The following is a 43,186-nucleotide window of genomic DNA, read 5'->3' on the forward strand; positions in this document are numbered from 1 at the left end:
CCTACTATAACTCCATTCGGCTGCATTCGACACTCGGTTATAAAACTCCGTTCGCCTATGAAAAAGAACAATGCCGCAAAGCGGCTTAACAAAAAGTGTCCGGTTTTACTTGACCACAACATTTTAACAGCTCTTCGGCTCCGGCTTCACCTATCCGTTTCCTCCAACGGGTCATACTCGAAGGATTGATCGGAAGCTCATGTTCAAACCATTTCATGCCGCTGAAGTATTGCCAGTATGGGTTTTCTATCCAGGTGGCCACCACATCCTCATCACTGAGATTATGCGTGTACTTCAGATAATGCAGGGCTACCATCAAGCGGGTGCTAACGCCAGGCCGTCCATTATCCGGACAATAGGTTGATCCGAACAATTCATCTAAGCGATCCCATTCCACCACTTTGGCTAATTTGACTAGCCCGTGGCTTGGATTAATGATGTTGGATAATGCCGACCGAAACAAATCCCTTTGCCGATTTTTCTGGGGTGTTTTCTTTGGTTTCATGCTTTATAATTTGCAAGGTTTTGGGGTTAAATGTCTGAAAGCTTGCAAATTCTATAGCATATTTTGATAACTATTTCCAGTTATTTCAAATAGAAATATACTTTTTCAGTGCCGACTAATTATCATTTCGCTTAGGGCTGATGGTACCACCCTTCTGTCTGATAAAAGTTACCAGATGGCCCGTCATCAGCAATGCTTTGCCGGACAGATAGATCATTCTTTCCTGAGAAAATGAGGCGCAGACCTACAATGTACGCGATAGTGCCCTGTATAATATACCGAGTCAGATTCCTCATGGATTTTTCTTGCTGGGAGGTTTGCCTGCCTGTTACCTGCCTTCCAAAAGCTGATAAGTAATCTTAAAGGGTTTCCTGGAATAAAAGTCAATATTCATCAACCGGTCTGACTCGCCGTGTTTGATAATGGGAGCGCTGTAGCCAAACAATACCACCTCAATACCACCTCTTTTGGTTTTGATATCCTCCCGCCAAATAAGAGCGTTTTTTTCTCGTTTAGCCAAGTTCCCCTTGCCCAGCTTATCCGTCAATTCCTTCTTCGATTTTAACTCATCTCGAATACGGCTTAAAATGCCGGACGCATTTGAACCCTTCGGCTCGACACCGACACCTTTAATTTTCCATTTCTTTTTGTCCGGATAAATTCCTTCGAATCCCAGGGCGATCCATTTTTTATCCCCGCCGTTATAATACATTCCGGCGGTAAAACGAAGGGATTGCGGGAGTTCTGATTCAGGAATGGAAAATTCAATGCCGAGCGTTTTAAAGGTGATCATCATACCCCCATTTTTCTGTTTCTCAAAGCCCACATCTTTCATAAGCGGTAAATTCTCGGCCAAACCTTTTTGGTAATAGTCCTGCAGCGCATCTACACTCCAGTAGTTTGGAGCAACAAGAATGGAAGATAGGACATATTTGCTGTAGTTTTCTCTTAGCACGCTAAGCAAAACATCTGAAACAGTATAGTAAGGAACACTCAAACATAGGGTACCCTGCGGAAGCATGATGCAGTAGTTATCAACGGTCGTGTTTCCAAACAGCTTAAAGGAAAAAACGTTCCAGGATCTTCCCAAAATGTCTTTAAAACTGCTTTCAACAATTTCTTCTTCGAAATTCTTAATTTTAAATTCCCTTTTGGCATTTGGGCGCAGATAGTAAGAATCGTAGGAACTGCACAGTAATCCTTTTCTGGCCAAAACCTTCATGACGGTCCTGGCTGAAGCCTGCCTGGCAGCCTTCCAGTTTGCATCATCTGCCTTATGCGTTCCCAGGTATTGGGAAACCGGTCTTCGGGAAAAACGCTCCAGGCGTTCTTTGGAATTTGAAGAGCCGGAACGATAAAGAACGGAACAGGTAGGGTCACCCAGTTCTAAATCCGTATTTAAGGTCAACACCTGGGCATTGGCTTTATAACTATACCTGTTTTTCGTTTTAAGTTTCTTTTTAAATTTATTATAGCCATATGACTTCATGGGGGTAAGAATTGCCATTTTTTCTATAATAAGCTGATGGCCTTCTTCAGGTCTATAATACAGTGCATCTATATTGGTTTGATAGGGGATAATTACCGGGGTGGCTTCAGTGACCTGCGATGCCCAATCCTCTGTCACAAGTCCATCTTCTTTGATTTTTGCCTGTACTTCCTGAAATTTATCTAAAGTGGCAGTGTTGAATTTAGAGATTAATGCCTCATAGTGGTCGGGAAGACCGGCAGGAACATCTACCTGGGCAACAATATTTTTCAGGGGCAGAATTAAGTCAGGGTTTTCAAACCATGTGTTCGATATGGGCAAATACAGCAAATAGGCCAGATTATTGGGATGATAATTCAGCAGATTGCGGGTTTCAATTTTAACTTTTTTTGTATCCAGATTGTCAACGAACCGGTCTCTTCCTTGAAGAAGATTTTCCGAACCCGTACCTAAATTGTAATTTTCAGCCATGGTACTGGCAAAGACCAATGCAGTGACCTTTCCGTACTCATCAACAAGCGGTCCTCCGCTGTTACCGGGACTGGCGGCCGCAGAGTAGCGAATAAATTCGACCTCCGGATCGTCGGGATCTTTGGTTTTGCTGGCCATGATTCCATCTCGGATGGCAATTCCCTCTCCAGCCACGTTACCAATGGTATAAACCTTTTCTCCAACCTTGGCTTCTTTCGGGCTTATTTCCAGATAACCATACTCCTTTAGGCTGGGTGCCTGCAGATAAAGGAAATCTCTTTTAATATCAAACCCCAGCACCCTTTCCACCTGATGAAGCTTTCCGTCATGGGTTTTCAATTTGAATTTAATATCACTGTCCACCAAAGCCAATCCGTGGAGACAATGGTTGGCGGTCAATACAATTCCCGGCCCCACAATAAATCCGGTACAGTAGCCGATTTCATCTTTAAAATCTTTATCATCTACTCCGGCATATTTCTTAAGATCCCTTATGGCTTTAGGATCTTTTACTTTGATAAATTCTACAATTTTCGGTCTGACAAACTTAAAAAGGGTATTTGCATCCATGGGACGTTCAGAGATGGTGTAGTAGTAAATCGCACCCCCTGCAATCAGCAAAAGTATAATGGTGGTAACCATTGCAATCAAAGGGCGATGCGATTTTTTCCTCTCCTTACGACCGGCTGAAATATCTGCAGTTTCATAGAGCACCGTTTCGCTATAATCCACGTAATCTTCCGTGACCAGCTCGACTTGATTTTCAATTTCAATTTTACTTTCGTTGGTGATTGAAATGGGGTCTATTTTGTAATGGATATGACCGACCCGCAAATCCTGATACCACCATTGACCATCTGCAAAAAAAATTTTTGCATGCGTTCGGCTGATAAAATCATGGGAGATCTGGATATCATTACCCTTGGCTCGCCCAATGGTATATTCACCCGGCTTAAGGTCTTTTTGAATGATTGACATTCCAAGGTAACGAATGATGATTTTCATATTTTCCCCCTTTTGAGTATTTTTGCAAAAATCAAATCATTGTCAAACACAGCATTGTCTTTTACAATATATTCAATAGAAACAAACAGTCATTTTTCAATCTTAGCCCGGTTCGACCAGGGAATCGCCTATTGCCCGTTACCAGACTTAACAAATGAGATCGGTATGTGACATGCCCCCTATCTTCTCAGTTAAACCCATTCAGACAGAGACGATCATCGTCGCCGTGGGATTCTGTCCCTTGGGGCTGGCTCAAATCTAATTGAAGTCCGCCTCAGGCGGACCGTACGTCCATTTCTATAAAAAATTGCTATGTATGGTAACGGGCCAATAGGCGATTCCCCGGTCGAACCTTAGGTTTCATGCTTCGATGTGCCCAACCGGAAATGAATATTTATGGGAAACAGTATAGATGTAAAGAAATGATATAAAAATGTCAAACAGAGACTTGTGTTAACATGGGAAATTCAGGAGACAGGCAGGGTTCAGGAAATGGTGCCACACTGCGGTGTAAGCAAAATCAGTGTATCATTTTGAGTTTGACATAACAGTCGTGTTTTATATAGGCTAACGGCGCGCGATAATACGGGAAAAACCTATGCTGTTCGCTAAAGGAGTTTGGTCAATGGCAAAATTTGATCTTTTTTATGACATTATGAACCATCCGGGTCAGTATGCCCTGAGCTGGAAAAAAAAAACCGGTAATAAAGTAATCGGCTATTTCTGTTCATATGCACCTGAAGAAATTATAACGGCAGCCGGCGCTCTGCCATTTAGAATCCTGCCCGGATCAACAAGCATTTCAAAAGCGGATGCGCATCTGCAGTCTTACAGTTGCAGTCTTGTTCGCGGAGCACTGGAAGATGCCTTGAACGGAAGGCTTGATTTTCTTGATGGGACTGTCTTCCCCCATACCTGCGATTCGATCCAACGGCTTTCCGACATATGGCGCATGAATGCCGGTTTCAAGTTCCATGCAGATGTGTTGGTACCGGCAAAGCTGAACACCCCAAGTGCGGTGGAATATATGATAAGTATTCTCGCCCGGTTTAAAAAACAACTGGAAAAACTGACGGGTACCGAGATTACTGTAGAAAAAATGAAAGAAGCCATAAACATATACAATGGCATAAAGACACATCTTTCTCAGCTTTATGCCATAAGAGGGGATGCACCCGGCGTGATCAAAAGCAGCGATATCCATGCCGTATTCAAGGCCGCAATGGTTATGGATCGAAAACAGCTGCTGGAAGAACTTGAAAGGCTGACCACCGACCTTGAGGGAAAAAACCATGCCCCTGAACCGGCCCAAAAAAGAATCGTCCTGAGCGGCGGGCTGTGCAGTATGCCTGATATATATAAGACCATAGAGGAATCAGGCGGTGTGGTGGTGTGGGATGACTTATGTACAGGATCAAGATATTTTGCAGGAGAGATTAACTCCCAGGAAGAACCTTTAAAAGCCATTTCCACCCGATACATGGAAAGAGTCGTGTGCCCGGCAAAACACAAAGGCATATTCAGCCGCGGCGAGTATCTGATTGATGCGGTCAAAAGTAACAGGGCCGACGGGGTCATATTTTTCTTGTTAAAGTTTTGTGATCCCCATGCCTTTGACTACCCCTACATGAAGGAGATGCTGGAAAAAGAGAACATTCCGTGTGTGCTTTTGGAAGTAGAAGACCCGCTTCCTTCGGAAGGGCAGATCAATACAAGGTGTGAAGCGTTTATGGAAATGCTGTAAAAAGGAGACCCCTATGCCGGATCCGAATAAAGCGATAGATCCTGAAGTGGAAAAAAGAAAAATAAAGTCAGTCAAGCGTATGAAAGAGATCATGACTGAATATTATATTGAAGCCAAGACACCCAAAGAACAGACCGGCAAAAAAATCGCCTGGATTACCAGCGGCGGACCTGTTGAACCCTTGATTGCCATGGAAGTGATACCCGTATATCCGGAAAATTATGGAGCAATGATCGGTGCAAGTAAAATGGGAACCGATCTTTGCCAAAAAGCCGAATCAATGGGATATGCCGGTGATCTGTGTTCCTATGCAAGGGCTGATATCGCCAGCGCGACGGTCAACGGTGGCCCCATCGGAGGACTTCCAGAACCCGATATGCTGATTTGCTGTAACAATATCTGCGGAACCGTCCTTAAATGGTACGAAGTGCAGGCCCGATACTATCATGTGCCGCTTTTCATTCTGGATACCCCTGTCTGCCATACGGAATTTTCTGCTGAAATCAGGCAGTACGTGGAAAAACAGGTAAGGGAATACATACGCTTTCTAGAAGACGTGTGCGAAAAAAAGTTTGATTATGACAAAATGGCTCAAGTCGGTGAACTTTCCGTCAGAGGGCAGGAACTCTGGCAGAAGGTTCTCGACACGACCATGAACCGGCCATCACCCATGACCTGCTTTGATGCGTTTTTTCATCTTGCCCTGATTGTTACCTTGAGGGGCACGCAAACGGTGGTCGATTATTATGAAATGCTTCTGGCCGAGATGAAGCAGCGGATAAAGGACGGTATCAGCATGGTCCCGGATGAAAAGTACAGGCTGCTGTGGGACAATCTGCCCATCTGGTACAGGACCCGCTGGATGTCTGACAAATTTGCCGCCCATGGCGCCTGTCTGGTGGCGGACACCTATACTTCAGGATGGTGCAGTTCCCTGAAATATATGGACAGAGCCGATTTCCTGGGATCTCTGGCCGAAGGGTACACCCGAATTTTTCTTAACACCGGCACCGATCAAATGGCAGACAATATCCTGGAAATGGCAAAAAAATATAGTGCGGACGGGCTGGTGATGCATTCAAACAGAAGCTGCAAGCCTTATTCTTTCGGGCAGTATGATATTCAAAAAATAGTGCAGGAAAAGATGCACATACCCACCTTGGTGATTGAAGCAGATATGGTTGATGAGAGAATTTTTACTGAAAGTCAGATTGAAACCAGAATAGATGCATTCATCGAAATGCTGAAATAATTTATAGGGGTGGAAATGATAACTGTTGGTGTAGATATAGGGTCCATCACTGCCAAAGCGGCGATAATAAAAGATGAAAGTATAGCAGCCACAAAAGTTATTTTAACCGGCTATAACGCACAAACTGCAGGGACCCAGGTGTTGGAAGCTGTTTTGGCTGATGCAGGCATCGATTCTTCACAGGTGGATTGTATGATTGCAACAGGCTATGGAAGACACCGCGTGACTTTCGCCGATAAGGCGGTCACCGAGATTACCTGCCATGCAGCAGGGGCTCATTTTCTTGATCACGATGTTCGTTCCATCATCGATATCGGCGGGCAGGACAGCAAGGTGATCGTCATCAATGAAAACGGCAAAGTGATCGATTTCGCCATGAACGATAAATGTGCCGCCGGAACAGGTCGTTTCCTGGAAGTCATGGCAAGGGCCCTTGAAGTCGACCTGGATGAATTCGGCCACATGTCTCTTAAGGCGGACAATACGGCGGCCATCAGCAGCCTGTGCACCGTGTTTGCTGAATCTGAGGTTATTTCATTGATTTCAAAAGGTGAAAACCGGCCAAACATTATTGCCAGCATACATGAATCGATTGCATCGCGGGTGGTGGCCATGGGAAACCGAATCGGTCTGCGTGAACCGGTGATGATGACAGGTGGTGTGGCAAAAAATATCGGCGTGGTCAGGGCCCTGGAAAAAAAGATCAACACCACCATAAAAGTATCCAAAAATGCCCAGGTCACCGGCGCTATCGGAGCCGGGCTGATTGCAGCCACGCAGAAGGGAAAAGGCGGTGAGGAATAAAAACTGCGAAATCATCAACACAGGGCGATTGTCCGAATCAAAGCGGGTTTCCTCCCTGTCACATGGATATACTTCTCATCCGGATAACCCACCGCAATCACTGCATACACGCGTTCATCTTCCGGCAGCTTGATAAGGTCACAAATTTTCCTGTCCCTGTTCATGGCACTCACTGCAAATCCGATCAGGCATGTTCCCAACCCCAAGGCATGAGCACCGAGCAGGATGTTTTGCGTTGCCAACAGGGAGTCTTCCGACGGACAACTCGCCTCTTTTTTTGCTGCAACCAAGATAGCCGCCGGAGCCCCGTGAAACAGGAGATCTTTTCCCTTCTCATCCCAATCGGCCAATCCCTCTTTTATCCTCTGGTAATAATTTTCATAGTACCAGCTCAACTCGGGTTTTCCGGCACATTTAAGTAGAAATCTCAGCCAGAAATTTTCAGACAACCGGTTCAGTTTCTCATAAAATCGCTTTATTTTAACACCCAATGCTTCAACCGACGAACGGTTCGGGAGAATACTGAACGACCACATCTGACAGTTCGATCCGGAAGGCGCGGTAATTCCGATCTTTACCAGATCGTTCAGCAGTGTTCCCTCTACCGGTTTTTCCAGATAATTCCTGCAGGACCGCCTGGATTGCATCAGGTTAACCAATCCCACAATGTCATATTTACCGTGGGGCAGCCATTTCCTTTCCGCCTGAAAACCTTCAAAAACAGACAATGACTCATCAATCCCGTCTACGGTAACCGCTCCGGATACACAAGCCGCCCTGCAATGATCGCACACCAGGGAATTATCCCCGGTAATGCAGGCTTTGTTGTTCTGCAAGGAGATGGTATCCTGCGGGCAAACTTTGACACACTCCCCACAACCGATACAGATTTCCCTGTCGATAGCGGTGGTCACTGTTCTATCCAATGTCATATGTAGTCACTCCGTTTTTTATCCTATAGTAATTGTCATAAATTTTTATACCCGACTGGGCACAACGATGCAAACCCTAAGGCTCTTCCGGGCAAACAGCCGATTTCCCGGATGAATCGAACTGATATTAAAAAACAAATATTTATTTCTAATAAACATATTCCGTTCTAAATGAGGAAACTGCCTATATAAACTTAAACCAAAATTCTTCGACCTGTCTGAAATTTTCCTTTACCTCCCCGGCTCCTGAAACGATTTCTTCATGTCCGGGCAATAACCAATCCACGTCGAGGCATGAAAGCCGTTTAATGCTTTCTTTAAGCAGTTTGCCGTCACCGCCTGGAAGGTCGGTGCGTCCGACGGCATCATTAAAAATCAGGTCACCGGTAAATAGTACTTTTGATTGCGGCAAATAAAGGGAAACGGAACCGGGAGAGTGGCCGGGAGTATGAATAACCTGAAGTTCAATTCCACTTACCGGCCGGTCGCCTTCCTTGAGAAATAAATCAGGTGAAATGGAGTCAAGATCAATACCCATGGTACCCGCCTGCTTTTCCATCGATTTGACAAAATCCCATTCCTTTTCATGCAGGGCAAAAAGTGCCGACGTATTTTTAAATAGTTCAACCGCTTCGATGTGATCCGGGTGGGCATGGGTGCATAGGATAAGGCCTATATCTTCAATTCCCAGACCCAGCTCGGCAAGTCCATTTTCCACATGACCGAACATGCTCTTATGTCCCGGGTCAATGAGCACACGGGTCGGGCCATCAATTAAATAGGTGTTGCAATTATTCGCCGTCATTGATTGCCAGAGAAAGGCATGGATATTGTCTAATACCTGCATAGTCATATTCCTTTAGGCTCATTGGAGATATAGGTCATATCACTGATCGGGGAGTTTCTTATCAATGGCCTTTTTGGTAAACCGATTGATCTTTAATGATTGCTATTTGTTCGTCCGGAGAAGCGCCCATTTGCCCGTATCCGCCTTAACAAATAAGTCCAGCGCTCTGTACACGCCCCCTGTCTTCTCAGTTAAATCCATACAGGCAGAGACGATCAACGCTGCCGTGGGGTTCTGTCCCTTGTGGCTGGTTTAAATCGATCCTCAGCGAGATTGCTGCCGTCGTTAGTTTCTCGAAATTGTTGTTCAGGCGGATACGGACAAATGGGCGCTTCTCCGGACGAACTGAGTAGAAGATTGAAAAATTCCCCGACCCATATAACTCATGATATAATTTGAGCCTGTCGAAGTGAAACATAGATCCCGGTCATCGGGGAGACAGAAATCGGGGGAAAGTGCCGTTTGGAAAAGGCCTCACTATGTTGCCCGGTTAATCTTGTTATATAAAGGTGAAATATCCCTTAAGGTGGTGACCGCATTTTTCAGGGCAGCTAAAAAACGGTCCACATCTTCTCTGGTATTATCCACTCCTAAAGAAACAACCAGCGTGCCCTGGGCATCCGCGTGATTGAGACCCAGGGACATCAGGACATGAGACGCTCGAAGGGAACCGGTGGCACAGGCGGATCGGGTGGATACGGCAATATTTTCATCATCCAGCATCAGCATCACACTTTCACCTTCAATGTACTTTAAGGAAATTGAAATCAGATGGGGAAGGCTGAACTCAGAATGGGTATTGATAATGTACTCATCAATATAATCCGGAAGCTGGGTTAAAATCTTTTGTTTTATCCCTTTGAGATGGGCCATTCTTTTCTCCATATCCTGCCTGGCAAGCTGCGCCGCCTTGCCCATACCGATAATCCCGATCAGGTTTTCCGCCCCTGCCCGCTTGTTGTGCTCCTGGACACCGCCGTCTAAGAGCGGAAATACACGGGTACCTCGGCGGATGTATAATCCCCCGGCCCCTGACGGCCCGTAAAACGTATTGGAGGCAAAACTGAGCAAATCGACCCCCAGTTTTTGCACGTCAACCGGCACGATACCCACGGAATCGACCGCATCGGTATGAAAAATAATCTTCTTCTCCCGGGTAATTTTTCCTATTTCTTCAATGGGCTGGATGGTTCCGGTTTCATTATTGCTGTGCATGATTGAAACCAGAATGGTTTCATCACTAATGGCTTCAGCCACATCCTGAGGGTTAACCCGGCCTTGATGGTCCACGGAAATGGAAGTCACCTTGTAGCCATTAGATTTCAGCCTGCGAATACTGCGGATAACCGCATTATGCTCAATGTTTGACGTAATAATATGTTTACCCTTATCTGCATTGGCAAGGGCGACACCCTTTATGGCATGATTGATGGATTCCGTACCTCCTGAGGTAAAAACGATTTCTTTGGACAAAGCACAGTTGATCAATTCTGCCACAGACTTGCGGGCCTTTGCCAGAGCATCCGCAGCCTGTTCGCCGCCTTTATGCTGGCTGGAAGGGTTGGCATAATCCTGTTGAATGGCCTCTATCATCACCTCTTTAATTTCCGGCAAAATCGGGTTTGCCGAAATATGATCCAGATTAATGATTTTCATATTTATGACTCCTGAACAGGAAAAGGCCGGGAGGATAGAAGGCTTTTGGGTTGATCGCCTCCCGTTTTCCGGCCTTCCAGCTTCCAGGCCTCTTGATTCTAATGATGGTGTTCCTCAAGATTTGACTGGCAGGCCTCACAAAATGTGACACCCTCCTGAATCTCGATATCACAGTAGGGACAGTAACATTTATCACCATGGGTGTGTTCGTGTTTTTCCACACGGATAGGTGCAGGTTTTGTTATTCCGGCCCTTTTATCTTCATAGTCTTTGATGGCCAGTTGCAGTGCATCGGCTCCCAGGTTGGAACAGTGAAGTTTGTTGGTCGGCAGGCCCTCCAATGCTTCGGCCACATCCATGTTGGTAATGTTTTTAGCCTCTTTTAGGCTTTTCCCCTTGGCAATTTCCGTAAGCATGCTGGACACGGCAATGGCTGAGCCGCACCCGAAGGTCTGGAATTTGATATCCTCAATGCAATCGTCTTTTATTTTAAGATATACGGTCATCATATCCCCGCAAATGGGATTTCCGACTTCCCCCACGCCGTCCGCATCTTCTAACACACCCACATTTCTCGGGTTTCTGAAGTGATCCATCACCGTTTCATTATACATTAAGAGTGCCTCCTTCAAATCACGTTTTTATCTGCAATATTATAATCATTTTTCCCTCATAGTAAAGAAAAGGAATTCATTTGTCCTTGGCGGGAGACTGATAGGAAAGGGCTTCGAGAGGGAAAGCTGATCGGCAAGCAGATAAAAACGACTTTATAATTGGCTGAGGGACCAGGATTCGAACCTGGGTTAACGGGGCCAGAACCCGTCGTCCTGCCGCTAGACGATCCCTCAGCAGATAAGAATAAACACATACACAAATGCATAATACCAGTCAAGACAATTTCTATGTTTTGAACATAATTTACCGCTGACGGCCAAGGGTTCATTTGTCTAAGATGAAAAATCTATATTGTTGACCGAAACCCTCTTATTTGATAGAAAAACAGGGAACGATTACAGGCCGGAAATTGCACAAACTTCTCTTTCTAATCGGGGTGAATAGATACGAAAAACCGGATATGATAGACGATTCCATAAAACATAAACGTCAACGAAAAGAAATGGTAAAAAGACAGATTGTCGCACGTGGAATAACGGATGAAAAAGTGATCACCGCCATGAGCAATGTACCCAGACATCTTTTTGTCAGCGAAGCGCTCACAGATCAGGCGTATGGTGATTTCCCTCTTCCCATCGGAGAACAGCAAACCATATCCCAACCTTATATTGTTGCCGAGATGACCCAGGCGCTGCAACTTGGTAAAGAAGATCGCGTCCTGGAGATTGGAACCGGCTCAGGATATCAGGCGGCCATTATTGCCCAAATCGCCTATCGTGTTTATACCATTGAAAGGATACACTCACTTCTACTAAAGGCACGCAGTCTTTTTGACAAACTTTTATACCATAATATCATCACCCGGTATTCCGACGGAACCAGCGGATGGGCAGACGAAAGCCCTTTTGACGCCATCATCATTACTGCAGGAGCTCCGTCCATTCCGCAAACACTGGTTAATCAGCTCGCCGTGGGAGGACGTATGGTGATACCTGTGGGGGATCGGTACTCTCAGGAATTGATTAAACTTCATCGGGAAAAGAACGGAATCCATAAAACCAACCTGGGCGGATGCCGGTTTGTCAAACTCATTGGTGAACACGGCTGGAGAGAAAAATAAATGCTTCGCCGTCTTTATGAGTGGGTACTGCACTGGGCTGAAACACCTTATGGATCATGGGCGCTATTTTTTTTGGCCTTTTGCGAATCCTCTTTTTTCCCTATCCCTCCGGATATACTTCTTATCGCTCTTGCTGTTTCCATTCCAAAAAAATCATTTAAATATGCCTTGATATGTTCCGTGGGATCACTTTTAGGGGGGTGTCTGGGTTATTTGATCGGGTGGCAGTTTATGGCCGGCATCGGGGATAGAATTATTTCTTTTTACGGCCTGGGTCAAAAATTTGAATACATTAAAGAGTTGTATATTGCCTATGATGCATGGGCAATTGGTATTGCAGGATTTACTCCCATCCCTTATAAGGTGTTCACTATTTCCGCCGGTGCTTTTAATATCAATTTTGCGGTATTTGTTGTGGCATCCCTGGTTTCCAGATCTGCCCGCTTTTTTCTTGTCGGAGGGCTTATTTACTTATTCGGGCCAGGGATTCAATCCTTTATTGATAAATACTTCAACATTCTGGTGGTGGTATTTACCATCCTTCTGGTAGCTGGTTTTATCATAATCAAGTACTTTTTTTAAATGAGGGGGCGGGGAGTTTCTCTTCAAAGGTTTTTTGGCGAACCGTTTGCGCTTTAATGATTGTCAGCGGTTTGTCATGCAATCGCCTATTTGCCCGTACAAGTCTTAACAATAATTTCAAGAAACCGGCGTTCGGTCCGCCTCACTGAGGCGGACTGAGATTAGATTTGAACCAGCCCCAGAAAAAAGATTCCCACGATAGCGATGATCGTCTCTGCCTGTATGGACTTAACTTAGAAGATAGGGGGCAGTTGAAGGGGGCTATAATTATTTGTTAAGGCTTGTACGGGCAAATAGGCGATTGCCTGACAAACAGAGCAAAGATTGAGAAACTCCACGGTTTCTCAGTTAACTGCACCTGGAAAACCCGCACGAATGGCAAACCAGGCAGCCTTCTTCATGAGACAATACGCTGCTGCATTCAGGGCAAACGCCCATCATCGGTTTGTTTTTTTCTACAAAATTAGAATCGGTGATATGATTCAGGATCTGGGCAATGGCATCCGGGCAGGACAGCACCTGCTTTCCATTTTGCCATGCGGAATGCGGGCATCGGATGCCGATCAGCTGTTTGACTATGGCATCAACTTTTACTCCTGACCGCAAAGCAAGAGATATCAGCCTTCCTGCAGCTTCAATTTGAGAAGAAGCACATCCCCCGGTCTTTCCCATCTGGGCAAAAACTTCGCACATTCCTTCCTGGTCGGAATTAACAGTCACATACAGCTTTCCGCATCCGGTAGAAATGCGTTCAGTGACCCCGCTGGTACGTTCCGGTCTGGGCCGAGGCAGGATTTTTTCAGCTTCGTCCTTCTCCCTGCCGATATTCAAGACCTGCCTAAGCCGGCTTCCGTACCTGTAAATGGTAACACCTTTACACCCGTGGCTGTGGGCAAGAAGATATACTTGTTGGACATCTTCCCTGGTCGCGTCCGCAGGAAAATTAACGGTCTTTGAAACCGCATTATCGGTATATTTTTGAAATGCGGCCTGGATTTTTACATGCCACTCGGGCGAAATATCATGGGATACCCTGAAAAGTTTTTTTATATGCTCCGGAACCTGGTCAATATTCTGCAGGGAACCGGCGCTTGCCACCTCACCGGCAAGAGAATTGCTGTAAAATTTTTCTTTTTTGGCCATTTTAACAAACAAAGGGTGCATTTCATATAAAGAAGTTCCGTCAAGCACATGCTTTTCATGGGAAACGGCAAAGACAGGTTCTATGCCACCTGACGCGCCAGCGATTATACTGAGAGTGCCGGTTGGGGCAATGGTGGTGGTGGTCGCATTTCTCATATAGGGTGTGGAAGGGTGATCAAATATACTTTTTTTGTACGCGGGAAAATTCCCCCTCTTTTTCCCCAGCGCAGCAGATGCATTCTTCGATTCCTGTGAAATGGTCGACATCACTTTTTCTGCCATGGAAACTGCCTCAGCGGAATCGTAGGAGATTCCCAGTTTCAAAAGCATATCTGCAAATCCCATTACACCCAGACCGATTTTTCGGGTTTTTTTGGTTAATTCCTCAATACTGGGCAGAGGGTACTTATTAACTTCGATCACATTATCGAGAAAATGGACGGCATCGAAAACTGTTTTTTTAAGCCGCTTAAGATTAAGCTGATTGCTGGTGATCATTTTTGCAAGGTTAATGGAACCAAGGGTGCAGGATTCATAAGGCAACAGAGGTTGTTCCCCGCAGGGATTGGTTGCTTCAATATTTCCCATCTCCGGTGTCGGGTTATTTTGGTTGATGCTATCAAGGCAAATAATACCGGGCTCACCGGTTCGCCATGCAGAATCTACAATTAATTCAAATATCTTACTTGCGGAGACACGTCTGGCAACTTTTCCTGTTCTTGGGTTGATAAGCTCGTAGTCGGCACCATTCTTAAGTGCCTCCATGAAAACATCGGTCAGGGCAACCGATATATTAAAATTATTCAATTGGTCATGGTCATTTTTTGACATAATGAATGCTTCTATGTCAGGATGATCCACGCGCAGTACCCCCATATTGGCACCTCTGCGGGTCCCCCCCTGTTTGACGGTTTCAGTCGCCACGTCAAAAACAGCCATAAATGAGAGCGGGCCGCTTGAAACACCTGCTGTTGATAAAACCACATCCTTGGCAGGACGAATTCGGGAAAAGGAAAATCCGGTTCCTCCCCCGCTTTTATGTATCATTGCGGTGTGTTTCAATGTCTGGAAAATACTTTCCATAGAGTCTTCAATGGGAAGCACGAAACATGCGGCAAGTTGTCCCAATCGTCGCCCGGCATTCATCAGGGTGGGTGAATTTGGCAAGAACCACATGTCACCTAACATTTTAAGAAACTTTTTTTCTGTTTTTTCCACATTCGCACCGCTTTCAAATATTGCATCTGCTCCGGCGATACTTTTTGCCACCCTGGTAAACAGTCCCTCGATCGTTTCTTTAATATTACCGCTGCTGTCCTTTTTTAGATAGCGCTTTTTAATTACAACTTCGGCATTTTTTGAAAGTGATATTTTCATGGTTGCTGTATGTGGGAAACCCTGAGTTTTAAAACCAGGTGTTTCAGCTGTGGATTCTTTATTTGTCTTTTATACCGTACTTTTCTTTTAATTTCCGGTTGACCAGAGGAGGGACCATGCCGCTCACGTCACCGCCAAACCGTGCGGCTTCCTTTATTATTGACGAACTGGTGAAAATCCAGCGAAGGCCGGTCATCAGGAAAACGGTTTGAACTTCTCTATTCAGGCGGCGATTCATCAGTGCCATTTGAAACTCATATTCGAAATCAGATACAGCTCTCATGCCGCGGAGTAATGCACAGGATTTCTTTTGAGCCGCATAATTTACCAAAAGCCCGTCAGAGGTGTCCAACTCAACATTGGAAAAATTTTGCAGGCTTTTTTCCAGCATATCAATTCTCTCTTTAATGCTAAAAAGATAATCTTTACCGGGGTTGTATAAAATGGCAACAATGATCTTATCAAAAATCTTTAGTCCCCGTTTAAGAATATCAAGATGTCCGTTTGTCACCGGATCAAATGAACCAGGATATATGGCAACTTTTTTCATGTAGTGACGGTCCTTTAAATATTCATGTGATTTGACTGCAGCCATCGGTAGTACTGTTTATGAATAAGCACCGAATGGCAACACAAAAACTATATCACATAATTTAAAAATGATACAAGCGTTTTTCCGTATTTCCTCTGATCGATGATTTGAAAAACCGGCGGTTCTGTTGGAATCGGCTCACGTACAGAATGCTCGATAATGATTAAGCAACCCTTTTCCATGCAGCCGCTAAGGTGAAGGTTGAGAAAAGATGTTTTTAAGAAATTTTTATCATAGGGCGGATCCATAAACACAAGATTAAAAGGGGGATTTGAGCGTTCAAGGCAGGTTAAATTATTGATAATGTCCCATTTAATCACTTTTGCTCTGTCGCCAAGGTGGCATGATTTAATGTTTTCTCTTATGGTAAATACAGCGCTGTTAGAGATATCAATCAATACGGCAAACTTTGCTCCCCGGCTTAACGCTTCAATGGCAAAAGCGCCGGTTCCGGCAAAAAGATCCAATACGCAATTATACTGTGCTTTAAAGGCAATGATATTAAATATTGCTTCGCGAATCCGATCAGATGTCGGCCTTGTTTTTACCCCTCTAACCGAAAGTAGTTTTCTGCCTTTTAAATCGCCACTGACAACTCTCAAATCCTTATCCTTAAGAAATGTTGTAACTCAGGTGTTTAGGTTAAAGACTGAAGGCTGAAAGGGTCAGAAAAGAACGATTGCCGTACTTCGGCAGAATGTGACTCATGTATCTAACATGGCTTTAAAATGCGCTTTTTCCTAAAAGTCTTCAGCCTTCAGCCTATCCACCTGTGCTACCTTTATTATTTGAATTTTTTAATTTTTTTATGAAGATAACTCCTCCCCACTCCGATTGCTTTTGCTGTTTTGGTGATATTGCTATTATTAAGCTGGAGTTTTTTAAGTATAAATTCTTTTTCAAAAGCTTGTTTGGCTTCCTTAAAATCATCCATCATTAAAAGCTGCGGTTCAAGCAAATCCGACTGTTTGATCCCGCCGGGGTGATAGGAATCAGGCAAATCGCTTTCTTCTATTATCTCCTTTTTTACCATAATGGTCATCCGTTCTAAAAGATTTTTCAGCTCCCTGACATTTCCCGGCCACGGATAAGCGCACAACAGGTCCAAGGCTTTGGGCGCTAATTTTTTTTGGGAGGTTTGATTCTGCTTGGCAGATTCGGCAAGAAAAATATCCACCAAAAGGGGAATGTCGTCACATCGCTGCCGCAAAGCGGGAACATTGATCGGTATCACATTCAGGCGGTGGTAAAGATCCTCTCGGAAACTTCCCTTTTCAATTTCTTCTTCAAGCCCTTTGTTGCTTGCAGCAATGACCCTGACGTTTACACTTAGTGTTCTGCTCCCACCCACTCGGTGAAATTTCTGCTCCTGAAGCACACGCAAAATCTTAGACTGTGTTTTTAAAGTCATGTCACCGATTTCATCCAGAAAGATAGTTCCGTTATTGGCCATTTCAAATCGACCGATTTTTTTTGAGGTTGCTCCTGAAAAAGCGCCTTTTTCATGACCGAACAACTCGCTTTCTATTGATTCATCGGGTATTGCCGCACAGTTGACGGCAATAAGCGGCTGATTTGCCCTTGGGCTTAACTGGTGTATGGTTCGCGCGACCAGTTCTTTACCTGTTCCGTTTTCGCCTGTGATCAGGATGTATGTCTCGGTGGGAGCGGCTGTTTCTATTTGTTTCCTAAGCAATTCGGTCGGTGTGCTTTTTCCGCTTATGGAGTTTTTTTCGATCGTTTTTTTTCTAAGGTATCTGTTTTCTTCTTCCAGTCGCCTGAAATCCAGGGCATTGTTAATTGAGACAATGACCTTGTCGATGGAAAGCGGTTTTTCAATCAAATCGAATGCCCCGAGTTTGGTCGCTTTTACAGCGGTTTCAATATTTCCATGACCGGTGATAATGATGACCTGGATATAAGGATTGCCTTTTTTTATTTCTTTTAACGTTTCTATGCCATCAATGCCGGGCATCCATATGTCTAACAAAACCAGGTCCGGGGATTGACTATCGATGATCTTCAATGCTTCATATCCATTTGAAGCGGTTATCACTTCAAACCCTTCATCAGAAAGTAGCCCCCCTAGAGATTGCAGAATGGACGGTTCGTCATCAACAATTAAAACAGATGGAAACATATTTTTTTCTCCTTGTCTCTGGCCGTTACACGGGCAGTTCTATCACAAATTTAGCGCCGTGGGGAATGTTATCCCTGGCGCTTATCATTCCGCCATGGTCAGCAATAATTGAATTTACAATGGTAAGCCCCAGACCCATACCGGTTTTTTTGGTTGAAAAATTTGGCTCAAACAGACGCGTTTTATCTTCATCGGAAATGCCAACACCATTATCTGCGATTTCCAAACGCACTTTTTTTAAGATGGGATCATGGGCCAAAGAAATAACGATGTTCCCTTTATCTTTTATCGCGGAAACGGCATTGTCAACAAGATTAATCATCGCCTGCTTGATCTGCTGGCGATCAAGGTTCAGAGCGGGAATTTTTTTGGGGAAGTTCGTTTTAAACGTAATATTTTGATATCCTTCTTTATAAAGTGCGATTGTTTCTTTGATAATCGGAAGTAATTTGCAGGGTTTCGGATCTGCTGTGGGAAATCTGGCAAATGAGGAAAATTCGTTTACCAGATTTCGAATCAATTCGGAATTGTCAATGATCATTCGGATGCACTCATTAAAAACCGGTGCGGAAAGCTGCTCGGAATATTTCCGTTTAAGACGTTGAGCCGAAAGCGTAATGGGCGTTAAGGGATTTTTTACTTCATGTGCAATCCTGCGAGCCACTTCACGCCATGCCGCCATCCGCTGCCCTTTTTCCAACTCTGTAAGGTCATCAAATAACATCACAATGCCCACATGACTCCCGGTATCGTCCTTAAGTGCATTGGCATTAATCAAGAAGCTCCGTGACCTCCCTTCGATAGATACCCGTAAAGGCAATTCGACGGCATCTTTCTTGGAGCTGGTAATATCTTCCATGACTTCTTCCACCAGTTGAAGAGGTTGTCCGCGCAGCAGATTTTTATAACTCTTTTTCAAGATATCTTCGGATTTAAGATTTAACATCTTTTCCGCCGATTTGTTTGCCGTGGTAACGTATCCTTTCGAGTCAAGCGTGACCACGCCGGCAGAAATGTTTTCCAACACGATCTCCATGTATTGTCGCCGTTCTTCATTTTCAACATTCTGCTGCTGAAGCATCAGAGCGGAAAGTTCCAGTTGCTCGCGGCCAATACGTAAATCTTTGGTCATCTTGTTAAAGGCTTCGACCAGGCTACCTATTTCATCGTCAGCCACAGGATCGATACTAAAACCAAGCTCTCCTTCGGCCACCTTTCTGGCGCCTTCAGCAAGCTCTTTTATGGGAATGCTGATTGATTTGGCCATGTAAAACCCGAACCATATGGCGCAAAACAGCACCAGAAATGCGACTATGGACAGCGATATATAGTAGGTAATCTGAATCGGTTTTTTTAGCAGTTTAATCTGCTGGTACTCTTCGAAACCTCGCGAAATCGATTTCAGGTTCTGAGAAATATAAGGAGGGATCATAGATGTCACCACCACAAAAGCCGGTTTATCATCAGGCTTTGCGCCAAAAGGAATGGTCCCGATGGTTTTGACAAGTTCTCCTGTTGTAATTTTTTCGGTGATGGACCAGGCGTCTTGGGGGATAATTTTTTTAATAAGATCATCGGCAGGCACCTCCTTGAAAGGGTTTTCCCCCAACTCCGGTGAAAAAGCGAGCATGAGACGCTTTGAGTTTGCGGAATAAATCTCCACGGCATCAAAATTGAATGCTCGCTGGACCACCTGAACGTAATTGGAAAGGGCTTTTTTTTTATCCGGGTTTAAAAGTTTTTTGGCCTTTATCTGGTATGCGATTCTTTCCAGGAAAAACCGGTTGTTGTCTTCTATCCTAGTATACATACTTCTGCCCACGGATAGTGATTTTTCCAGGGATTGCTCCACCGGAACTTTAAACCAAAACTCCATGCTGGCTGTAATAAAATTGATGGAAAATAAAAAAAGTACAATGGTTGGCAAAAGGGTGAGGGAGATAAAGGCCACCACCAGCCTGGTGCGGAGCTTTGCTCCAATTACCTTTCGCTTTCTGTCATACAGCAGTTTTACCAGATTTCTGAAAACAAGATATATTAACAAAATTGCCAACAGCAGATTGATATTAATCAAAATAAACATCAAAACGGTGTTGGAAACAGGAAAGTCGGCACCAAAATGTATGATTCTGCTTTCGGCAAAAGCCAGCAGGGAGACGATGACAATAATAATACCAATCAGCATGACTTCACGCTTTCGCCGTTTGCGATCCTGGTCGATACTGAATGGCTTTATATTTTCGTTCATAATGTTGCGGTGAGAGAGTAACGGCAGTTTGGTATACTATCGGATGCCTTTTAGTATATAAAATCTATGGTATACCAATCGGTTTCAAAATCCCATAGAGAAACAAAAAACAGGACATAATGCAGATAAAACGGAAGGGTTAGTTTGCTAACCTCAGCCTTGGCTCTGGTTTGATACCGGCTTCCTTTTTCGAGCTTGCTTAATAAGACAACCTCCAGGCTGTCAATCTCAGTCATCAGCTTTTGGGCTTGCTGAAAAGATTTGGTTACCACAGGTTTGCTGTTTTTCCACGGTCTGTCAACGGTAAATTCCTTTTTCAAAGTATCGTATTTTACCGTATGGGTGACTTTTATGTCGGCGATACTCTTATCCGGCCAGAAATTTCGAACTCTGTATAAATTCACATAAAATGAAAAAGTCGCCGGTGCTCCACTTAAAATAGCCTTCTTCAGTTTTTCTCTGAAGGCGCCTTCCACATTGAAATATATGAGGAGATCGTCACGTGTATTTGAGATATTTATATTTACCAGTTTTGCATCCTGGGCAAAAGCAGGCGTCTGAAAAAGAAAGAGCGAGCTAAGAAGTATGATAAATATTTTTCGATTCATTAGATGTGTTATATCAACATATAAAAGATAGAGAAGGACTACAAAAATATTCCATCCGAATTTATATCGAAAACTCTCTTAAATTGCAAGAGATTTTGGTCGCAATTGTTCAAGTTCCGCAGAATCGTTGATTGTGCAGGTTTCCCATGATTTTTTCTGGGAAAAGAATTTTTCAAGAAAGGCATGGTTAAAGGCGTGTCCTGACTTAACCACAATCAAATGGCCTAAGACCGGCATTCCAAGCAGGGAAAAATCTCCGAGGCAGTCAAGAATTTTGTGTCGTACGAATTCATTTTCGAATCGCAAACCATCTTCATTCACTATGCTGTCCTTATCGATCACCACTGCATTTTCCAGGGAGCCTCCAAGGGCAAGGCCATAACGTTTCATATATTCTACTTCATGCAAAAAACCAAAGGTTCTGGCCCTGGAAATGGTGCTTTCAAAGATTTTATCCGACAAATCTATGGAATAGGTTTGTTTCTTTATCAGGGGATGATTAAACTCAATGGTGTAGGTAATTTTAAAAGTATTGGAAGGATATACGCAAACCGACTTATCCCCTTCTTCGAGCGCAATCGGTTTTTTTATCAAAAAAAAATGCCTGGGTGCAGACTGCTTTTTTATTCCCGCCTTTTTTATCAGATCGATAAAAGGCGCGGCACTGCCATCCATGACAGGAACTTCGTAGGCGTCAAGTTCAACCAAGGCATTATCTATTGAAAGACCTGCAAAACTGGCCATCAGATGCTCTATGGTTGACACAATACACCCGTCACTCCCTATAACGGTTGCAAGGCTGGTATCCACCACCTGGTTAAAATGTGCGGTGATTCCGGGATTGTTAAGAAGATCTGTCCTAATAAATTTTATGCCATGGTTCACTGGCGCCGGTTTAATCACTAAATTCACCTTCTTGCCTGAATGAAGGCCAATGCCTGTGCAATTTACCGGCTGTTTAATGGTTCTTTGGCTAAAATACATTGTTACGGTATATAATATGAATAAATTCTTAAAAAGCCGAATCCATCAGCTTTCAGCTTTTGGATTCGCTCTATTGTTTAAAGGATAAATAAAGATTGTCCTATATAATATGATCTGTTATAAATTTCAACCAATAAAATAGTGGCCCGTTTGCGGTTACCGATGGTACAATTTGTGGCTGAAACAGGCAAAAAGCAGATGAGCCTAATGGACGCTTGGGAAAATTTTGCTGCAACAAAATTAACTCAAAAATTGAGATGAGTTCATGGTGAAAGCAGTAAATACGAAACAGTTGCTAAAGGAGGCGGCTTGCTGGCAAAATTATTAAGCAGCGCGGTGATTGGAATTGATGCATATTTTGTGGAAGTGGAAGTGGATATCACCTCAGGGCTTCCAACCTTTGCCACTGTCGGGCTTCCGGAAGCTTCGGTAAAGGAAAGCAAGGAACGGGTTAAGTCTGCCATTAAAAATTCAGGTTACAGTTTCCCTGATGACAGAATTACGGTAAATTTAGCCCCGGCCAACATAAAAAAAGAGGGAACCGGTTTTGATCTGCCCATTGCAGTGGGAATTTTAGCTGCAACCGGAATCGTTCCTCAAAACAGCATTAATCCATATCTTGTATTGGGTGAACTTTCTTTAGACGGTCGAATCAAACCGGTAAACGGCTCCCTTCCCATGGCTCTGGCAGCAAAAAAGGCGGGGTATGCAGGTATCGTTGTTCCGTATGACAACAGACGGGAAGCGTCCGTGGTAAAAGACATTTCTGTTTTCCCGGTAAAAACGCTGCACCAGGTGGTGGACTTTTTTCGCGGTTTTAAACTGATCAAGCCTGAAAAGGTTGATATTTCCGGTATATTTAAACATAACACCCAACCAGAGATTGATTTTTGCGAGGTCATGGGCCAGGAGCATGTGAAGCGGGCCATGGAAATTGCCGCCGCCGGTGGCCACAACCTGATCATGGTGGGTCCGCCAGGCTCAGGAAAAACCATGCTGGCCCGACGCCTCCCCACCATACTTCCTCCGATTACATTTGATGAGGCCATAGAAACCACTAAAATTTTCAGCGTGGTTGGAATGCTCAAGAAAAGCCAGGCCCTGGTTACCGAAAGACCTTTCAGATCACCCCATCATACCATATCAGATGCCGGCTTAATCGGTGGCGGGCATATTCCGAGACCCGGTGAGGTCAGCCTGGCCCATAATGGGGTTTTATTTTTAGATGAACTTCCCGAATACAAAAAGCACGTGCTGGAGGTGTTACGTCAGCCTTTGGAGGATCTTCAAGTCACCATTTCCAGGGCAGCCTCAACCATTACCTATCCATCCAGTTTTATGCTTGTCGCCGCCATGAACCCTTGCCCCTGTGGATATTTATCTGATCCGAAACATGAATGCAGGTGCACTTATAGCCAGATTCACAAATACCGGTCAAAGATTTCCGGTCCGCTGCTCGACAGAATAGACATTCATGTGGAAGTGCCTGCAGTCCCCTACAAGGACCTGATGGGAGACTCGGATGCTGAGCCGTCGGAAGAAATAAGAAAACGGGTGGAATCGGCTCGAACCATTCAATCCGCAAGATTTTCGCGCACAAAAATTTACTGCAACGCCCAGATGAGCAGCCGCCATATAAAAAAATACTGCGGAATCGATGAGGCCTCTGCCGACCTCCTTGAATCCGCAATTGACAAACTCGGTCTTTCCGCCCGTGCATACAACCGTATCCTTAAGATTGCACGAACCATTGCAGACCTCGAACGTCAGGCAGATATCCAGGTTGACCATATCTCAGAGGCAATACAGTACCGCAGCCTGGACAGGAAGAAACGAATTTCGTAAGGCTCTTCTCCAAATTATTGGAGAAGAGCCTTCCAGGAGTCAGGTTTTTCCCGTATGTCTTTGTTTTTTGATTGTTTTCACTCGAACCCCTGACCCCTATGAATCCTTGAACCCTGATCAATCGACCAACTCTTTGGGAGATGATCCTATCGTAATAACATCAATAGGAGGGTAACACAGTGAAAAGCCATAAAGTCGATTACAAGGTGATGGGCGACGATATCCAAATCGTTGAAGTTGAGCTTGACCCGGGCGAAACCGTAATAGCTGAGGCCGGAGTAATGAATTACATGGATGATGGAATCACCTTCGAAGCCAAAATGGGTGACGGGTCCAAACCGGATGGCGGTCTTTTTGGCAAGCTGATGGATGCAGGCAAACGCGCGATTACAGGCGAGTCCATCTTTTTAACCCATTTTACCAATTCGGGCACTGGGAAAAAGAGTGTGGCCTTTGCCGCACCCTATCCTGGTAAAATTATACCCATTGACATGACCAAGGTCAATGGAGAACTGCTGTGCCAGAAAGATGCCTTTCTTTGCGCCGCCCTTGGCACTGAAGTCGGTATTGCCTTTACAAAACGACTCGGGGTTGGTTTTTTTGGCGGAGAGGGATTCATTCTCCAGCGTCTCAGGGGAGATGGCATGGCTTTTGTGCATGCAGGCGGCACCGTAATCAAAAAAAAACTGAACAACGACACCATTCGGGTCGACACCGGTTGCATCGTGGCATTTACCTCGGGAATAAATTACGATATCGAGCGTGCAGGCAGCCTTAAGTCCATGTTTTTCGGGGGAGAAGGTTTGTTCCTGGCAACACTTAGCGGGACAGGGGTTGTGCTGTTACAAAGTCTTCCTTTTTCGCGAATGGCGGACCGTATTTTCCAGCATGCGCCATCTGCAGGTGGAAGCCGCAAGGGTGAAGGATCTATTTTGGGCGGTATCGGGGACCTGATAGGCGGCAAATAGGATTAAGGATTCGTAAAAAGCAATAATATTCCGCTTCGCTGTAATGCAACCGAAATTAAATTATCAATTGTATCAATAGGTTAAAATTTAGTTGGTTGAAAGATTTTCTTGAACGTCGAACGCTGAACATTGAACATCGAATGATGAAATCGCTTCGCTCCGCCGGTTTATAAATTGGTAGAATACCTTATTCAAAATTCGACGTTGGGCGTTCGATGTTCGACGTTCATAGTTTTTTTGGTACCATCAAGCTTCTATCCAGCCCATACTACGCTTTACCGCTTTTTGCCAGCCAGCATACAGGGTTTGCCTTTTGGTCTCATCCATCAAGGGGAGAAATGACTGATCGATTTTTCTGTTTGCGGAAATCTGCTCCTTCTCCCACAGCCCTACCGCCATTCCGGCAAGGTAGGCCGCACCCAGGGCTGTGGACTCGATGACTTCAGGCCTTTCAACCGCCACACCAATGATGTCGGCTTGAAATTGCATGAGAAAGTTGTTGGCGGAAGCCCCGCCGTCAACTTGCAGTTTTTTAAGCTCAATACCTGAGTCTGCTTGCATGGCATCCAGAACATCCCTGGTCTGGAAAGCCACAGATTCCAAGGTGGCTTTAGTGATATGTTCCCTGCCGGTATCTCTGGTAAGACCAAAAATCGCGCCTCTAGCATACATATCCCAATAAGGAGCTCCCAGGCCCACAAAAGCAGGAACCACATAAACACCTTCTTCGTCCATGGCCTGCCTGCCAAGCTCCTCTGATGCGGACGCTGTATCTATAATTTTCAGCCCGTCTCTCAGCCATTGTATGGCAGCGCCGGCAACAAAGACGCTGCCCTCCAGTGCATATTGGATATGTCCACCAATTCCCCATGCGATGGTCGTTATCAGGCCGGATTGGCTGAAAACAGGTTCTTCTCCCGTATTCATCAAAAGAAAGCAACCCGTTCCATAAGTGTTCTTGGCCATACCTTCCTCAAAACAGATCTGACCAAACAGGGCCGCCTGCTGGTCGCCGGCCACACCGCTGATGGGAATTTTTACTCCCTTATATTCCAGTTCTCCAAAATTCCCCGAGGAATCCCGAACTTCAGGCAGCATCGTGTCAGGCACGTCCAACGCTTTGAGGAGAGCGGGGTCCCATTTCAACTCTCTGATATTATATAATAAAGTACGTGAGGCATTTGAATAATCGGTGGCATGCACTTTTCCGTGGGTCAGTTTCCAGATCAACCACGTGTCAATGGTGCCGAATAATAATTCTCCTTTCTCCGCTCTTTCCCGAGCACCTTTGACATTATCCAATATCCATTTGATCTTGGTACCGGAAAAATAGGCATCAATCACCAGTCCGGTATTTTGACGAACATAATCTTCCAAACCCTTTGATTTTAAAAATTCACAGATTGAGGCGGTTCTCCTGTCCTGCCACACGATGGCGTTAAAGACGGGTTCTCCAGAGTTTTTATCCCACACTACCGTCGTTTCTCTCTGGTTGGTAATGCCAATTGCTGCGATATCAGAGGGATTAACCTTCCGCTCATTGACAAGCTGTTGGAACACTTCCCACTGGGATTCCCATATTTCCATGGGATCATGCTCAACCCAACCCGACCGAGGGAAGTGCTGGGTGAATTCTTTTAGTGTAATACCCTCAATTCTACCCCGACTGCCAAACAGCACCGCCCTGGAACTGGTAGTCCCCTGGTCAAGTGCGATGACATATCTTTTCGTCATTTTTTCCACCCTACAGTTCAGTACAAAAGGCCTGCTCATTCAAGCCTTGTTATTTCCCGGCTTCATTCTGCCGTCCGCTGCCTGCTTCTGCGGGTCGGTTTGTTTAAAGAGGATTCCCTTCAGCCATTCAACCCCAAATTGCAGCAGTTCTATTTCATCATTTTGTATTTTTTCCAGGATTTTTTCATCTATATCAAATCGCTTAAGGAACGAACTCTCAAAAACAAACTCCCTGAATTTATCGATGTTATAGCTTACCATGAAAAACATCTGCTTGGCCTGGTCCGTAAGCTTGATATTCGGAGGAAATGATCGTTTTCTTACCACCAGGTCCGTCCACTGTGCATTGATATCATCGTGGATATCCACCCCCTGGTCCTTTCGCCATTTATTAACCGTCCACTCTTTATCCTCTTCAAATCCAAGGCAATGGGGCTCATTAACAAAAAAATAGAATCCGTCATCGTCTGAACCTTCCTTATGGCTTAAAGTCGCCACACCTAAAGGATAATACCGACATGTGGTGGGTCTGTCTTCATATATGATGCATCCATCCTCCCTTACAAATGGGCAGGCTTTCCTGTCTGAATCAGATGTTTCGCCATCTATCAGCTTAAGTGTTACAATAGGAAGATCGGTCTTTTCTAAAATATGTGGCTCGGTATAAATGGCTAAAAATTCTTCGGAGGAAAGGCCAAGACGATTTTTGAGCCTGATAATGTCATAGGGAGTGAGGGTAATACTGATTCCTTTGCAGCATTGGGTAAAACATTTAACATCTTTATGGCATTTAAACTTAAACCTGCTTTCAGGCCCCAGCCTGACCGGTTCGATATTTGCTTTTTTACCTGGTATATCCATATGTATTCCTTTCTTTTTTTGATGATTTGTTGAACTTTTCTTAACCAAGTCGCATCGTATTGTCAAATGGTTAAAAGAAAACCAAGCAATTAAAATGTTGTGATAATACATTGAACATGACACATGGTTATGTTAAATAAAATTTAATTCTATATCATTTAAGGAAACCATGCTGAAAACACAGGTGCTGATTATTGGAGGAGGAATCACCGGCGCCGGTATTGTCCGAGACCTTACTCTTCGTGGGATTGAATGCATTCTTGCGGAGAAGAGTGATATCAACGCAGGAGCATCCGGTGCCAATCACGGACTGTTACACAGCGGTGCGCGTTATGTGGCAGGTGATTTGGTAAATGCCAAGGAGTGCCGGGAAGAGGGAAATATTTTAAAGAAACTGGCCCCCCATTGCGTAGAGGATACCGGCGGGCTGTTTGTGGCGGTTGAAGGAGATGATGAAAAGTATGTCGCCGATTTTCCCGGTTTATGTTCCAAGTGCGGTATTCCGACCAAGGATTTAGACATCAAAGAAGTGCTTGAAATGGAGCCTTCCCTTTCCGATAAACTAATCGCCGCATACCAGGTGCCGGATGCAGCCGTTGACCCTTTTAAACTCTCTTTGGACAACATTTACCAGGCTCTGGATCTTGGCTCCACCCTGCTTCGCCATTCAAAAGTCACCGGGTTTACCATAAAGAAAAATCGTATTCTGGTCACAAAGCTGCAAAACATGCTGACCGGTGAACAGTTTAACATTGAGGCCGTGCAGGTGGTTAACGCCGCCGGAGCATGGGCAAAGGAAGTGGCTGCCCTTGCCGGTTGCACCATCAACCTCCTGTATTCTAAAGGGAGTCTCCTAGTGACACACAACCGGATTGCGCAGCGGGTGATCAATCGCCTGAGGCCTTCCTCTAACGCTGATATCCTGGTTCCCGGCGGAACGGTCTCCATTTTAGGCACCACTTCCGTTACCATAGACACATTGGACCAGGTTTTTCCCACTGTTGAGGAAACCGATTATATTGTAAGTGAAGCCACCGCCATGATTCCCCAACTGGAAAGAACACGGTTTATTCGCGCATATGCAGGTGTCCGACCCCTGTTAGGAACAAAGGCCGGGGCCGATGACCGCAGCGTCAGTCGTGGGTTTTCTTTGATTGATCATCTAGAAGACGGTTTGGAAAATTTTGCTTCAATCACCGGTGGCAAACTTTCCACCTACCGGTTAATGGCGGAAAAAACGGCGAATCTTATCTGCAATCGGCTGGGTGTTTCCCGTCCCTGTCTGACCCGAACAGATCCCCTTACGCCGGCCGGAGCCGCCCGGTGGACAAAACCCGGTCTGGCTCCAAAGGTGTGGATGAAACAACATGACCCGGAAGATATCATGCTGTGTGAATGCGAAATGGTGCCCAAAAGTGTGGTGGACAGCATCGTGGAATCTATCCATAAACAAAACGGAAAACCGGACCTGAAGGCCATCGGGCTTCGCAGCAGGATTGGCAAGGGGGCCTGTCAGGGTACTTTCTGCGGTCTCAGAACTTGTGCGTATCTTTACGATACAGATGAACTGCAAGCAGATGAGGGCTTAACCAGTCTAAGGGAATTTGTCAATGAACGATGGCGTGGTGTGCGGCCTTTGCTCTGGGATACGCCGCTTATCCAGGCGGAATTACAGGAAGCCCTTTACTGCGGCCTGATGGGAATTGAATTGTAGTGTTTAAGGCAGAAGGCAGAAGTAAAAAAAAGATGGAACAAAGCGACACCCTACGGTAGAAAGAAATACTTGACAATGGATACGATGAGCAACGATAACCGGGAAATAAACTGTGACCTGGCAGTTATCGGCGCTGGTATGGCCGGAATGGCGTCGGCCCTGTTTGCTTCCAGCCGCGGAGTCTCCACGGTACTGGCAGGATTGACCAGTGAAATTATTTTTGCCAGCGGGCTGATTGATCTGATGGGGGTGCATCCAATAGGTGACGGCAAAGTCTGGGAAAACCCGTGGGAGGCGATTCAGGCGTTAATCAGTGATATCCCCAACCATCCTTTTGCAAAAATAAACAAAAATGACATCCATGGGGCTTTGGAAGAATTTCTATCCTTTATGAGTGATGCAGGCCTCCCCTATGACCGGCATGAAAATCGTAACGCAAAAATAATGACTCCGGCGGGAACCGTTAAGCATACCTATGGTGTACCTCAAACCATGTGGAACGGTGTCCTGGCCCTGGAACAAAAATGCCCCTGCCTTATCATTGATATCAGAGGACTGAGAGGATTCAGCGCCCGACAGATCACAGAAACCTTAAAATCTTCCTGGCCGGATTTGCGTCATGCACGTATTTCATTTCCCCATACCGATCATCTGGAAGAAGTATACCTGGAACCTGTGGCCAGATCCCTGGCACTTGCTGAAAATCGCAAAGCCCTGGCACGGATTATCCACCTCCATGTAAAAGATTCAGCAATGATAGGATTTCCGACCATTTTTGGCATTAACCATTCGGTTGAAATTTTTCACGATTTGCAGGAGATGATCGGTGTTCCGATTTTCGAAATTCCCACCATGCCGCCATCTATTACAGGTCTTCGCATCAAGGAGGCTTTTGAAACGCAACTTCCCAACCAAGGTGTTCAGCTTCTGTTGCAAAAAAAGGTTTTGAAGGTCCACCATAACAAAGGTGGCTTCATACTCGACGCCGGAGGTCCTGAAACAGAATATACCTTAAAGGCAAAGGGAATCATACTGGCAAGCGGCCGGTTTTTAGGCAGAGGGCTGCGGGCAGAAAGAAAACAAATCAGGGAATCCATTTTTGATCTCCCGGTTTTTCAGGAGGGTGAGAGAAAAAACTGGCACAGTCATGATTTTCTGGACCCCAAGGGGCATTTGATCAATACGGCTGGACTGGAAATTGATGATAAGTTTCGCCCCCTGGACAGCTCCGGCAAACCGGCCTTTAATAAACTTTTTGCCGCAGGGTCCATATTGGCACATCAGGACTGGATGCGGATGAAGTGCGGGTCCGGACTGGCCATCGCTTCAGCCTATGCCGCAGTAAATGCTTTTAAAGAACAAAAATAATAAAATATGAATCCTTTTAATGAGTTTCCCAAGCACTTAAAATCAACCATTCGTTTTGTTCTAACCGACATTGACGATACCCTTACCATAAAGGGTCGACTTCCTGCGGTGGTATTTACCGCCATGGAAAATCTTCACCAAGCAGGCATTCAAGTCCTCCCGATTACCGGACGCCCTGCCGGATGGTGCGATCATATTGCCAGAATGTGGCCGGTGGATGGTGTTATTGGAGAAAACGGCGCTTTCTATTTCAGATATGAAGACACCCAAAAAAAAATGATTCGACGATACTTCAAACCTGAAAAAGAAAGAAAACAGGACTGGAAAAAGCTGGAAAAGCTAAAACAGGAAATCTTGGAAAAAATTCCGGGCTGTCGGGTTTCCGCTGATCAGGCCTATCGTGAAGCAGATCTTGCCATCGATTTTTGCGAAGATGTTCCACCGCTTCCTGTAAAAGATATTGACCGGATTGTACGACTATTTAACCAGGCAGGTGCCCAGGCAAAGATAAGCTCCATTCATGTAAACGGCTGGTTCGGAAATTATGACAAACTTTCCATGACCCGGTTCCTTTTTGAAGAAGTTTTTCAAGTGCATCTTGAAGCAATTAAAAACAAAGTTATTTTTACCGGGGACTCCCCCAACGATTCTCCCATGTTTGCTTATTTTCCTCATTCCGTGGGTGTTGCCAATGTGATGCATTTTAAAGGAAGAATGGAATGTAACCCTGCCTGGGTAACGGAAAAGGAAGGTGGATACGGTTTTGCCGAGATGGTGGACTTTCTCCTTTTGTGAAAGAAAACTGTGAAACCTTGGCAATTAGACAAGGATCATACATTTTTTTGGATTTAGAAACAAATGGAGTTCCTGCCCTTCTTCCTGTGGAAGGTAATGGGGAACCTGCACCCTGATCATCGTGTCATTTACGCTTACGAAAAAATACAGGAAGTTACCCAGATATGCCCTGTGGGCAATCGTCCCCTTGAACAGATTTTCCCCCGTTTGGGGAGGTTCCGTAACTATTTCCACATCCTCCGGACGTATGGATGCGTAAACTTTTTCGCCGGTTTTCATTGCCCTGCTGTCCGGCATGGAGCACAGCATTTTTTCGCTGAATTCAGTACGTACGTAAACCTTATTAGAATTCGGTACCACCTCAACAGTTTCTCCGGAAATAAAATTCATGGTACCGATGAAATCGGCAACAAACCGGTTGGCAGGCTTTTCATAGATCTCCTCCGGAGGGCCGATTTGTATTATGTTCCCTGATTCCATAACGGCCACACGGTCAGAGATCACCATCGCTTCGGCTTGATCGTGAGTCACATAGACTGAAGTGATGCCCATTCGCCTGACCAGACTCTTTATCTCAAATCTCAATTCTTCTCTGAGCTTGGCATCCAGATTACTCAGCGGCTCATCTAAAAGCAGCACTTTGGGATTGCCCACGAGAGCCCGCGCCAGCGCGACCCGTTGCTGTTGGCCACCGCTTAATTGGGACGGATATCTGTCTTCCAAACCATCCAAACCCACCAACTCCAAAACTTTTTGCGCTTTTTCCTTAATGCTCTGCCTGGACAACTTTTGAAGTTTCAAGCCATAGACAATGTTATTGTATACCTTCATATGGGGCCACACGGCATAGTTTTGGAACACCATACCGATGCCCCTTTTAGAGGGCTGGACAAATCCCTGTGAAAGCATCGGCTTACCGTCAATAACGATATCTCCCTCGTCCGGCCTTTCCAACCCGGCAATGCAGCGCAGGGTGGTTGTTTTGCCGCAACCGCTGGGCCCGAGCAGTGTCAACATTTCGCCCTTCTTCACTTCCAGCTGAATGTGATTAATGGCCACCACTTTCTTAAAGTGTTTAAAAAGGTTTTGAATCTCTATGAATGCCATTAAAATTGTCTCCTTAATGTCGGTTCAGCGTTTATTGGCAGTTAAACCTGAACCTTTGATCTGTAACTATCCTTCTGCACCCCAGGCGGCTTTGAGAACACCCCCGCTGATTCTTGATATGATCAGCAGAAGAATGAAGGTGATCACAATCATCAGAAAAGCCATGGCAGCGGCGATCCCAAATTCCATTCCACGATGCCAGTTCAGGTAGATCCCAATGGGCAGGGTTTCCCATCCTCCCTTATAAAGGAATACCGCGGTGGAAATTTCCTGAAACGCCATGATGAAGAACATCACCACGCCGACAAGTACTCCTTTAAGCAGCAACGGCAATGAAATAAGGAAAAAAGTTCTGAGTTTACCGGCGCCCGATACCTCGGAGGCTTCCTCCAGGGAAGGATCCAGCTGTAAATAGGAGGAGTGCGCCATGCGCAAAAAATACGGAAGTCGCCTGGCAAACAGAGCGATGGGCATGATAATCCAATAATGGGCCAAAGGTATGGCTTTCCAAAATGCCAAAATATAACTCACACCAATGGCGATACCCGGAAACGCCAGCATCAATGTGATGACAAAATCGAGGGCATCTTTTCCCGGCACCCGGGTACGGACGATAAGGTAAGCCACCGGAAGCCCGAAAGCAATTCCGAAGATCAGCGCAATTCCACTGAAAAGGAAGGAGTTTTTTATCAAAAGCGGACTTTCCAGCAGGATGAGCCGGAAATTTTCCAGCGTCCAATAGGTGGGGAATATCTCAAAGGTCCATCTTCGGGAAAATGCGGCTAAACCCAACACAACCGGAATGAGCAAAACCAGAACGGCAATAAAAATCATGTACATATACGCACCTGATTTCACCCACCTGTTGGGCTCGATCACACGGCCTTCGGACGTTGTCCCTTTTGAGAGTCCGGTATACTTTTTCTTTTCGACCCAATACCGGGCGAGCAAAAAGAGAGAAATGCAAACGATGGAAGAAACCACCACCGCCACGATCCCCATATGCTTGCGGTGCATATCGGTAAAGTGATAGGAGATGTTGATATACGAAACCGATGGCAGAAGGTCCACCTGTCCCAGAATCAATGGGGTGAGCCAGTCGGTAAAGGGCCACAGGAATACGAGAACGGCGCCCGCCAGATAACTTGGGGTACACAGCGGCAAGGTGACGGTAAAAAATCTCCGAAAACTGCTCGCTCCCTCGACTTCGGCGGCTTCTTCAAAGGAAGGATCTATGTTGGTAAAACCTGCCGAAAGACCCAGAACGATAAAAGGGAGCATATGCAGGGATTGAATGAATACCAGTCCGTGTAAGCCATAGATGAAATTCAGCGGTTTGTCTATCAGGCCAATTTCCATCAAAAGCAGATTTACAGTTCCATATTTTCCGAAAAAGATGATGAAGGCAAACACGCCGGCGAAAGCGGGCAAAACAATCGGCAACAGAATCAATGCGGTGAAAACGGTTTTTCCCCGGTGCCTGTATCTGGCCAAAATGTATGCCAGGGGCACCCCGAATACGGTGGTGGTCAGAAGTACCATCGTACTTAGCAGCAGGGTATTTCCAAAGGTTTTGAGATAATACGCGTCCTGAAAAAATTCCAGGTAATTGCCCATACCCCAGCCACCGGTTTCGGCAATTTTGAAGCTTTCCAATACTAAAATGGAAAGCGGATAAATTACCAGGAAGGCAACGATCAACCACAGGAGTGCTGCCAGAGAAATACTGCCGCGTGACATATCAGATCCTTTATTTTACTCAATTTCAAGCCTACTTCCTTTAGGGTATCGTTATGCAACAGGCTTGATCAACAATGCTCGGAGTAAGTTGGAGTGTAGCATTCCAGCAAGGAGGGTAATCCGAAAAACACCCATTGGGTTAAACACCAACTCCTATAATTCCAAATCCCAATAATTATACGGGCGAGCGTTTGCTCGCCCGTTTATCAGACCCAAAAGTGCAGACTGACTTTACAGCACTGTTACGGCGCGACCAGCAAAGCGCGTGCTTTTGCTGCGGCCAGGCGGGCTGCGGCATACTTGCCATCGACCTCGAATAGCTTTCTGGCTTCTTTTATCTTTGCATCGGCCTTTTTCACGTTCATCTTCTCGGCTTTGGCCGCAGCAATTTCCCCCTCAACTTCCTCAATCAGGAAAAGACTGCTTTTCAATTCGCCCCATTTTCTATATATCTCATACTCGTATTTCTTGTTGACTGCGTCCCATCTTTTTGTGGCCAGATCCAGGTCGTACTCGATAAAATCGACCTTCAAATCCCAAAACGAATCAACCCCCAATGCCTTCGTTGCGTGCTTGGCCATTTCAACACCCTGTTTTTGCCAGGCGGAGAATTTAATGTCCGTATTGGCGGCAAAATATCGACCCTCAAGCACATATTTTTGCCCGTCCATACTGAACAGCCAGTCCAGAAAAATCTTCCCCACCTTTTTATTGGGCGCGCCTTTCAGTAGTGCCACTGCCTCGGGAACAAGGATGGTTTTTTCCGGAAGCAAGTCGCGTACAGGGAAACCATCTTTACGTGCAGCCATGGCGTTCATCTGCGGCTGTGCAATCCCGATGGGGACTTCACCGCGGGCCACCAGTTGGGTCGTGTCCGTACTACCGTTGGAGAAACGGGCGAGTTGAGCTGCCAGCAATCTGAGATATCTCCAGGCCTCCTTTTCTCCAAATGCCTGTAACAGGATTTCAATGGTTTCATGCATGGTGCCGGATGCATACGGCAATGTATGCACGATGTTTCCCCGGTAGATGGGATTGAGCAGATCGTGCCAAGTTTTTGGCGGCGGCAGCCTCAGTTTTTTCAAAACTTTCTCGTTGTATAGATTGGTGACAATCCAGGGCGCAAAACAGGTCCATAAATCACCCTTATCCTTTACCTTCATACCGTGCCACTTGGCAGGAACCTTGGCCCAGCCTTTTGGCCGATAAGGGATGATTAATCCTTCTTTCTTTAAAACTTCATGTGCCGGAGCGCCTGCACCCAGAAAAATGTCAGCATCCGGTTTTCCGCCCCATGCTCTGACTTTGTCCAGACAGACCGGCCATCCGCCGGGTCTTACGAAGGTAATGTCCACATCCTTCCCATAGGTCTTTTTATAGTACGTCTTAAAGCCCTTAGTCAGGCTGGCGGACAATTCCTTATAAACGGGGCCGACCCAGCCGATTTTGTCTGCAGCCTGTGCCTCCGCCATAAAAATGGGCGTGAGGACCAGTGCCATTGACAGGACGATGAAGATTGTTGTGGCCAAAATTCTTCTTTTCATTTGAACCTCCTTTCTTGTGATAGTGTCACATTTTTAAAAAGAAAACAGATTTTGCCGAAACCCATTCCTGGGAAAAAGAACTTGTCCATAGATGCAAATGCAAATCATATTTTTTAATAAAAACCAATTGGTTAAGCGCAGGATAAGTGAATGTTTGAATTGTATATTATGTTTCAGATCAGACTCATTTATCAGGAAATTCAATCAACAAATGAACCGGTATTTATGTACCAAAGACGGATTCAGCTGTCAAGGTTGATTCTTATCATGTTGATTCTTATCACTGTTGATTCTTATCGCAGACATTCACGTTTTTTGTAAATTAATAGGCATACTCTTTTAATAGCATTGATTTTAATTCTAAATGTGCTATGTAGTATCCAAATTAAACTTTTGGTTCTGTTTAAAAATCTGGAGTGCTTGTCGCTTTAAATAAACGAAATATATATTATTTCAGGAGGCTTAACATGAAATTAACCATTACCAAAACAGATACTTTAAAACCGAAACCGGATGAATCCAATTTGGGGTTCGGAACGATCTTTACTGACCATATGTTCAACATGGATTACAGTCAGGAAAAAGGATGGCACCATCCGCGCATAGAGCCCTATGGTTCTCTTGACATGGATCCTTCAATCATGGTTCTTCACTACGGCCAGGGTGTTTTTGAGGGTCTTAAGGCGTACAGAACTGCGTCAGGAGATGTCCAGCTTTTCCGACCTGCAGAAAATTTCAAACGGCTGAATCGTTCTTCTAAAATTATTTGTATCCCGGAAATGGATGAGGACTTTGCCCTTGATGCCTTGAAGCAGTTAATCACCGTGGAAAAAGACTGGGTTCCAAGTGTTCCTGGGACCTCACTTTATATAAGGCCCACCATTATAGCGACAGATCCTTTTATTGGGGTGCGGGCGTCATTTACCTACCGTTTCTTTATTATCATGTCTCCGGTAGGGGCATATTATGCGGAAGGCTTTAATCCCGTAAAAATATGGGTTACCAGAGAACATGTCCGGGCCGTCCGGGGTGGTGTGGGAGAGGCCAAAACACCGGGAAATTATGCGGCCAGCCTGTACGCCGGTGAAAAAGCGCATAAAGAGGGCTATACGCAGGTGCTTTGGCTGGATGGCGTCGAACAGCAGTATATTGAAGAAGTCGGGGCAATGAATATATTTTTCCTTATCGATGACGAACTCATCACCCCCATGTTAAACGGCAGTATCCTTCCCGGAATTACCAGAGATTCCGTCCTTGCCCTTGCAAAATCCTGGAATATAAAGGTGACTGAGCGGAAGATAGGTATAGACGAGGTGGTAGCGGCACATGAGTCCGGAAAATTGCAGGAAATATTCGGATCGGGAACCGCCGCGGTGATTTCGCCGGTGGGGGAACTGAAATACGGAGATAAAGTTCTGACCATCGGTGACGGCAGCGTCGGCCCCATGGCCAGCAAACTGTTCAACACCATTCAAGACATCCAGTACGGAAAATCGGAAGACCCTTTTGGCTGGATTGAACCGCTGTAAGCTATTTAGCGCCTGAATGAAACACTCAGTGGCGACGTTCAGCCGTCCACTGAAGTGTCTCTTTCGGTAGTATTCGATCTGGCGTCATAATAAAACTGATCCGCCTGTTTTGGATCTCTTTTAAACACCCGATAAACAACCATTGGGTTTTTAACAAAATACCAATCGCCAAACTGGTCAAATTTCCTGCATGATGTGACAATGCGGGCCTTGCGTATGGTGCCGTAGCGTTTTCCAACACGTTTCCCATATCTTTTTAAACGTTTGCCAAAATCAAGGTCTTCAACGCAGCACAGCTCTTCATCAAAGCCTCCAATGGCCTCATAATCTTTCCTCAAACACCAAAACATCCCTGCACTCACGCCATGCCACAAAATATAGGGGGCCACCACCAACAGGCTGCAAAGTATCCCCGGTGATATTCTTTCCGGGACGATCTTAACCCCGCCACCGATATATTTTCCCGAATCGAGTTTTCTCAATACCTCCAGCAGCATATTAGAGGTCATTTGGCTGTCCGCATCTATGGTAACGATGATATCCCCTTTGCATGCCTCAGCCCCCTTGTTTCGAATACGGCTCAAATTTCGCGAGTCTTCAGTAATCACCCTTGCACCCAATTGGGCGGTAATCTCCCCGGTGTTATCCGTGCAACGGTTCATCACCACAACATGCTCAACCACTTCGGACACCTGTTTTGCAGCGGCTTTAACTGAGCATAGGCAGCTTTCTATCAAACGTTCTTCATTATAAGCCGGAGTGATTACTGAAATCATTTTCCTCCCTCCGAACGCCTGTTTTAGAGGGATTGCCCCTATCTCTCTTTTTTGTAATACTTTTAGTATTATTCAGACAGAGTTTTTGCACCAATCTTTTCATGGGCTTAAGATCGTTATCATGGTGGCGGAATCAATGTTGCCGCCACTGATTATGATTCCAACCCGGCCTTCTGCGATCACAGCGCGACTCAGCAATGCCGCCAACCCAAGAGCACCGGAAGGTTCAACGACCAGTTTCATGCGGTAAAACAGAAATTTGACCGCCTCTATAATATCTTCTTCGGAAACCGTTTTCATATCATCCACAAACTCCAACACCAGCGGAAATGTGATTCTACCTAACGAGGGCGTACGGGTTCCGTCAGCAATGGTCGGTGGATTCTTTACCCGGTGCAGCTTTTTGGTTTGGAAAGATTTGGTGGCATCGTCGGCCAGTTCCGGTTCGATACCGATTACCCGGCAATTCGGTGACATTCCCTTGGCCGCAATCGCCGAACCGCTCAACAGCCCACCTCCGCCACAGGGAACCAGCAACATATCAAGATTGCCGATCTCCTCGAACATCTCCAGCGCGGCAGTCCCCTGTCCTGCAATTACCTCCGCATGGTCATACGGCGGAATCATGGTATAGCCGTTACTGGCTTCAAGTTCTTTGGCAATATCCTCACGGCTTCCTTTGTCGGGATCGTACTCAACAAAAGTGGCCCCGTACTCCTTGGTGGCAGCCCGCTTGGTTGCAGGAGCGTCGTTCGGCATGACGATTGTGGTTTGAACATTCAGCATTTGACCGACCAAAGCCACTGCCTGGGCATGATTCCCTGAAGAATAAGTAACCACACCTCGCGCTTTCTCTGCTTTCGAAAGTTGAGAGATGCTGTTGAATGCCCCGCGAAACTTAAATGCCCCAATTTTTTGGAAATTCTCGCACTTGAAATACACTTTTGCCCCAACCAACCGGTTGAGTGTCCGGGAAGTCATAATCGGCGTTACATTGGCATAACCTTTCAATCTTTTTTTAGCGGCTTGAACTTGTTCAAACATAGTCTCTCCGGTTCATTTCAATGTCATGTATTAGGGTTTTTAATCAAATAAAGTCAAAACGAATCAATTCCACCGACCCATTCTGGTCAATGAGGTAAACCCAATCTTACTGTTCTGAAGAATTATATTATGGGTTAAGCGAAATTGAAAGGGTCATTTTGTGTGAGCAAACCATACTCTTCCGGCCTGCGATCTGATAGAATATGATTTCTTCGGGTAATCATTTTATCTCTGGCCAAATTCAGATCAACTTCCTTTACCCGGACCTCTTCTGCTGTCTGCGAAGCTTGAACAAGTACTTCGCCCTTGGGGTTCGCAATGGTGGAAAGGCCGGTAAACGATAGGTCGCGTTCAGTACCGATTCTGTTGGCGGTAACCACGTAAACGTGATTTAGTAAGGCATGGATGGGAATTGCTTTTTGAGCGAAACCGGGTAATACCAGGTTCGAGGGATGACAGATGATGTCGGCGCCTTTGAGAGCCAATATTCTCCAAACTTCAGGAAATATCCAATCAAAGCAAACCAGCAATCCGATTTTGCACAGCCCGAGGTTGAAAATCGGCAATCCCGCATCACCGGCCGCAAAATAATCCTTTTCATTCATGAATAAATGAAGTTTACGATATTTTCCCATATAGCCTTCCGGGCCAATAAGCACAGCTGAATTGAACAACAGGTTTTTAAATCTTTCATTAAAACCGGACACCATGTAAAAACCATATTGTTTGCATTTAGATTCCAAAAATCTTATAAACAAGCTATTGGCGATTTCTTCAGACCCTTCCCATGCCATCTCCCTTGATGCGAAATGATAACCGGAATTGCACAATTCAGGCAATACCACCAGGTCGGCCTCTTTACACTGAACAATAAGTCTGTCTATGGTGCGTATGGTCGTTTCAACATGACAAAGTGCCGGAGCAAACTGTATAAAGCCTATTTTCATAACATCCTCCAAAAGGCCTTGGTAAAGCGTTATTTTTCAAAGGTTTCTTTCAATCGTCACTGTTCATCGAAAACTTCAAACGTCTGGTAAAAAGTAGTCTTTTACTTTTTATGTAACCATTAATGATGAATGAATTCCATCAGATTGGCAATTTTATCAGGGCGTCCGAGGACCACCAGGGTATCATCAGCAAGAAACTGTGTATTGGCCTGTGGATTGGATAATGTTTGTGCATTCCTGCGTATTGCCAATACAGTCACCTCAAATCTTTTCCTTAGATTTATCTGGGCGATGCTTTTCCCCACCAATGATGATTTTTCCGCAATTTTTAAAGTACTGATTTCAACATCGGGAAGTTGAAGTTTTAACTCCGATACGGATAACGACTTTTCAGAAAAGCTTCGAAACATTTCGTAACCATCTGATCGTATTTCGGCAACCCGCTTTTCGATTTCATCTCTGGGTATAAGATATTTGGCCAACACCCGGGTAAAAATTTCCACCGATGTTTCAAATTCTTCCGGAATGACTTCGTTGGCCCCTAATTCATACAGCGGTTTCATCTCCTGGAGATAACGTGTTCGAACGATCAAATGAATTTTCGGATTAAGTCTTCGAATCATTTCGGTAATGCGACGGGTTGCTGCAGGATCATTAATTGCAGTCACCGCAATTCGCGCATCTTTGATGTTTGCGTGCTGGAGTACGACCTCCTGGGTTGAATCCCCGTAAAAAATCGGTTCACCATGTGTTTGTTCGGTCCTCACTGTATCAGGGTTCATCTCAATAACAGCATAGGGGATACCCGATAGCCTGGCAGCTCTAGCCACATTTCGGCCATTAATTCCAAAGCCGATAATAATGAGATGGTCTTTTTCCCCCTTCGCCTCTGCCTCGGGAACAGGGAAAAATCCCGATATTAGCCTTTTCGGCAGGGGCAGTCGCAGGATAATGTCTGATAAACGCGGTGCCAGAGTTATAATAAATGGTGTCGCCGCCATGGTAAGCACGGAAAAAGATAAAAACAGTTGATAAATATCCCCTGAAAGCAAACCATGTTCCACCCCGGTTTTGGATAGGATAAAAGAAAATTCACCCACCTGGCTCAGTGCAAGGCCGACCAGAATTGAAGTACGTAAAGGAAATCCCAATAAAATTGTGGCAATACCGGCAATGATGGATTTTAAAAATAAAATTCCCACAGCGATCACTATAATGGTCCCCGGATTGTGAAAAAGAAAGCCGACATCGAGCAGCATACCGATGGAGACGAAAAAGAAACTGGTGAAGACATCACGAAAGGGTAAAATACTTCCCAGGGCCCGATGACTGTATTCAGATTCGGAAATGATCAAACCTGCCAAAAATGCACCCAAAGCAAGTGAAAGGCCTGCGCTGGAAGTTAACCACGCAACAGCCAGGCAAATGACAACCACGCTCAACAAAAAAAGCTCCTGGCTTCTCGTCCGGGCGATTTGATACAATACCCCGGGTACAATCCATTTGGCACTAACGATGACCAGCAAGATAATTCCGGCTCCCTTGGCGATAAGAACAGGGACGGATACGCCGGTTTCCCCGGCGGCCCCGGCCAGCAGAGGGGTAATCAATATCATGGGAACAATGATGATGTCCTGGAAAATCAGGATACCAAGGGTTGTACGCCCGTGGGGGCTATCAACTTCAGCCCTGTCCTGGATCAGTTTTAGCACAATGGCCGTGCTGGAAAGGGAAATAAGAAATCCGACAAAAATTGAGTTGCCGATTGGTTGCCCCAGTTGCCTCGCTATCACAGCAGTAATTAAAAAGGTAAGCAACACCTGAATCGAGCCCCCCACCAATACCGATTTTTTGATTTGCAGCAGTTTTTCTAAAGAGAGTTCGATTCCGATGGTAAAAAGCAACAACACCACACCGACTTCAGCCAAGATTTCAACCTCATGAACCGCCTTTATCAGGCCAAGTCCGTATGGTCCGGCCAATACCCCGGCAAGAAGAAAGCCCACAATCCCCGGAACATGAAGGCGATGGCAGATATAGAGGATGCCGATGGACAGCCCAAAAATGATAATAAGGTCATTCAGCAGCGGTATTTCCATATTTATATTTTCCTTAAGAGCTAATGAAGATTGTTGCTAAAGGTTTCCCCAATGCAAAATGCGATGTATTGGCATGGTTATCGTCTTGGTGGTCATATGGTTAAAAGTGTATCCTTATTCTTTAAAATTTGAGTCAGCGGGTCTCCCCAGTATTTAACTTCTATATTCATTTTTTCTAATATTTCAGTCACTTTTAATTGATCGGCACACGCCTTGCAGGCGGTTATGTGGACACCTGCATTCAATGCTTCTTCAATTTTTTGTTGGATATTGATGTCTTCGCTCACCAGTTTAGTTGTGGCGCCCCAGATAATAAGGGTTACTTTATCCCACCAGCCATGAATCAAAGAGTTTACCGTGTACATAAAAACCATCTTTTCTGCTGTAAGCGGATTATCATTGGTCCATAGTACATAAAGATGTGTCTTGGTATTCATTGATTAACTCCTTTTAACTTTCGGTTAACGCCTGCATTATTCAAATTAAAGTGTTGTGAAGCGGAGCTTTATTCTAAATTCTCCAGCCGCTTTGCATTTCCCTATGCAATTACGTGAGAAGTGCTTCTTGCTTTTCTATATCAATTTACCTTCTATCCTCCTCCCCGTGAAAGTTCTTCAATGGTTCCGAACCATAAGAGGGGGATACTGATGACGGCAAAAATTGATAAAATTATCAAAACAATGTTAATAATTATCGTAAAATTATCTGTCACTTTGATAGATACTTTATGACTATTTTTTAGATAGGAAGATTTGGTAACTTCACTGCATGCAAATAAAAGCAAAATGGGTGTAACAATCCAGACGGAACCAAGGTTTGGGTGAATGAGTTGCCATTTTTTTAGTATTTCGGCCACAATTATACCCAACCCTGAAAGTCCAACCCCAATTGAGCGAAAAAAAGTAGTAATAACCATCTAAAAAAGCTGGAAAAGCCTTTAGAATAAGGGTATACAGATGGTGACGAAACCAAAAACCCAAATTCTGAAAGGCTTTCATAGA

34 protein-coding genes, 1 tRNA gene and 1 pseudogene are annotated in these 43,186 nt (G+C 45.1%); 11 read left to right on the plus strand and 25 right to left on the minus strand.

Features of this window, described 5'->3' with window-relative positions; translation table 11 throughout:
• Positions 1–121: 121 nt before the first annotated feature.
• A pseudogene (locus SWH54_13385) lies at positions 122–505 on the minus strand (transposase).
• A gap of 328 nt (positions 506–833) precedes the next feature.
• Positions 834–3,470 (minus strand): trypsin-like peptidase domain-containing protein, encoded by a 2,637-nt coding sequence (locus SWH54_13390; GenBank protein ID MDY6792249.1) that lies wholly within the window; start codon positions 3,468–3,470, stop codon positions 834–836.
• Between the two features lie 625 nt (positions 3,471–4,095).
• Between SWH54_13390 and SWH54_13395 the strand changes: the two genes are divergently transcribed.
• Genes SWH54_13395 through SWH54_13405 form a run of 3 tightly spaced genes read left to right on the plus strand, consistent with a single transcriptional unit; the run spans position 4,096 to position 7,270 of the window.
• Entirely contained in the window at positions 4,096–5,214 is a 1,119-nt protein-coding gene (locus tag SWH54_13395; protein MDY6792250.1) for a 2-hydroxyacyl-CoA dehydratase family protein, read from the plus strand.
• Positions 5,215–5,227: 13 nt separating this feature from the next.
• Positions 5,228–6,466: a 2-hydroxyacyl-CoA dehydratase family protein gene (locus SWH54_13400; protein ID MDY6792251.1), complete on the plus strand. Its 1,239-nt coding sequence runs from the start codon at positions 5,228–5,230 to the stop codon at positions 6,464–6,466.
• A gap of 15 nt (positions 6,467–6,481) precedes the next feature.
• Entirely contained in the window at positions 6,482–7,270 is a 789-nt protein-coding gene (locus SWH54_13405) for an acyl-CoA dehydratase activase (GenBank protein ID MDY6792252.1), read from the plus strand.
• Positions 7,271–7,284: 14 nt separating this feature from the next.
• On the opposite strand, the gene SWH54_13410 is transcribed toward SWH54_13405, so the two are convergent.
• The 5 genes from SWH54_13410 to SWH54_13430 all read right to left on the minus strand — a co-directional run bounded on the left by SWH54_13410 (position 7,285) and on the right by SWH54_13430 (position 11,553).
• Entirely contained in the window at positions 7,285–8,202 is a 918-nt protein-coding gene (locus SWH54_13410; GenBank protein ID MDY6792253.1) for a nitroreductase family protein, read from the minus strand.
• A gap of 184 nt (positions 8,203–8,386) precedes the next feature.
• The gene (locus SWH54_13415) at positions 8,387–9,049 is read right to left on the minus strand and encodes an MBL fold metallo-hydrolase (protein MDY6792254.1); all 663 of its coding nucleotides are present in this window, start codon (positions 9,047–9,049) and stop codon (positions 8,387–8,389) included.
• A gap of 477 nt (positions 9,050–9,526) precedes the next feature.
• The gene (locus SWH54_13420) at positions 9,527–10,705 is read right to left on the minus strand and encodes a cysteine desulfurase family protein (protein MDY6792255.1); all 1,179 of its coding nucleotides are present in this window, start codon (positions 10,703–10,705) and stop codon (positions 9,527–9,529) included.
• Positions 10,706–10,803: 98 nt separating this feature from the next.
• Positions 10,804–11,319 carry a Fe-S cluster assembly scaffold protein NifU gene (gene nifU / locus SWH54_13425; GenBank protein MDY6792256.1) on the minus strand — a complete coding sequence of 172 codons (516 nt, stop codon included), beginning with the start codon at positions 11,317–11,319 and terminating at the stop codon, positions 10,804–10,806.
• Positions 11,320–11,479: 160 nt separating this feature from the next.
• A tRNA-Gln gene (locus SWH54_13430) sits at positions 11,480–11,553 on the minus strand.
• A gap of 227 nt (positions 11,554–11,780) precedes the next feature.
• Between SWH54_13430 and SWH54_13435 the strand changes: the two genes are divergently transcribed.
• Both SWH54_13435 and SWH54_13440 read left to right on the plus strand, forming a co-directional pair.
• Positions 11,781–12,440 carry a protein-L-isoaspartate(D-aspartate) O-methyltransferase gene (locus tag SWH54_13435; protein MDY6792257.1) on the plus strand — a complete coding sequence of 220 codons (660 nt, stop codon included), beginning with the start codon at positions 11,781–11,783 and terminating at the stop codon, positions 12,438–12,440.
• Complete coding sequence (locus tag SWH54_13440; GenBank protein ID MDY6792258.1) at positions 12,441–13,022, plus strand: YqaA family protein; 582 nt, start codon at positions 12,441–12,443, stop codon at positions 13,020–13,022.
• A gap of 348 nt (positions 13,023–13,370) precedes the next feature.
• Here the strand turns inward: SWH54_13440 and SWH54_13445 are convergent, their stop codons facing one another.
• From SWH54_13445 to lpxC, 7 genes are all read right to left on the minus strand, one after another.
• The gene (locus SWH54_13445; GenBank protein ID MDY6792259.1) at positions 13,371–15,542 is read right to left on the minus strand and encodes a vitamin B12-dependent ribonucleotide reductase; all 2,172 of its coding nucleotides are present in this window, start codon (positions 15,540–15,542) and stop codon (positions 13,371–13,373) included.
• 58 nt (positions 15,543–15,600) lie between these two features.
• Entirely contained in the window at positions 15,601–16,092 is a 492-nt protein-coding gene (gene coaD, locus SWH54_13450) for a pantetheine-phosphate adenylyltransferase (GenBank protein ID MDY6792260.1), read from the minus strand.
• 89 nt (positions 16,093–16,181) lie between these two features.
• Positions 16,182–16,736 carry a 16S rRNA (guanine(966)-N(2))-methyltransferase RsmD gene (rsmD, locus tag SWH54_13455; GenBank protein MDY6792261.1) on the minus strand — a complete coding sequence of 185 codons (555 nt, stop codon included), beginning with the start codon at positions 16,734–16,736 and terminating at the stop codon, positions 16,182–16,184.
• A gap of 182 nt (positions 16,737–16,918) precedes the next feature.
• Complete coding sequence (locus SWH54_13460) at positions 16,919–18,274, minus strand: sigma-54 dependent transcriptional regulator (protein MDY6792262.1); 1,356 nt, start codon at positions 18,272–18,274, stop codon at positions 16,919–16,921.
• Positions 18,275–18,299: 25 nt separating this feature from the next.
• Complete coding sequence (locus SWH54_13465; GenBank protein ID MDY6792263.1) at positions 18,300–20,522, minus strand: ATP-binding protein; 2,223 nt, start codon at positions 20,520–20,522, stop codon at positions 18,300–18,302.
• A gap of 50 nt (positions 20,523–20,572) precedes the next feature.
• Positions 20,573–21,130 carry a DUF4390 domain-containing protein gene (locus SWH54_13470; GenBank protein ID MDY6792264.1) on the minus strand — a complete coding sequence of 186 codons (558 nt, stop codon included), beginning with the start codon at positions 21,128–21,130 and terminating at the stop codon, positions 20,573–20,575.
• A gap of 78 nt (positions 21,131–21,208) precedes the next feature.
• Complete coding sequence (gene lpxC / locus SWH54_13475; protein ID MDY6792265.1) at positions 21,209–22,114, minus strand: UDP-3-O-acyl-N-acetylglucosamine deacetylase; 906 nt, start codon at positions 22,112–22,114, stop codon at positions 21,209–21,211.
• Positions 22,115–22,423: 309 nt separating this feature from the next.
• On the opposite strand from lpxC, the gene SWH54_13480 reads away from it, so the two are divergent.
• Positions 22,424–23,959: a YifB family Mg chelatase-like AAA ATPase gene (locus SWH54_13480; GenBank protein MDY6792266.1), complete on the plus strand. Its 1,536-nt coding sequence runs from the start codon at positions 22,424–22,426 to the stop codon at positions 23,957–23,959.
• 179 nt (positions 23,960–24,138) lie between these two features.
• Positions 24,139–24,927 (plus strand): TIGR00266 family protein, encoded by a 789-nt coding sequence (locus SWH54_13485; GenBank protein MDY6792267.1) that lies wholly within the window; start codon positions 24,139–24,141, stop codon positions 24,925–24,927.
• Positions 24,928–25,173: 246 nt separating this feature from the next.
• Here the strand turns inward: SWH54_13485 and glpK are convergent, their stop codons facing one another.
• Both glpK and SWH54_13495 read right to left on the minus strand, forming a co-directional pair.
• Complete coding sequence (gene glpK / locus SWH54_13490; GenBank protein ID MDY6792268.1) at positions 25,174–26,661, minus strand: glycerol kinase GlpK; 1,488 nt, start codon at positions 26,659–26,661, stop codon at positions 25,174–25,176.
• 39 nt (positions 26,662–26,700) lie between these two features.
• A complete protein-coding gene (locus tag SWH54_13495) occupies positions 26,701–27,522 on the minus strand; it encodes a YkgJ family cysteine cluster protein (protein ID MDY6792269.1) in 822 nt (273 codons plus the stop codon).
• A 169-nt stretch (positions 27,523–27,691) separates the two neighbouring features.
• Here SWH54_13495 and glpA point away from each other — a divergent pair, with 169 nt between their 5' ends.
• The 3 genes from glpA to SWH54_13510 all read left to right on the plus strand — a co-directional run bounded on the left by glpA (position 27,692) and on the right by SWH54_13510 (position 31,399).
• Complete coding sequence (glpA, locus tag SWH54_13500) at positions 27,692–29,236, plus strand: anaerobic glycerol-3-phosphate dehydrogenase subunit GlpA (GenBank protein MDY6792270.1); 1,545 nt, start codon at positions 27,692–27,694, stop codon at positions 29,234–29,236.
• A gap of 84 nt (positions 29,237–29,320) precedes the next feature.
• Positions 29,321–30,604, plus strand: coding sequence for a glycerol-3-phosphate dehydrogenase subunit GlpB (gene glpB / locus SWH54_13505; GenBank protein MDY6792271.1), 1,284 nt, complete (start codon positions 29,321–29,323; stop codon positions 30,602–30,604).
• A gap of 6 nt (positions 30,605–30,610) precedes the next feature.
• The gene (locus SWH54_13510; protein ID MDY6792272.1) at positions 30,611–31,399 is read left to right on the plus strand and encodes an HAD-IIB family hydrolase; all 789 of its coding nucleotides are present in this window, start codon (positions 30,611–30,613) and stop codon (positions 31,397–31,399) included.
• Between the two features lie 24 nt (positions 31,400–31,423).
• Here SWH54_13510 and SWH54_13515 read toward each other — a convergent pair whose 3' ends face one another.
• The 3 genes from SWH54_13515 to SWH54_13525 all read right to left on the minus strand — a co-directional run bounded on the left by SWH54_13515 (position 31,424) and on the right by SWH54_13525 (position 35,790).
• On the minus strand, positions 31,424–32,506 hold the full coding sequence (locus SWH54_13515) for an ABC transporter ATP-binding protein (GenBank protein ID MDY6792273.1): 1,083 nt from the start codon (positions 32,504–32,506) through the stop codon (positions 31,424–31,426).
• A gap of 66 nt (positions 32,507–32,572) precedes the next feature.
• Positions 32,573–34,246, minus strand: coding sequence for an iron ABC transporter permease (locus SWH54_13520; GenBank protein MDY6792274.1), 1,674 nt, complete (start codon positions 34,244–34,246; stop codon positions 32,573–32,575).
• A 242-nt stretch (positions 34,247–34,488) separates the two neighbouring features.
• Positions 34,489–35,790, minus strand: coding sequence for an extracellular solute-binding protein (locus SWH54_13525; GenBank protein ID MDY6792275.1), 1,302 nt, complete (start codon positions 35,788–35,790; stop codon positions 34,489–34,491).
• A 467-nt stretch (positions 35,791–36,257) separates the two neighbouring features.
• Between SWH54_13525 and SWH54_13530 the strand changes: the two genes are divergently transcribed.
• Positions 36,258–37,319 carry a branched-chain amino acid aminotransferase gene (locus SWH54_13530; GenBank protein MDY6792276.1) on the plus strand — a complete coding sequence of 354 codons (1,062 nt, stop codon included), beginning with the start codon at positions 36,258–36,260 and terminating at the stop codon, positions 37,317–37,319.
• A gap of 38 nt (positions 37,320–37,357) precedes the next feature.
• On the opposite strand, the gene SWH54_13535 is transcribed toward SWH54_13530, so the two are convergent.
• The 6 genes from SWH54_13535 to SWH54_13560 form a co-directional block, all read right to left on the minus strand.
• Positions 37,358–38,095, minus strand: coding sequence for a glycosyltransferase (locus SWH54_13535; GenBank protein MDY6792277.1), 738 nt, complete (start codon positions 38,093–38,095; stop codon positions 37,358–37,360).
• A gap of 99 nt (positions 38,096–38,194) precedes the next feature.
• A complete protein-coding gene (locus tag SWH54_13540; GenBank protein MDY6792278.1) occupies positions 38,195–39,139 on the minus strand; it encodes a threo-3-hydroxy-L-aspartate ammonia-lyase in 945 nt (314 codons plus the stop codon).
• Between the two features lie 134 nt (positions 39,140–39,273).
• Positions 39,274–40,086, minus strand: a complete 813-nt coding sequence (locus SWH54_13545; GenBank protein ID MDY6792279.1) for a nitrilase-related carbon-nitrogen hydrolase — start codon at positions 40,084–40,086, stop codon at positions 39,274–39,276.
• Between the two features lie 119 nt (positions 40,087–40,205).
• The gene (locus SWH54_13550; protein MDY6792280.1) at positions 40,206–42,185 is read right to left on the minus strand and encodes a cation:proton antiporter; all 1,980 of its coding nucleotides are present in this window, start codon (positions 42,183–42,185) and stop codon (positions 40,206–40,208) included.
• 92 nt (positions 42,186–42,277) lie between these two features.
• Positions 42,278–42,622: a DsrE family protein gene (locus SWH54_13555; GenBank protein MDY6792281.1), complete on the minus strand. Its 345-nt coding sequence runs from the start codon at positions 42,620–42,622 to the stop codon at positions 42,278–42,280.
• A 324-nt stretch (positions 42,623–42,946) separates the two neighbouring features.
• On the minus strand, positions 42,947–43,186 hold a 240-nt coding region (locus tag SWH54_13560; GenBank protein ID MDY6792282.1), incomplete at its 5' end, for a hypothetical protein.

This window comes from Thermodesulfobacteriota bacterium (assembly GCA_034189135.1).
Taxonomy (GTDB): Bacteria; Desulfobacterota; Desulfobacteria; order Desulfobacterales; family JAUWMJ01; genus JAUWMJ01.

Coding starts and splice junctions, on each gene's coding strand:
- SWH54_13390 (MDY6792249.1), bottom strand. CDS start 3,470: ATGAAAATCATCATTCGTTACCTTGGAATGTCAATCATTCAAAAAGAC.
- SWH54_13395 (MDY6792250.1), top strand. CDS start 4,096: ATGGCAAAATTTGATCTTTTTTATGACATTATGAACCATCCGGGTCAG.
- SWH54_13400 (MDY6792251.1), top strand. CDS start 5,228: ATGCCGGATCCGAATAAAGCGATAGATCCTGAAGTGGAAAAAAGAAAA.
- SWH54_13405 (MDY6792252.1), top strand. CDS start 6,482: ATGATAACTGTTGGTGTAGATATAGGGTCCATCACTGCCAAAGCGGCG.
- SWH54_13410 (MDY6792253.1), bottom strand. CDS start 8,202: ATGACATTGGATAGAACAGTGACCACCGCTATCGACAGGGAAATCTGT.
- SWH54_13415 (MDY6792254.1), bottom strand. CDS start 9,049: ATGCAGGTATTAGACAATATCCATGCCTTTCTCTGGCAATCAATGACG.
- SWH54_13420 (MDY6792255.1), bottom strand. CDS start 10,705: ATGAAAATCATTAATCTGGATCATATTTCGGCAAACCCGATTTTGCCG.
- nifU (MDY6792256.1), bottom strand. CDS start 11,319: ATGTATAATGAAACGGTGATGGATCACTTCAGAAACCCGAGAAATGTG.
- SWH54_13435 (MDY6792257.1), top strand. CDS start 11,781: ATGATAGACGATTCCATAAAACATAAACGTCAACGAAAAGAAATGGTA.
- SWH54_13440 (MDY6792258.1), top strand. CDS start 12,441: ATGCTTCGCCGTCTTTATGAGTGGGTACTGCACTGGGCTGAAACACCT.
- SWH54_13445 (MDY6792259.1), bottom strand. CDS start 15,542: ATGAAAATATCACTTTCAAAAAATGCCGAAGTTGTAATTAAAAAGCGC.
- coaD (MDY6792260.1), bottom strand. CDS start 16,092: ATGAAAAAAGTTGCCATATATCCTGGTTCATTTGATCCGGTGACAAAC.
- SWH54_13460 (MDY6792262.1), bottom strand. CDS start 18,274: ATGTTTCCATCTGTTTTAATTGTTGATGACGAACCGTCCATTCTGCAA.
- SWH54_13465 (MDY6792263.1), bottom strand. CDS start 20,522: ATGAACGAAAATATAAAGCCATTCAGTATCGACCAGGATCGCAAACGG.
- SWH54_13470 (MDY6792264.1), bottom strand. CDS start 21,130: ATGAATCGAAAAATATTTATCATACTTCTTAGCTCGCTCTTTCTTTTT.
- lpxC (MDY6792265.1), bottom strand. CDS start 22,114: ATGTATTTTAGCCAAAGAACCATTAAACAGCCGGTAAATTGCACAGGC.
- glpK (MDY6792268.1), bottom strand. CDS start 26,661: ATGACGAAAAGATATGTCATCGCACTTGACCAGGGGACTACCAGTTCC.
- SWH54_13495 (MDY6792269.1), bottom strand. CDS start 27,522: ATGGATATACCAGGTAAAAAAGCAAATATCGAACCGGTCAGGCTGGGG.
- glpA (MDY6792270.1), top strand. CDS start 27,692: ATGCTGAAAACACAGGTGCTGATTATTGGAGGAGGAATCACCGGCGCC.
- glpB (MDY6792271.1), top strand. CDS start 29,321: ATGAGCAACGATAACCGGGAAATAAACTGTGACCTGGCAGTTATCGGC.
- SWH54_13510 (MDY6792272.1), top strand. CDS start 30,611: ATGAATCCTTTTAATGAGTTTCCCAAGCACTTAAAATCAACCATTCGT.
- SWH54_13515 (MDY6792273.1), bottom strand. CDS start 32,506: ATGGCATTCATAGAGATTCAAAACCTTTTTAAACACTTTAAGAAAGTG.
- SWH54_13520 (MDY6792274.1), bottom strand. CDS start 34,246: ATGTCACGCGGCAGTATTTCTCTGGCAGCACTCCTGTGGTTGATCGTT.
- SWH54_13525 (MDY6792275.1), bottom strand. CDS start 35,790: ATGAAAAGAAGAATTTTGGCCACAACAATCTTCATCGTCCTGTCAATG.
- SWH54_13530 (MDY6792276.1), top strand. CDS start 36,258: ATGAAATTAACCATTACCAAAACAGATACTTTAAAACCGAAACCGGAT.
- SWH54_13535 (MDY6792277.1), bottom strand. CDS start 38,095: ATGATTTCAGTAATCACTCCGGCTTATAATGAAGAACGTTTGATAGAA.
- SWH54_13540 (MDY6792278.1), bottom strand. CDS start 39,139: ATGTTTGAACAAGTTCAAGCCGCTAAAAAAAGATTGAAAGGTTATGCC.
- SWH54_13545 (MDY6792279.1), bottom strand. CDS start 40,086: ATGAAAATAGGCTTTATACAGTTTGCTCCGGCACTTTGTCATGTTGAA.
- SWH54_13550 (MDY6792280.1), bottom strand. CDS start 42,185: ATGGAAATACCGCTGCTGAATGACCTTATTATCATTTTTGGGCTGTCC.
- SWH54_13555 (MDY6792281.1), bottom strand. CDS start 42,622: ATGAATACCAAGACACATCTTTATGTACTATGGACCAATGATAATCCG.